This is a genomic window from Sphingomonas sp. Root720 (genome assembly GCF_001428605.1).
Taxonomy (GTDB): Bacteria; Pseudomonadota; Alphaproteobacteria; order Sphingomonadales; family Sphingomonadaceae; genus Rhizorhabdus.
The window spans coordinates 108892-164616 of sequence record NZ_LMID01000013.1 but is presented as its reverse complement, the minus strand read 5'-3'; the positions used below and the strand labels follow the sequence as shown (position 1 = coordinate 164616).

Sequence of the window (55725 nt, the reverse complement as noted above, 5' to 3'; positions counted from 1 at the left end):
CCGCCCTTCGACCCGCAATAGCCGGCGACGTCGGATATGCCGATCAGCCCGGCCAGCGAGGAAACGTTGACGATCGCGCCGCTGCCCCCGGTGGCGGCGATCGTACGGATCGCCGCCTGGCAGCCGAGCATGACGCCGGTCAGGTTGACGGCGATCATCCTGTTCCACTGGTCCATCGTCAGGTCGAGGATCGTGCCCGGAAAGCCGATTCCCGCGACATTGGCGAGGATGTCGAGCCGGCCGAAGCGGTCGGCCGTCCGGCGGGTGGCTTCGGCCCAGCCGGCCTCGTCCGCGACATCGAGGCGCAGGGCGAAGGCGGCGTCGCCGATCGTCGCGGCGGTGGCCGACGCGCCGTCCTCGTTGAGGTCGGCCACGACCACCCTGGCGCCCTCGCGGGCGAACGTCAGTGCCGTCGCCCTGCCGATACCCGACGCCGCGCCGGTGACGATCGCAACCTTGTCCTTCAGGCGCACGCCCGCTTCCTCTCGTTCTTCCTGATCTGCGAGGAGGCTAGGCAGCGGGTGGGGAAGGGAAAATAGCGGGAACCACTTAGGGGGCCGAACATCGGCGGCGGGAAGGAGCGTAGGTATTCCCCGTCATTTCCCGGCCTGAGGGATGTGACGCACTGTGGCCCGACAAGAGTTGTTAGGAGACGTGACCATGGTGCTGCTCACCAAGGGCGACAGCCCCGATATCGCCCAGACCAAATTGCATCGCCCGGCCTTTTATGATGTCGGCCAGTTGCCCTGGCTCGACTGGGTCATGCCGGAAACCTGGTTCAAGCTGCTCAACGTCAATCCGCTGACCGGCGGCTTCACCCTGCTGCTGAAGGTCGGTCCCAGCAACGAAGCACCGGTCCATGGCCATATCGGCGGGGTCGAAGGCATATTGCTCGAAGGCGGCTTCGGCTATGGCGAGGATCGCGGCCGGGCGGGCTGGTATGTGCGCGAGGCGGGCGGGATCAACCATATCCCCGACACCGATCCCGACGGCATGGTGATGTTCGCCACGGTCAACGGGCCACTCGTCGGCTATCATGCCGACGGCAGCGTCGCCGCGATCGTCGACGGCAAGCTGATGTACGAGATGGCGGAGGCCGGCGGGGCGGCGGACCATATCGACAAGCCCGCCGACTGGTGAGCGTGAACCAATGCCCTCACTTCGTCATTCCCGCGAAAGCGAGAATTCACGGAAACGGAGCGCTTCCTGACTGGACATGCCGCCGTCATGGATTCCCGCTTCCGCGGGAATGACGTTGAAGAGGGACCTGAAATGCTCGGGCTGATGCAGGATCGGCCGCTGCTGATCAGCGGATTGCTGCGCCACGCCGCGGCGGCGCATCCGGCGCGGCCGATCCTGTCGCGCGTCGTCGATGCGCCGCTGTGGCGTTACGATTATGTCGGGCTGGCCGCACGGTCGGCGCAGGCGGCGCATATGTTGCGGCGCTTCGGGGTCGGGCCGGGCGATCGGATCAGTTCGCTCGGCTGGAACGGTCACCGCCATATGGAGCTGATGTTCGCGGCGCCGGGGATCGGCGCGGTGCTGCACACCGCGAATCCGCGCCTGACCGACGAGCAGATCGCCTATACGATCGACCATGCCGGCAGCACGATGCTGTTCTATGAGCGCAGCTTCGCCGATCTGGTCGAGCGGCTCGTGCCTTTGCTTCCCGGCATCCGCCATTTCGTGATGTTCAGCGACGCGGCGCGGACCATCGCGGGCACGGTCGGCGCACTATGCTGGGAAGACCTGCTCGCGCGCGAGGAGGATCGCTTCGACTGGCCGCTGCTGGAGGAGGGGAGGGCCGCCTTCCTGTGCTACACCTCGGGCACGACAGGTCATCCCAAGGGTGTGCTCTACTCGCATCGCTCCACCGTTCTGCACGCGATGGCGGCAAGCCTCGGCTCGGCCTTCGGGCTCGGCGCGTTCGACTGCATCATGCCGTGCAGCAGCTTCTACCATGCGACCGGCTGGGGGCTGCCCTTCGCGGGGGCGCTCAACGGCTGCGCCTTCGCCTTGCCGGGCGACCGGATGGACGCGGCGAGCCTGCACGAGCTGGTCGAGATGGCAGGCGTCACCTTCACCTGCGGCGTGCCGACGATCTGGACGATGTATCTCGACCATCTCCAGCGCAGCGGGGCAGGGACGGGCACGCTCGACCGCATCGTCATCGGCGGATCGGCGGTGCCGCGCGCGATGGCCGAGCGCTTCGCCCGCGATCACGGCGTCAGGGTGCTCCAGCTCTGGGGGATGACCGAGCTCAATCCCGTGGGCGTCGTCGCCACCCCGACCCCGGCGATCGCCGAGCGGGGCGCCGGCCATGTCGACGAGGTGATCTGGACCCGGCAGGGACGCATGCAGTTCGGCGTCGAACTGAGGATCGTCGGCGAGGACGGCGAGGAACTCCCCCATGACGGCGAAAGCTCCGGCCGGCTCGAGGTGCGCGGCCCCTGGACGATCCGGCGCTATTTCCGGGCCGACGAGGATGCCGCCGATGCCGATGGCTGGTTCGACACCGGCGATATCGCGACGATCGACGCCAACGGCTTCCTGCGGCTTACCGATCGCGCCAAGGACGTCATCAAGTCCGGCGGCGAGTGGATCAGCTCGATCGACATCGAGAATATCGTCGTCGGCATGGCGGGGGTGCGGGTCGCGGCGGTGGTGGGAGTCCATCATCCCAAATGGGAAGAGCGGCCGGTGCTGGTGGTCGAGCCGCACGACGGCGCGGTGGTGACGGCGGAGGCGGTCCGGGATTTCCTGGCGCCGCACATCGCCCGATGGTGGATGCCGGACCGCGTCCTGTTCGATGCCGTGCCGCTGACCGCGACCGGCAAGATCGACAAGAAGGCGCTGCGTGCCCGCTACGCCGATTGCCTCGACGTCGAGGGCGTCGGCTGACGGCGCCGGCGGTCAGTGGATCTGGAGCAGGCGCGAGAGCAGCTGGGTGCGGCTGCCGACGCCGACCTTGCGGTAGATCGAGCGCAGGTGGTTCTCGCCGGTGCGCAGCGAGATGCCCAGTTCCCGGCTGAGCGAGGCGTTGCACTTGCCCGCTGCGATCCGCGACACGACTTCCGCCTCGCGGTCGGTCAGTCCGAATTTGCGGCAGGCATCGTCGATCGCGTGGCGCTTGCCCGACCCGCTGGTGACGACGAGGTGGAACGGCCGCCCGTCGGCCGAATCGAAATTGCGGATCTCGACCTCGATCGGCTTGGGGGTGTCGTATTGGAAGGTGATGGTGCCGCCCCCGCTCCGGTCGCACCCCAGCAGCTTCTGCTTGATCTCGCCGAGCAATGAGGAGCCTTGCCGGCCGGCGCTGCCGATGCCGATATCCTCCATGCCGCGGGCATTGCCGTTGCGGATGACGAGATCCTCGTCGAGGATCAGGAAGCCGAAGTCGGTGCCCGCTTCCTTTGCCGCCATCGCGATCGTCTCCGACAGCGCGATCGCCTCCTGCGCGGCCAGCACGTAGAGCACCGAACGGAGCGCGGGGCCGAGCCGCTGGAACCAGGCGATCTGGTCGGGATGGAAGGCGGGATCCTCGGGGCGGCGGTGGAAGCCGACGCAGGCGAGCTGGGTTTCGAAGGCGGTGTTCATCGGCATGACGAAGGCGACGACATGGCCGATGTCGAAGGGCAGCAGGAAGCTGTTCCCATAATAGCTGTTCTGCTCGAGGTTACGCTTGAACGACCCGGTCAGCATGTTGGGCAGCGGCCGCTTCGGGTCTTCGAGCCAATCTATCGCGGGTTGCATCACCGGATCGAGCTTATGGAACTCGTCGAGGTAGACGCTGACCGATGCCGGCTTGTGGCCGACATAGCTGTTGGCGCCGAAATGCCGGTCACCGAGCGGCGAGGCGAACATCTGAATGAAGACAGCGCTGGTCGCGTCGAGCGCCTCGACCAGTGGCTCGAGGATGTTGCCGTTGATGCTGCCGATCCCCTCGCAGGACAGGATCTTCTCATAGAGGCTGGCCGACGGATCGGAGCTGAAACTCTGCTTCCACATGGCTGTCTCCACTCGTCCTCCCCTGGCCGGGTCGTCTGGCGCAACCCTCGTCGTCGGACCGCCCTTCGATAATGGGCCCATTCTATGCCTCCGCGGACCTTCCGTCCATGCAATTGCCCGAGCGGGGCTGAGTATTTCCCGTCATAGGCAGCGCACCCGCCCCAATGCAGATAGGCTGTGTTGCAATAAGACGCCGGGCCTGTTGTCGTGGCCCGGCCCATCGGGGAGAGGCAAGAGTGTTCAGAAACAGCATCGGCACGTTCCGTTCGGCTGCGTGCGGAATCGCGCTGGCGGCCGCGGGCCTGTCCGTGCCGGCTCTCGCGCAGGAGAGCGGCTCGCCGTCGTCGGTCGATGCCGTCGACGATATCGTGGTGACGGCCACCCGCCGCGCCGCCAATGTGCAGGATATCGGCATCGCGGTGACGGCGCTGGGGGGCGACCGGCTGATGGAACTGGGCCTGCGCAACTCGACCGACCTGGCGGCGATGACGCCGGGCCTGCAGTTCACCGCGCCGGGCGGACCGCCGGTCGCCGGCCTCATCTCGATCCGCGGCGTGTCGCAGAACGACTTCGCCGGCCATATCGAGCCCGCCAACGCTTATTATATCGACGAGGTCTACCAGCCTTCCAACGCCACCAGCGTGCAGGAGCTGTTCGACGTCAGCCGGGTCGAGGTGCTGAAGGGGCCGCAGGGCACGCTGTTCGGCCGCAATGCCACCGGCGGCCTGATCCACGTCGTCACCAACCAGCCGACCGACGAGCTCAACGGCTATGTCGACGCGACCTATGGCAGCTATGACCAGCTCCGGGTCGAGGCGGCCGTGGGCGGCCCGCTCGCGGAAGGCGTCTCGGCGCGCATCGCGGTGCTCAAGAACAAGGCCGACGGCTATGTCAAGAACGCCATCGGCCCCGACATCCTCGCCAACGACACGCTCGCCGCGCGCGGCCAGCTGAAGATCGAGCCGAACGACCGGCTGACCGTCAACCTGTTCGCCGACTGGTACAAGATCCGGCCAGTGGCGACCGGCGGCGCGATGATCGCCGGCGCGACGCAGGACGCCGACGGCCTCGGCGTGCTGCTGCCGCCCGGCTCGCCCACCGGCTTCGGCTATGTCGACGCGGACGGCGATCCCTATACCGGTTCGTTCAACTTCCCCGGCCGCTTCACCCGCGAAACCTGGAGCGTCGGCGGCAAGATCAACCTCGACCTGGGCGGCGGCATTTCGCTGGCGACGGTCACCAGCTACCAGAGCCTCGACAGCGAATATGCGGCCGACAATGATTTCTCGCCGGTCGACATCGGCATCTTCCAGCAGGATGCGAAGGCCAAGCATTTCACCCAGGAAGTGCGCCTGATCGAGGATGAGGGCGCGTTCCGCTGGACGGCCGGCCTCTATTATCTCAACATCAAGGGCGACTATTTCCAGGGCTTCAACCTGCCGGCCTTCGGCACCTATCCGCGCGCCGACTACAGCGTCGATACCAAGTCCTATTCGGGCTTCGGGCAGATCGAATATGACCTGACCGAGCGGCTCAAGCTGACCGCCGGCCTCCGCGTCACCCGCGACGAAAAGGACTATTACTACTCGGAGGTCTGCACCGGCCCGCTTTGCCCGGCGTTCATCGCGCCGGGGACGCTCGCCGCCGCCGGAGTCACCACCGACAAGCATGGCGAAACCGGCTTCTCCGGCCGCCTCTCGCTCGACTATCGCCTGAACGAGGACGCGCTGGTCTATGCCAGCGTCAATCGCGGCTACAAGGCGTTCAACTATAATGCCGGGTTCGTCGGGCAGGCGCCCCTCAGCGGCTTCCGCTTCAAGGGCGAGGACCTGATGGCCTATGAGGTCGGCGGCAAGTTCGAATTCCTCGACCGCCGCCTGCGCATCAATGGCGCCACCTATTATTATGATTATTCGGACTATCAGGCGTTCGACCAGCGCGGCTTCAACTTCACGCTCTTCAACACCAGCGCGAAGATCTACGGCGCCGATTTCGAACTGTCGGCGCGTCCCGGCATGGGGTTCCAGTTCGATGCCGGCCTGGCGCTGCTCCACACCAATGTGAAAGGCATCCCGATCGGCACCCGGCTGGTCGACCGCAAGGCGCCGCAGTCGCCCGACTATACGATCAACCTGGCGGCGACGAAGCGCTTCGACCTCGGCTTCGGCCAGCTCAGCGGGACGATGAACGCGATCTACACCGACGACTTCTACGCCCAACTCACCAATGCGCAGGCGACCCTGATCAAGGGCAGCTGGCTCGCCAACGCCCGGCTGTCGCTGAAGCTGGCCGATAGCGGGTTCGAACTGGCCGGGTTCGTCAACAACCTGTTCGACAAGGCGCGCAAGACCTTCGCCTTCGATGTCTCGGCTCCGCCGCTGGGCGGTTCCTACGGCACCTATGCCGCCCCACGCTGGTTCGGCGTACAGGCGCGCTACAGCTTCTGACGCTATCCCCTGGGGCGCCGACGTGAGAGCGTCGGCGCCCTTTCTTCATCGCCCCGGCGAAAGCCCAATGCTGTACGGGGTTTCGTCAAATCCCGGACAGCTGTGGGCCTCCGCCGGAATGCGGAGGGTTATGCGGCTCAACCGCGCCGCGAGCTTTCCAGCACCTCGGGGTAGCGGCGCAGCGTCTGGCGGCACCAATAGTCGAAAGTCGCCTGGATGAACTTGGGCTTGGTCATGAAGGCCTTCGCATCGGCGGCGAGAACGTCGTCCACCGCGATCGGCTGGTAGCCGGCACCCCGGCACAGCAACTGCATCCGTGCGGCATGTTCGATCGAGGCCAGGAAGAAGGTCGCCTCCTCCAGCGTCGCACCCGCGCCGAGCACGCCGTGATTGACGAGGAGGATGGCATTCTTCCCGCCCAGCGCGGTCGAGATGATCTCGCCCTCCTCATTCGCGAGCGGAACCCCGGGCCAGCGGTCGAGATAGGCGATCTCGTCGTGGAGCATCGCCATGTCCATATGGCTGATGATCAGCCGCTCGCCCGCCATCGCGATCGCCGAGGCATGAGGCGGGTGGGTGTGGACGATCGCGCGCAGGTCGGGACGCGCGGCGTAGATCCAGCTGTGGAAGCGTGCGCCGGGATTGGCCATGCCGTCGCCTTCGAGCACGTCCAGATTGGCATTGACCCGGACGAGGTTGTCCGCGGTCGTGTCGGCGAAGCCCTGCGCGAAGCCCGTCGTCCAAAAGCTGCCGTCGTCGTTGCGCACGCTGATCTGCCCGGCGAGCGACATGGCATGGCCCTCGTCGGCGAGGAAGCGGCAGGCGAGCGCGATCTTCTCCTTGAGGGAGAAATCCCCTGCGGCGATCTTCCGCTCCATGTCGCCGAAGGTGCGTTCGATCACCGTGGCATTGTCTTCCTGCAGCCCTTCATAGCCGATCGTCATCGCAATCTCCGTGGACATCTAGTTGCCTAAAAGGCATTTAATGGAAGCGTTCGCGGATATCGAGCGAAATCCGACATGCGCCGGCGATCGGTCCGACGCTATGCGATCGCCATGTTGCAATGCGAAAGGAGGCTGATCATAGGAGATGTCTCACGCGATCCACATCGGGGGGCGGCGGTTGCGGATTGTCATCGTTGACGACAGCGGGTTGCGCGCCACGGTCCTGGAGGAGGGGCTGCGGGAGGCCGGATATGACGATATCCACGTCGTCCCGCCGCATGGCGCCTTCGTTGCCAAGATCGAGCGGATGGCGCCCGACGTCGTGCTCATGGACCTCGGCAATCCGAGTCGCGACACGCTGGAGGAGATGCTGGTGGTCAGCCGCGCGCTGGCCCGGCCGATCGCGATGTTCGTCGACCAGTCCGACGACCAGATGATCGGCGCGGCGATCGATGCCGGCGTTTCCGCCTATGTCGTCGACGGGCTGCGCAAGGACCGGGTGAAGCCCATCCTGGAGCTGGCGATCCGGCGCTTCAACGCCTTCGCCAGGATGCAGACCGAACTCGACGAGGCGCGCACCGCACTGGCCGACCGCAAGACGATCGACCGCGCGAAGGCGCTGCTGATGAAAAGCCGCAACTTGGCCGAGCCCGATGCCTATGCGCTGCTGCGCACGACGGCGATGAACCAGGGCCGCCGCATCGTCGAGGTCGCCGACGCGCTGATCACGGCACATAGCCTGCTGGGAGGAATGGAATGACCTCGTCCCTGGCGCCGGTCGCCGTCGCCTTCCTGCCGCTGACCGACAGCGCGCCGCTGATCGCCGCGCGCGAGAAGGGTTTCGCGGCGGAGGCCGGCATCGACCTCGCGCTGCACAAGGCCACCTCCTGGGCTACCCTGCGCGACATGCTCGTCTATGGGCAGGTGCAGGCGGCGCACATGCTGGCGCCGCTCGCGATCGCGGTGACCCTGGGCCTCAGCCAACATCCGGCGGCGTTGTCTGCACCGCTCAAGCTCAACCTCAACGGCAGCGCCCTGGCGATGTCGAACGAGTTCGCCGCCGCGCTGGATCCCGATCCGGCCAAGCGGATCGCCGATCCGGTCGGCACCGCATATGACTTCGCCACCGCGATCGGGCTGCACCGGCGCAAGCCGGTGATCGGCGTGGTCCATCGCTATTCGAGCCACGCGCTGATGCTGCGCTACTGGCTCGGCTTCGCCGGAGTCGATCCCGACCGCGACCTGGCGCTGCGCGTGCTGCCGCCCTCGCTGATGGTCGAGGCGATGCGGTCGGGCGAGATCGACGGCTTCACCGCGGGGGAGCCGTGGGGCAGCGTCGCGGTCGACGCCGGGCTGGGGGAGATCGTCGCGGTCGGTTCGCGCATCTGGCAGCGCGGCGTGGAGAAGGTGCTGGCGTTGCGCACCGACTGGATGGAGGCGAACGCCGGCACCGTCGACCGGTTGGTCCTCGCGGTCGCGCGGGCCGCCGCCTGGTGCGACGATCCCGCCCATCATGCCGAACTCGCCGGCTTGCTGGAGGCGTCCGCCTATGTCGGTCGGCCTGGATCGCTGATCCTGCCCGCGCTCGACGGTCGGATGGCGTTGCGCCGTGACACGCCGCGCGTAGAGATCGGCGATTTCCTGATCTTCGCCCGCGAGGCAGCGAACTTCCCATGGCGGAGCCAGGCGCTGTGGATCTATTCGCAGTTCGTGCGCTGGGGGATGATCGCCGCGAGTGAGGCGGACGAGCGCCGCGCCGCCGACGTTTTCCGCTCCGACGTTTATCGACGCGCGCTGGCGACCAGTGGGTTGCCGATGCCCGGCGCCAGCATGAAGGTCGAAGGCGCAATCGACATTCCGACCGGGGTCGGCACGCACGGCGTAACCCTGACCCTCGGCCCCGACCGCTTCTTCGACGGGCGGGTGTTCGATCCCCAGAATATGGAGACCTATCTGGCCGACCTCGCCCGGTAAGTTTTTTGCACTTGCGAAGAGACGCCCGATAGCGGAGTGTTAGCGAGTCGCGCGATGATGCGCGCCCAGAGGAAGCCGTTCCCAACGACGGGACAGGCTTCCGGCAAATATCAGCAAAGCCGCTGTCCGGTCCCCGTCATGGGGTTACCGGAGGCGGCTTTTTTCGTTTTTCCACAAGCTGACGGGGGTAGCGGATGGCTACGGCATATTGGGAAGATCAGGGCAGCCCGGCCAAGGGCGACACATTCTGGAGCGCCGGGCACAAGCCGACGCTGATCGCGGCGTTCCTCTATTTCGACCTGGCCTTCATGGTCTGGGTGCTGCTCGGCCCGCTTGGTCCCGACATCGCAGCGTCGCTCGCCCTGACCCCCGCGCAAAAGGGGCTGATGGTCGCGACACCGACCCTCGCCGGAGCGATCCTGCGGGTGGTCAATGGTCTGCTGGTCGATCGGATAGGCCCGAAACGCTCGGGCGCTATCAGCCAGGTCATCGTCATAGCCGGCCTGTTCACGGCCTGGATGGCGGGCGTCACCAGCTTCGCTGGCACGCTGGCGCTGGGCGTCGTGCTCGGCTTTGCGGGCGCCAGTTTCGCGATCGCGCTGCCGCTCGCGAGCCGCTGGTATCCGCCCCGGCATCAGGGCAAGGCGATGGGGCTGGCCGGCATGGGCAATTCCGGCACGGTGCTGGCGGCGCTGTTCGCGCCGGGTCTGGCGAAGCTGTTCGGCTGGAATGCGGTGCTGGGCCTCGCCTGCATTCCGCTGACCATCGTCTTCATCGCCTATATGCTGATGGCGAAGGATGCGCCGGGCACGCCCGCGCCGAAGAAGCTCGCCGCCTATCTCGAGCCGCTCAGGACCGCCGACGCGTGGTGGCTCATGCTGTTCTACAGCGTCACCTTTGGCGGTTTCGTCGGGCTGGCGGCGTCGTTGCCGATCTACTTCACCGACCAGTTCGGGCTGACCAGCGTGACGGCCGGCTATTGCACCGCGGCCTGCGTCTTCGCCGGATCGCTGGTCCGCCCGCTCGGCGGCGCACTGGCCGATCGGATCGGCGGGGTGAAGGCGCTGTCGATCGTCTATCTCGTCGCGGCGGCGGCGCTCGCCGGCGTCAGCGCCGCGCATAGCGTCGGCGCGGCGCTCGCCACCTTCGTCGTCGCGATGCTCGCACTCGGCACCGGCAACGGCGCGGTGTTCCAGCTCGTGCCGCAGCGCTTCCAGGCCGAGATCGGGGTAATGACGGGCCTGGTCGGCATGGCGGGGGGCGTCGGGGGCTTCTACCTCTCCTCGTCGCTCGGCTTCGCCCGGCAGCTCAGCGGCAGCTATCAGCCCGGCTTCCTGATCTTTGCCGGGCTGTCGCTGCTCGCCTTCACGGTGCTTGCCCGAGTCAAGCGGCGCTGGCGCAGCGATTGGGCCGCCGCCCGGAACGGCGTCCGTATCTGACAGGCGATCGGGCGCCGTCAGGGAGGCGGCGCCCGCATCCGAAGGGGTTTTCCATGAAGAACACCATAGCGACGGCGGCCGTGCTGGCCGCCGCAGGGCCGGCCTGTGCCGGAGACATCGTCCTCACGCCGCTGGTCGATGCCCGTATCCGTCACGAACATGTCGACCAGGACGGCCTGGCCGACACGGCCGACGCCCTGACCCTGCGCCTGCGTGGCGGCTTGCAGGCCGGCAGCGGGCCATGGTCGGCGCTGGTCGAGGGTCAGGGCACGCTGGCGGCGGTCGATGCCTATTTCGACGGGCTGCACGGCGCCGCAACCCGGCCGCTGGTGGCCGATCCGCAGTCGATCGGCCTGTACCGCGCGCAGCTTCGCTACAAGACCAAAGCCCTGGCGGTCACGGCCGGGCGCCAGCGCATCGCGATCGACGACGAGCGTTTTGTCGGCGCGGTGGGCTTCCGCGACAATGGCCAGACCTTCGATGCGCTGCGGATCGAATGGAGCGCACGTCCCCGGCTGAAGGTCGATGTCAGCTATGCCTGGTCGGTGCGCAGCATCTGGGGGATCGACGGGCGGGGCGCGAAACAGCAGGCGGTGTCGGGCGACAATGTCTTTGCAAGCGTTGGCTATGCCACGCCGGTCGGCACGCTGAGCGGCTTCGCCTATCTCGTCGACCAGGACGAGGCGGCGGTGCAGGGCTTCGCGCTGTCGAGCCAGACCTATGGCGCGCGCCTCGCGGGGAGCCGTCCGCTCGGTCGTACGGTCAAGCTGACCTACCAGCTGGGCTATGCCCGGCAGAGCGACTGGCATCGCAATCCCAACGACTATCGCGCCGACTATTATCTGGCCGACGCGACCCTCGACATCGCCGCGCTCAAGCTCGACCTCGGCTATGAGATACTCGGCGCCAGCCACGGCGCGGCGCTGACCAGTTTCCAGACGCCACTGGCGACCGGCTTCAAATTCCAGGGCTGGGCCGACAAATTCCTGACCACGCCGCCCAATGGCGTCCGCGATCTCCATGCCGGGGCGGGCTATGGCTGGAAGAAGGTGGCGGGGCTCGACCTGCTGTCGGTCCAGGCGGCGTGGCACCGCTTCGACAGCGATCGGCTCGATATCCATTATGGCGACGAGTTCGATCTGATGGTCACGGCGAAGCTCGGCCGCACCACCATCGGCGCTCGCTATGCCGATTACCGGGCGAAGCGCTTCGCCGCCGACACCGACAAATTCTGGCTGCAGGCGGACTGGACCTTCTGACTATGCCGCAGTGCAAAATAACCACTTGAGCGGCGGCGCGATTCGCGCCATCCTCGCTTTCGAACGGGCAAGGTCGTCCGATCGAACATCGTCCACGGCATCCAGGGTCGGATGCCGCGGGCACATCGCCCCGGCGGATCGCCGGTTCACGATGATGGCAAGGCCGCCATGCAGGCGCTGGATTTCCAGCGTCCGCATGGCGGCCTTTTTAGTTTCTGGAGCTTGAAGATGGATTTCCAAGGCACGGGCATCGGCCCCGACGAACGCGACGATGGCCCGAGGCGAGGCGATGTGCAGCGCCTCGTCGTCATCGGCAACGGGATGGCGGGTTGCCGCGCGGTCGAGGAGATACTGGCGCGGGACCCGGGCCGGTTCCGCATCACCATCTTCGGCGCCGAGCCACATGTGAACTACAACCGCATCATGCTCTCGCCGCTGCTCGCGGGCGAAAAGAGCTTCGCCGAGATCGTGATCAACGATGCCGCCTGGTATGCCGACAACGGTATCGAGCTGGTCGCCGGGGACCCGGTGGCGGCAATCGACCGTGCGGCCCGGACGGTGACGTCCGAAAGCGGCCGGACGGTCGGCTATGACCGGCTGCTGATCGCGACCGGTTCCGATCCCTTCATCATCCCGGTGCCTGGCAGGGATCTCCCCGGCGTTGTCAGCTTCCGCGACATGAAGGATGTCGACGCGATGCTGGCCGCGGCCGGCAAGGGCGGCGACGCGGTGGTGATCGGCGGCGGCCTGCTCGGCCTCGAAGCCGCGCACGGCCTGACCCTGCGCGGGATGAAGGTGACGGTGATCCACCTGATGCCGACCCTGATGGAACGGCAGCTCGACGAGGCCGCCGGCTGGCTGCTGAAGACCGAATTGGAGGCGCGCGGCCAGACCATCCTGACCGGCGCCGACACCGCCGAGATCGTGGGCGACGGCAGGGTCGAGGGCGTGAAGCTGAAGGACGGCCGGACCATTCCCGCCAGCCTCGTGGTGATGGCGGTCGGCATCCGCCCCTCGACCGCGCTGGCGCGCGCGGCAGGGCTGGCGGTCGGGCGCGGCGTCCAGGTCGACGACCATATGGTGACCAGCGATCCGGCAATCCTCGCGGTCGGCGAATGCATCGAACATGACGGGCAGGTCTACGGCCTCGTCGCGCCACTGTGGGAGATGTGCCGCGCGCTGGCCGACGGGCTCGTCGCGCAGCCGACCGGCTATCGCGGCTCGGTCACTTCGACCAAACTCAAGGTCTCCGGGATCGACGTCTTCTCGGCGGGCGATTTCGCCGGCGGCGACGGTGCCGAGGACATCGTCCTGCGCGATGCGGCGCGCGGGGTCTACAAGCGGGTGGTACTGCGCGAGGACCGGGTGGTCGGCGCGGTGCTCTATGGCGATACCGCCGACGGCGGCTGGTATTTCGACCTGCTGAGGAAGGGCGAGGATGTCGCCCCGATCCGCGACGTCATCATCTTCGGACAGGCCTTCGCCCAGGGAGGGGGGCAGGCGGACCCTAAGGCGGCCGTTGCGGCGCTCTCGGACGATGCCGAGATCTGCGGCTGCAACGGCGTCAGCAAGGGCAAGGTGGTCGCCTCGATCCAGGCGGGGGCGTGCAGCCTCGATGCGGTGCGGGCGACCTGCAAGGCGTCGGCGAGCTGCGGGTCCTGCACCGGCCTCGTCGAGAAGCTTCTCGCGCTCGCGCTGGGCGACGCGGTGGAAGCCGGACCGAAGACGATCTGCAAGTGCAGCAGCTTCACCCATGACGACGTCCGCCGGGAGATCGTCGCGCAGGAGCTGCGCTCGATCCCCGAGGTGATGCAGAAGCTGCACTGGACGACCCCCGACGGCTGCTCCTCCTGTCGCCCGGCGCTCAACTATTACCTGCTCTGCGCCTGGCCCGGCGCCTATGTCGACGACCAGCAGAGCCGCTTCGTCAACGAACGCCTCCACGCCAACATCCAGAAGGACGGCACCTATTCGGTGGTGCCGCGCATGTGGGGCGGGCTGACCAACCCGCGCGAGCTGCGCGCGATCGCCGACGTGGTGGAGAAGTACAACGCGCCGATGGTCAAGGTGACCGGCGGCCAGCGGCTCGACATCTTCGGGATAAGGAAGGAGGACCTGCCCGCGGTCTGGGCCGATCTCAACGCCGCCGGGATGGTGTCGGGCCATGCCTACGGGAAGGCGCTGCGCACGGTGAAGACCTGCGTCGGTTCCGAATGGTGCCGCTTCGGCACCCAGGACTCGACCGGGCTCGGCGTCCAGGCGGAGAAGATGAGCTGGGGCTCGTGGATGCCGCACAAGTTCAAGATCGCGGTGTCGGGCTGCCCGCGCAATTGCGCCGAGGCGACGATCAAGGACTTCGGCATCGTCTGCGTGGACTCGGGTTATGAACTGCATGTCGGCGGCAATGGCGGCATCAAGGTCCGCGCGACCGATTTCCTCTGCAAGGTTTCGACCGAACAGCAGGCGCTCGATCACTGTGCGGCCTTCATCCAGCTCTACCGCGAGGATGCCTGGTATCTGGAACGTACCGCGCCGTGGATAGAGCGGGTCGGCATCGACTATGTCCGCCGCCGGATCGTCGACGACGAGGTCGGCCGCGAGGCGCTGACCGCGCGCTTCCTCTTCTCGCAGAGCTTCTCGCAGGACGATCCCTGGGCCGCGCGCGCCGGCGGCGCCGATCGCGAGCAGCATGCGCATCTGGGCGAGTTCCGCCCCGTCCAACTGCTGGCTGCGGAGTGACCATGATGATGACCGGAGACTGGATCGATGTCGGCGCGCTCGGCGAGATCCCGCTGCGCGGCGCGCGCACGATCAAGATGGGGGCAGGGGGCGAGGAGATCGCGATATTCCACACCAGTGGCGGCAAGGTCTATGCGCTGGTCAACCGCTGCCCGCACAAGCAGGGACCGCTCAGCCAGGGCATCGTCCATGGCGACGCCGTGGCCTGCCCGCTGCACAACTGGCGCATCTCGCTGGCGACCGGCGAGGCGCTCGGCGAGGACGAGGGCTGCGTGCCCACCATCCCGGTGCGGGTCGACGCAGGCCGGGTGCTGATCTCGCGCATCGCGATGCTGACGACGCTGGCCGCGGCATGATCGGCGCGGCGGCATGACCGAGGCGGTGCCGGTCCGAACGACCTGCCCCTATTGCGGCGTCGGCTGCGGCGTGCTGGCGGCGCGGACCGGCGATCGCACCGTCGCGATCGCGGGCGATCCCGATCACCCCGCCAATCGCGGCCGGCTCTGCTCGAAGGGCACCCAGCTCGGCGAGACGGTCGGCCTGTCGGGGCGGCTGCTCCATCCGATGATCGGCGAGAAGCGGGCGGGGTGGGACAAGGCGCTCGACCTCGTCGCCCGGCGCTTCCAGGAGACGATCGCGCGGCATGGGCCCGACAGCGTCGCCTTCTACGTCTCGGGCCAGCTTCTGACCGAGGATTATTATGTCGCCAACAAACTGATGAAGGGCTTCATCGGCTCGGCCAACATCGACACCAATTCGAGGCTGTGCATGTCGAGCGCGGTCGCCGGCCATGTCCGGGCGTTTGGCGAGGATATCGTCTCCGCCAGCTATGACGATCTCGACGAGGCCGACCTGTTCGTGCTGGTCGGGTCGAACACGGCCTGGTGCCATCCGATCGTCTATCAGCGCATCCAGGCGACCCGCGCGGCGCGCGGCGCCAGGCTGGTGGTGATCGACCCGCGCCGGACCGAGACCTGCGAGGATGCCGACCTGCACCTGCCGATACGCCCCGGCAGCGACGTCGCGCTGATGAACGGCCTGCTGTTCCACTGCCTGCGCGCCGGGCTGGTCGACGAGGCCTTTCTCGACGCCAGCGTCTCGGTGCCGCAGGGCTTCTGGGACATGATCGGACAGGGCAGCGATCTCTGGTCGGTGGCGAAGACCTGCGACGTCGCGCCGGAGCAACTGCTGCGCTTCTACGATCTGTTCGCGGCCAATCCCCGCACCCTCACCCTGTTCAGCCAAGGCATCAACCAGGCGCTGCGGGGCACCGACCAGGTCAACGCGATCGTCAACGTCCACCTCGCCACCGGCCGGATCGGCAAGCCGGGTGCCGCGCCCTTCTCGATCACCGGCCAGCCCAATGCGATGGGCGGGCGCGAGGTCGGCGGTCTCGCCTCGACGCTGGCCGCGCACATGGATTTCGCGCCCGACACCGTCGCGCGGGTCGGCCGCTTCTGGTCGGCGCCGCGCATGGCGAACCGGCCCGGCCTGAAGGCGGTCGACATGTTCCGCGCGGTCGGGGAAGGGCGGATCAAGGCGATCTGGATCATGGCGACCAACCCCGCGGTGAGCATGCCTGATGCCGGGCGGGTTCGCGAGGCGCTTGCGGCCTGCCCCTTCGTGGTGGTTTCCGATGTCGTCGCCGATACCGACAGCGCGCGCTTCGCCCATGTCCGCCTGCCCGCCGCGGCCTGGGGAGAGAAGGACGGCACCGTCACCAACAGCGAGCGGCGGATCAGCCGCCAGCGGCCGATGCTGCCGCTCCCGGGCGAGGCGAGGCCCGACTGGTGGATCATGGCGGAGGTCGCCCGGCGGATGGGCTGGGCCAGCGCCTTCAACTATGAACGGCCGGCCGACATCTATCGCGAACATGCCCGGCTTTCGGCCTATGAGAACCGGGGCACGCGGCTGTTCGACATCGCCCGCCATGCCGCGATCGGCAACCCGGCCTATGCCGGGATGGAGCCGTGGCGCTGGCTTGAGCGGCCCTTCGCCGATGGCCGTTTCCCGACGCCGGACGGGAAGGCGCGGCTCGTCTCGGTGGTGCAGGCGGTGATCGCCGAGCCGCTTCGGGGCTGGCCACTGACGCTCAATACCGGCCGCTATCGGGACCAGTGGCATACGATGACCCGCACCGGCCTGTCGCCGAAGCTTGCCCGCCACCGCGAGGAGCCGCTGGTCGAGATCAATCCTTATGACGCCGAGCGGCTCGGCCTCGACGATGGCGACATCGCCCGCGTCGCGACCCCGCAGGGCGAGAGCCTGTTCCGCGTGGCAACCAGCGAGGCGCAGCGACGCGGCGAGGTCTTCGCCCCGATCCACTGGACCGATCGCCAGTCGACCGGCGGCCGTGCCGGCCTGCTGCCGCGCCCGCTGACCGATCCGCATTCGGGCCAGCCGGGCTTCAAGTCGACGCCTGCGCGGCTCGAAAAGGTCGCGATCGAATGGCGCGCCTTCCTGATCCTGCGCGGGGAAGCCGGTATCGGCGGGCTGCCCGATTGCCTCTGGGCGACCCGCATCACCGTCACCGGCGGGTCGCTCTACGAGCTTGCCGGGATCGGCGAGGATAAGACCATCGACGCCTTCCTGCCCGCCGGCGACCGGATCGAGGCGGTCGACCCGGCGCGCGGGACCCGGCGGATCGCGGTGATCCGCGACGATCGGCTCGCGGCGGTGCTGTTCCTGACTCGCACGGGGGAACTTCCTTCGCGCGACTGGCTGATCGCTCAGCTCGAAGCGCCCCAGGTTGCACCGACCCTCCTCGCCGGGCGCGCGCCGGGGGTGGCGCTCGATCGCGGGGCGATCGTCTGTTCCTGCTTCGATGTCGGGATGAAAACGATCGTCGCGGCGATCGCCGAGCGCCAGCTGGTCGATGTCGCGGCGATCGGCCAGGCGCTGGGCGCCGGCACCAATTGCGGGTCCTGTCGGCCCGCGCTTGCCAGGCTCCTCGCCGATGCGGCCTGTTCCAGGGAGAAGATCCATGCCGCCGAATGAGACGATCGCCCCGGGCAGCGTCTGGCTGGTCGGCGCCGGGCCCGGCGATCCCGATCTGCTGACCCGCAAGGCCGAGCGGCTGCTCGCCGCCGCCGACATCGTCTTCCACGATGCGCTGGTGGGGGCGGGGGTGCTGGCGCTCATCCCTGGCCATGTCGAGCGGGTCAGCGTCGGCAAGCGCTCGGGCCGGCATTCGAAGGCGCAGGAGACGATCAACGACCTGCTGCTCGCGGCCGCCCTTGCCGGGCGCCGGGTGGTGCGGCTCAAGGGCGGCGATCCGTCGATCTTCGGCCGCTCGATGGAGGAGGTCGGCCATCTCGCGGAGCATGGCATTCGCGTCGATATCTGCCCGGGTATCACGGCGGCGAGCGCGGCGGCGGCGGCCGCGCGCATCTCGCTCACCCTGCGGGGGCTGGCGCGCAGCCTCACCTTCGTCACCGCGCATGCACGGGCGGGGGAGGCGCTCGACCTCGACTGGACGGCGCTGGCGGGGCGCGACGGCACGCTCGCCGTCTATATGGGGCGCGCCGCTGCACCCGAGATCGCGCGCCGGCTGATCGGCGCGGGGCGCGATCCGGCGACCCCGGTGATGGTGCTGGCGAACGTCTCCTGCCCCGACGAGCGGATTATCCGGGGCCGCCTGTCGTCGCTGTCCTTCCTGGTCGAGACGATCGGTGCCAATGATCCCGCGCTGCTGCTGATCGGCGAGGCCGTCGGCGACGATTATCGCGAGCACGTTCCCGCCACGGGTGCCGAGGTGCCCGCGATCTGAAGCGCCGCCGTGCGCCCGAAGATGTCGCGGATCAGCGGATCGCGTTCCTGCGCCCGGATCGCCGCCTGGAAGAGGATCGAGCGGTCGAGTTCGGGCCGCAGGCGGACCAGGGTGCCGCGCCGAAGATGGTCGCGCACCATGATCTCCGGCACGAAGCTGATTCCGCCCCCCGCCAGCACGATGTCGATCAGCGAGCGGACATTGTTGCAGCTGTTGATCGTCGCATCGCCGTGCCCGGCTGCCTCGAGGCTCGCTCGCGCGACGCCGTGAATCGGCGAATGACGGTGGAGCAGCCAGAGGGCGGGGGAGGGGCCGTCCAGGCCCTGCGCCTTGTCCAGCGTCGGGCTCGCGATCCACACCAGGTCGACCGAGCCGATCGGCGCGGTCTCGATATTGGGGCTGACGACCGGGCCGGCCAGGAAGATCAGGTCGCAATTGGCGCCGAGCAGTTTCTGGAGCAGGCCATGCGACAGGTCGATCTCGACCTCGAAGGTCACGCGCGGCATGTCCGTCTTCAGCCCGGTGAAAAACGGCGGCAGGCAGGTCGCCGCCGCGATCTCCCCAGCGCCGATGCGGACGATGCCCGATGCGCCCTCGAACCGGCCCGATTGCAGGAAGGTGCGCTCGATCGACGTCCAGAGCGGCTCGCATTCGCGCACGAATTCGCGCCCGCGCACGGTCAGCGCCATGTTGCGGCCGGCGCGCTCGAACAGGCGGAAGCCGATCTGGTTCTCCAGTTCGCGGATACGCGCCGACACCGCCGGCTGGGTGGTGTTGAGCCGTTCCGCCGCCGCGCCGAACGTGCCGAGGCGGCTGATCCACAACAGCGTTTCGAGATGGTAGAGTGAAATCCGTCTCATATAAGTTGGTTATGAATAACCCAAGAAAACTACAATTGGATTTTATGATTTCGGTCCTCTAGCCCCCTTGCGAGGGAGGAGCCTTCCATGACCAAGATTTACCCGGACGCCGCAGCGGCGCTCGATGGACTACTGTTCGACGGAATGACGATCTCCGCGGGTGGCTTCGGCCTATGCGGTATCCCGGAACGGCTGATCGACGCGATCGTCGCATCGGGCGTGAAGGACCTGACGGTCGCCTCCAACAATGCCGGCATCGACGGCGAGGGGCTGGGCAAGCTGTTGCGCACCCGCCAGATCCGCAAGATGATCAGCTCCTATGTCGGCGAGAACAAGGAGTTCGAGCGGCAATATCTGGCGGGCGAGCTCGAGGTCGAGTTCTGCCCGCAGGGCACGCTGGCCGAACGGCTGCGCGCCGGCGGCGCCGGCATCCCGGGATTCTACACCAAGACCGGCGTCGGCACGCTGGTCGCCGAGGGCAAGGAAACCAAGGATTTCGACGGCGAGACCTATGTGCTCGAGCGCGGCATCCGCTCGGACCTGGCGATCGTCAAGGGCTGGAAGGCCGACGAGAGCGGTAACCTGATCTTCAACAAGACCGCGCGCAACTTCAACCATCCGGCGGCGACCTCGGGCAAGGTCTGCGTGGCCGAGGTCGAGGAGATCGTGCCGGTCGGCAGCATAGACCCCGACCACGTCCACCTGCCGAGCATCTACGTGAAGCGCCTCTTTCTGGGCGCGCCTTACGACAAGAAGATCGAGTTCCGCACCACGCGCGCGAGGGAGACCGCATGATGGCCCAGGAAAGCAAGGGCTGGGATCGCAACCAGATGGCGGCGCGCGCCGCCAAGGAGCTGCAGGACGGCTTCTACGTCAACCTCGGCATCGGTATCCCGACCCTCGTCGCGAACAACATCCCCGCCGGGATGACCGTCACCCTGCAGTCGGAGAACGGCATGCTCGGCATCGGCCCGTTCCCCTATGACGACGAAGTCGATCCCGACCTGATCAACGCCGGCAAGCAGACGATCAGCCAGTTGCCCTCGTCGAGCTATTTCTCCTCGGCCGACAGCTTCGCGATGATCCGCGGCGGACATATCGACCTGACCGTGCTCGGCGCGATGGAAGTGTCGGAAGGCGGCGACATCGCCAACTGGATGATCCCCGGCAAGATGATCAAGGGCATGGGCGGCGCGATGGACCTCGTCGCCGGCGTCAAGAAGATCATCGTCGTCATGGAGCACAACGCCAAGGACGGCAGTCCCAAGTTCATCCCGGCCTGCACCCTGCCGCTGACCGGCAAGAACGTCGTCGACATGATCGTGACCGACCTGGCGGTGTTCCAGCGCCCCGATCACAACGCGCCGTTCAAGCTGATCGAGATCGCTCCTGGCGTCACCGCCGAGGAGATCGCGGCCAAGACGACCGCGCATTATGTGAGCTGAACCGGCTTCAGAGCTGCGTGGCGAAGGCCCCGGTCGATCGGCCGGGGCCTTTTCTTTGGCCGATCGTGGTTTCTTACATGGTCGGCCGCGGGGTGCGGTCCTTGTTCCGCTTGTCGGCCACATAGGGCAGGCCATTCTCGCCCTTCACGATCTCGAACAGCCCTATCGCTTCGAAGAGCGCGGGGAAGTTCTTGACCCCGTAGTTGCGCGGGTCGATCGGCGCCTGCCGCTTGGCAGCGCTGCCGGCGGTGGACAGCAATGCCCAGCCGTCCTCGCGTTCCGCCGCCTCGACGCCGCCGCGAAGAGCGATGACCAGACGCGCGTCCTGCGCGAGCGATCGCTTCGTGTTGGCGGTTGGCTCCGGCTTGGGCTCCTCGGTCACTTCGGCCTTGCGCGGCTCGTTCGCCGGCCGCCGCCGGCTGGCCGCGGGCGGCTGCGCTTCCGCGTCGACAAGGCTGTCGAGGTAGAGAAAGGTGGTGCAGGCGTTCACGAAGGGCTCGGGTGTCTTGCGCTCGCCGAAGCCGTAGACGTCGTGCCCATTGGCCTTGAGCTGCATCACGAGGGGCGTGAAGTCCGCATCGCTGGACGCTATGCAGAAGGCATCGAGGTCCTGGGTGTAGAGCAACTCCATCGCATCGATGACGAGCGCGATGTCGGTGGCGTTCTTGCCGGTCGAATAGCTGAACTGCTGGATGGGCCGGATGGCAAAGGCGTGAAGCTTGTCCTTCCAGCCCTTCAGTCCCGCACTTGCCCAGTCGCCATAGGCTCGACGGATGTTCGCGGTGCCGTATCTCGACAGCTCCGCAAGGATCGCAGCGATTTTTGCGTGCGACACATTGTCGGCATCGATCAACAGCGCGATGCGGCGGTTGGGCGTCGGATTCGAGGTCGGGTCAGTGCTCATTCCCCGACCTTTGCGTCCTCGCGACCGCAGGCGCAACAGCTACCGCGACCATGATCCATCGTCCGCCGCCCGGTCGCCGGCCAGCGCGCGTCGCTTCAGGCGCGCGCGTACTGGCCCGCTTCAGCGCCGAAATGCTCGCGGGCGAAGGCCCGGGCGGCATTCATCGACTTGAAGACTTCGTCCTGCAGCTTGGAATCGACCAGCGGGTAATTTTGCGAATTGTACCAGGTCCTGCGCACCGTCAGACGAAACTCACCATTCTCGTCCTTGGTGATCAAGAACGGTTTCACGGGTACTCTGGACATGGAATTTCCTTGAATATGCGTTCGTGGCCGCGGGCTTTTCCGCAGGCCAGGCGAGGACCGGCCCACATTGCGCCAGCGCGACGGGGTTCCGAATGGCGAAAGGGCGGGCATATTGTCTATGCCCGCCCATCCGACCCTCAAGCCGCCTGCAGGTTGACCGCCGAGGTCTTGCCGCGATTATCGGTCTCGAGTTCATAGGAGACGCGCTGATCCTTATCGAGCGTGTGCATCCCCGCCCGTTCCACGGCCGAGATATGCACAAAGGCGTCGCCGCCGCCGCCTTCAGGAGCGATGAAGCCATAGCCCTTGTCGGCGTTGAAGAATTTGACGGTTCCAGTGATCATATGGGTGTTCCTTATCCCATGCGTAACGGACATGCGCCACGAGCGGCGCGTGCCGGCTTTTCGAGGCTACAAGGGGATAAGGCGACCAGAGCGGCCAAAATCCGTCGAATGCGACGTCAGCTCCGCATATATAGGACAATTTCTGCAGAATGTGAAGCCGGCACCGGCGGACCCCCGGCATCGGGTCCGCGGGTCGCCGGCGCATGTCATTGTTGTCGCGGCCGAAACCCGTAGCCACGCGTCGGTGAAGACGTCATGCCGCCGGCAAGGATGCGGTGGCGGCGGCGATCACATCCACGGCGTCAGCCGTTGGCGGACCGACGCTTGGGCGCGCCGACGGACAGCGCCGCCTCCTCGATATCGTCCTGGCTGAGGGTCTCGCCGGTCTTGAGGTTCGTCACCGTCGTCCGCGTCTTCGGGACGCGCTCCTGAATGAGCCGATGCGCGGTGTGAATCGCATCTTCATACTTATCTTCGGTCAGGAGGTCGGCTTTGCCGGGCCCCTTCCTCTTAATCTGAAACGCCATAATGAATACCAACTCCGAGCCGTGATCGATTAGCTGCTCCTGCTGAGAGAGGATAAAGCGCCGCATTGCAACCCTGCTGATAGCGGCCGGCGCGCGCGATGGGGCTCAGCGTCCATCGAAACCCTTGAAAGACGGCACTGCCGACCCGCCGTGATAGCGTCAGGCGGGCTTGCTGCGCAGCAGTGCCGAGCGCAGGCATTCGCAGACCACTTCGTCGCGCTGGTTGATCAGTCTGTGGCGGAAGGTGACGATCCCCGCGTCGGGCCGCGAGCGGGATTGGCGCAGCTCGACCACCTCGGATTCAGCGTGCATCGTATCGCCGATGAATACCGGCTTGGGCATTACCAGCTTGTCGTAGCCGAGGTTGGCGACGAGCGTGCCGAGCGTGGTGTCGCCGACCGAAAGGCCGACCATCAGCGCGAAGGTGAAGGTGCCGTTGACGAGGATCTGGCCGAACTCGCTCGCCTTCGCCGCCTCCAGGTCGATGTGCAACGGCTGCGGATTATGCGTCATCGTCGAGAAAAGCAGGTTGTCGGTTTCGGTCACCGTGCGGCGAATCTCGTGCTGCAGGCTGTCGCCGACCTGCCATTCGTCAAACCACCGCCCGGCCATTGCGCATCCTCCCTCTCGATCAGCAGGGGCGATGTATCCCACGCGGCCGTCATTGAAAAATCGAAATGCCGCGAGGCATTGCATAGGCGGCGCCTATGGGCGGGACAGTGCCTTCAAAGATCGAGCGCGGTGACGAGGATCTCGATCCCCCTGCCGCCGCGCGCGGCAAAGCCTTCACGCGCCAGGCGCATCGCCGCTTCGCTGATCCTTTCCCTCTTTTCCTCGAGGATGTTGCTCAGCTTGGCGTCGGTTGCACGTTCGGCAAGCTTCAACATCGCGCCGCTATCGAGTTCGACGATGGCGGTCTCCCCGTCGAGCCATGCATGGAAGCCGGGACGGCTGCTTCCGTCGAGACGCGTGCCGAGTATCAGGGACATGGAACTCCAGACGGCTGCGAGCTGCCGTAACGGCAAGCCCCACGTGCAACCGTGCGAGGCTAGCCCATTTCGGGAACGAACCGATATGATGCAGATTAGTACTGGCAGGCCGATGTCGTCGTCGGCAATGTTTCAGACCGCTCCGGGATCCAGATAGAGATAGGCGGAATCGAACTGGCCGCGCGCTGCCAACCAGTCGGGACGGAGTATCTCGACCTGGGACGATCGCACGACGCACAGCCCCTCTTCGCGCAATTGGCGCAGGATGCGGTTCATGTGGATACTCGTCACCCCGCAGATTTCGGCGAAGTCGTTCTGGGTCAGGTCCAGCGCGAAGCGCCGTCCGTCGCTGAGGCCTACCGCGCGTAACCGGGCGTTGGTCTCGCACAGGAAATGCGCGACCCGGCCCATCGCATCGAGGCGGCCGAGCCGGAACAGCCAGGCGCGGTGCATGGCGGCGTCGAGCAGGGTCGAGAACCACAGCTTGCGGGCGAGCGTGGTATCCGCGACCAGGGCGTGCATCCGATCGTGCGGGACGATCGCCACCTGTGTCTGCGTCACCGAGGCGATGTCATGTTCGAGATAGGTGAGGGCGTAGCTGTGCAGGTCGACGAAGTCGCCCGGCAGGTGCAGGCCGACGAACTGGCGCAGGCCGTCGCGATCGGTGATGGTGCGGCACATCAGCCCATCGATGATGAAGGCGCTGTGCCGCAGGGCCTCGCCCGCCTCGATCATCACCGTGCGGGGCGGGAGTGACTTGATCTCGCTAATGGCCTTCTCGATCGCGGTGCGCTCTGCGGGTTCAAGCGTCATGCCCCGGCGTCCCTTGAGGAACTTGTCCGTAATCATTCCCTGTATCGTCACCCCCAAAGCCGGCGGCCATCCGACCGGCCCCGCATGATCGATGGCGACCCTCCTAATCCGGAACGTCGGGAATGAGATTGCCCTAGGTTAGTTTTGCGGAAGGATTTGCAACTTCCTTGTAATCCAAGGGTTTCGACGAAATTCATCACTGCCCGCGGACAGCCTCGTCGCCGCCGCGGCTACCGGGAAGGCGCGGGTAGAGCATGCCCCATTTCTATTTTCACGTCTTCAACGGCACGGGTGAAACCCGCGACGAGGAAGGCGTGGACCTCGCGGACCTCGACATGGCCTATGACAGGGCGCTGTCGGGGATCAGATCGATCCTGCGGGAGGAACTCGGGCGGGGGCTTCTGGATTTCGATGGCATGATCCGTGTTACCGACCAGCAAGGGCAACTCCTGTTCGAGGTGCCGTTCGACACTGCGGTCCAGGTGCGCTATGGTGATCGCTATCGCTGACGGACCCAGCCAGACCGGGGCAACGCCCTGGGTCGACAAGCTGCTGATGAAGCTGCGGCAGCGCGACGATGTCAGCGCGGCCGAGGAAGCTGCCCTCCGCTCCATCGTAGAGCCGCCGCAAGTCTACCCGGCGCGCAGGATGGTCATCGAGGAGAACGAGCCGTTGGACCGGTCGGGCCTCCTGGTCGACGGCCTTCTCGGGCGGGTGAAGAACATGCGGGATGGCCAGCAGCACATCAGCGAGTTGCACGTCCCCGGCGATTTCGCCGACCTGCACAGCTTCACACTCAAGCGGCTCGACCACGGCATCCTTGCGCTCACCGACTGCAGGATCGCCTGGACGAAACACTCCGCCATCGTGACGGCGATCGAACAGTTCCCGCACCTCGGGCGGCTATTGTGGTTTTCGACCAATTTGGACGCCGCCATCCACCGCGCCTGGACGGTGTCGCTCGGCCGCCGCGACGCCGCGGCGCGACTGGCCCACCTGCTGTGCGAACTGCAGGTTCGCCTGGAGGTCGTGGGGCTTGCCGATGCGACGGGTTACCCCCTGGCGTTGACGCAGAACGATCTCGCCAATTGCCTCGGCCTCACCTCGGTCCATGTGAACCGGGTGCTGCGCGAATTGCGTGAGCGTCGCCTGGTCACGTTTCGCGGCGGTCATGTCACCATCGCCGATCCGGCCGGGCTGAACGCCCTCGCCGATTTCAGTCCCGATTACCTCTTCCTCGAGAAGCGGCCGCGCTGACCGGCGCCTCCGGCGGGACATTCGGCGGGAAGAGCCCTTATCCCCTTCGGGGTCATGGACGGCCGGGTCCTGGACGCCGCCGCCTCGCCGCCATCGATGCCGTTGCGATCGCCGGCCGGCTCAGCGCTCGACATCCGCCTCCAGGAAATCCAGGAAGGTGCGGACCGCGCGGCTCTGATGCCGTTCGCGGTGGACGAGCAGGCTGAAATTGCGTTCGGGCAAGGTGCAATCGAGCCGCTGGATGAGCCCGGCCTTGCGGCGCGGCGTGGCGGCCACATCGGAAATCGGCGCGATCAGCTCGCCGCCTTCGACGGCGGCGAGCACCGCGCCGTTCGACGGCAGTTCCAGCCGGATGTCGAGATCGCCGATCGTCAACGCATAGTCGGGCAGCACCGTCGCGAAATGGTCGCGCGTGCCCGACCCCGGCTCGCGCATCACCCAGATCGCCTCCAGCATCTCGCTCCGTCCGATGGAGCGGCCGCCCAATCGGTGGTCCATCGCCGCATAGAGGCCGAGGCGGTCATGCCCCACCGTCCGCCCGTCGAGCACGGGGTGGTTCGTACGCCCCTCCACCACCGCCAGGTCGGCGTCCCCCGCCAGCACCGCCGACGCGGCCTGGGCGGTATTGCCGTCGACCATCGACAGGGTGATGCCGGGCCAGGCGACGGCAAAGCGCGCGAGATAGCGCGGAAGCCAGTATGTCGCGACTGTCTGGCTGGCGGCGACGCGAACCTCCCCCCGGACCGGCCCAGAAAGGTCGTCCAGAACGCGCCGGGCCTCCTCTGCGCGGGCCAGCACCGCCTTGGCCTCGGGCAGGAACAGCCGGCCGGCGCTGGTCAGTTCCAAGCCGCGCCCGATCCGGTCGAACAGCCGGCTGCCGTGGCGCCCCTCCAGGTTCGCGATCGCGGCGCTGACCGCAGGCTGCGACAGATGAAGGGTCGATGCCGCGCGGGTCATGTTCGAGCCCTCGGCGACGGCGACGAAAATGCGAAGCTGATCGAGGGTCATTCGATAGATTTAGTCTATCGTTTTCTTCTAATCAATCGATTGGATTTTTGGATATCCCAAGCCGATCTATCGATGATGATAGATGGGCTTTCAACCACGCATGTCGGCCGGCTGCTGCCGGGTCTTGCCCTCAGCGTCGGCGTCGCCATGGTGGCGCTCCTGCTGGGGAGGGTCGAGGCCGCCGCCGCCGGGCGTGCCTGGCTTGAGCCGCTTGTTCTGGCGATCCTGCTGGGCACGATCCTGCGCACGGTCCGCGCGCTGCCGGCCTCCTTTGCGCCAGGCATCGACTGGTCGGCGAGGACCGTGCTCGAGGTCGCCGTCGCGCTGATCGGGGCGACGATCAGCTTCGGCGCTGTGATGGCTGCGGGTTTAGGATTGCTCGGCGGCATCGTCGCGACGGTCGCCAGCGCGATCGGCCTGACCTTCCTGATCGGGCGAGCCTTCGGCCTGCCGTCCAAGATGGCAACTCTCGTGGCCTGCGGCAACGCGATCTGCGGCAATTCGGCAATCGCGGCGGTGGCGCCGGTGATCGATGCCGATGGCGAGGACGTTGCGACGGCGGTGGCCTTCACCGCGGTACTCGGCGTCGTCGTCGTGCTGTTGCTTCCGGTCGTCGCGAGTGTGTTGCGGCTCTCGCCGGCCGCGGGCGGAGCGCTGGCCGGGCTGACCGTCTACGCCGTGCCGCAGGTGCTGGCCGCAGCCGGCCCCATGGGTGGCGTCGCGGTGCAGGTCGGCACATTGGTGAAGCTGACCCGCGTGCTGATGCTGGGGCCGGTTCTGCTGCTGCTGTCGCTCTTCGCCCCGCGCGGTCCGCTTGCCGATCGCGGGGCGCGGTTCGACCGTCGGCGCTTTGCATCGATCGTGCCGTGGTTCATCATCGTCTTCCTGTTGCTGGCGGGGCTACGGTCGGCCGGTCTGTTGCCCGCCGGGCTGGTCGGCGCGGCGGACCATGTCGCCGGGTTCCTCACGATCGTCGCGATGGCGGCGCTGGGGCTTGGCGTCGACCTACGCAGCGTAGGGGCGGCGGGTCCGCGCGTGACGGCGGTGGTGACGCTTTCGCTGTGCCTGCTGGGGATGATCGCGCTGGTCGTCCTGTGGGCGACCGGCCTGGCCTGGAACGGCTGAGCGACGAACGGCTTGGAAAGGAAGCTGCATGGACCTGTTCGACACGATGATCAAAGCGCCCCTCGGCCGCCGGCAATTGCTGGCAGGGGCGGCGGCGGCGCTGGCGGTCCCCGCAGGCGCGCAGGGGCTGGTCGACCTGCGCCTGCCCGGCGGTCCGTCCAGCCGTCGGCTGGCGGCGGGCTTCCCCGGCAAGGGCGAGATGATCGTGCAGCGCGTTCATCCGCCGCTGCTCGAAACGCCGATGGAGGTGTTCGACGGCGATGTCTTCACGCCCAACGACCGCTTCTTCGTGCGTTGGCACTGGGCGGACATGCCCAGCGCGGTCGATGTCGGGAGCTTTCGCCTGACCGTCCATGGGTGCGTGCGCACGCCGCTGTCGATCGGGCTGACCCAGATCCTGCGCATGCCGCGGATCGAGCTGGCGGCGGTGAACCAGTGCTCGGGCAATTCGCGGGGCCTGTTCGAACCGCGCGTTCCCGGCGCGCAATGGGCGCACGGCGCGATGGGCAACGCCCGCTGGCTGGGCGTGCGTCTGCGCGACGTGCTCGACCAGGCGGGCGTGCTGCCCGGCGCGGCCGCGGTCCGTTTCGCCGGGCTCGACGGAGCGACCGTGGAGGGCGCGCCGCGCTTCGAAAAGGCGCTCGCCATCGACCATGCCCGCAGCGACGAGGTGATGATCGCCTTCGGCATGAACGGGGAACAACTGCCGCTGCTCAACGGCTTTCCGCTCCGTCTGGTCGTGCCCGGCTGGTATTCGACCTACTGGGTCAAGATGCTGTCGGATATCGAGGTTCTGGCCGCACCCGACGACCGCTACTGGATGGCGAAGGCCTACAGGATTCCCGCGACCCCGGGCGCCGATGTCGCGCCGGGTGCCAGGGATTTCCCGACGGTGCCGATCGGCCGGATGACGCCCCGGTCATTCATCACCGGCCTGCGCGAAGGGCAGGTGGTTCCCCTCCGCCCCGCCATTCCGGTCGGCGGGATCGCACTCGGCGGTGACACGGGTGTCGCGAAGGTCGAGCTGTCGGCCGACGGCGGACGAAGCTGGCAGTCCGCCGCGCTAGGCCCCGATCGCGGAAAGTACGGCTTCCGGCGCTGGGATATGGAGGTGACGCCGGCGGGCCCCGGTGCGATGACCCTGCTGGTGCGCTGTACCAACGACGCGGGAGAGGTGCAGCCGATGAAGCCGATCTGGAATCCCGGCGGCTTCATGCGCAGCAATGTGGAGGCGGTGACGATCGAGGTGCGGTCCGATGCATGACCGGATTGTCCTGGCCGCCGGGCTCTGCCTCCTCGGCGCAGCGATAGCGGTTCCGGCCGGATCGGACGCGGCGCCGCGGGCCGCCGTCAGCGGGCAGGGCTTCACGCTCAGGTCGACTTCGGTCGAGCTTCCCTATGACGAGCAGGCCTATCCCGACGGGCCGGGAGCGGAGGTGATGAACGCCAACTGCGCGTCCTGCCATTCGGCGAGCATGGTGCAGGTCCAGCCGAAGCTCACGCGCGACCAGTGGGCCGGGATCGTGCGCAAGATGCGCGAGGTCTACCACGCCCCCGTCGCCGACGAGGACGTTCCCGCGATCATCGATTATCTGGCGCGACTGTCTTCAGGCTGATCGGGCTTGCTGTGCGCGCATCCGGCGCACCGACGCGTTGAACACCATGTCCGAAAAGCTGCCCGAGGTCGCGAGCCGCAGCGCATCGTCCGCGCAGCGCTGCCGCACCTCGTCGGATAGGGGGGTATCGGCGCCGCCGGCCTGGCCCGCCATGCATTGTATCTCGGCCGCGCGCTGCACCGTCCACAACAAGGTGAAGGTCGCTGGGATCGACCGCTCGGCGACGGCGATGCCATGGTTGCGAAGCACCAGCACATGCTTGTCGCCGAGGCTCTGCAGCATACGGTCGCGCTCGTCGTCATAGAGGGTGATCCCCTCGAAATCATGATAGGCGACCCGGCCGAACAACTGTGCGCCATAGAAATTGTCGTGGCTGATCCCCTCGCGCTTGACCGCCACCGCGGACACCGGATTGGTGTGGGTGTGCGCGACGCAAGCGACGTCCGGACGGTTTTCGTGGATGACGCCATGGAGCGCGAAGCCGGCGGGGTTGCCGGGATAGGGTGAGGGCTCGACCAGCTTGCCGTCGATCCCGACCTTGATCAGGTTCTCGGGCGTGATCTCCTCGTAGAGCAGGCCGAACGGGTTCATCAGATAATGGTGCTCGGGGCCCGGGACGCGCACCGAGATATGGTTGAAGATGATCTCCGACCAGCCGAGATGCACGACGAGGTGATAGAAATCGGTGAGCTGGCGGCGAAGCGCAGCTTCGTCGAGGGGCTGTTGGTTGGTCGTGGCCATCTGGCATCTGCCTGCTATTTGTCCATGGTGCGGACGTCGTCTACCGCGAACTGGTCGGTCGCAGCAATCGGCACTTTCTGTATCGGCGCTGACAGGCTTTGAGCAACATGGCCCCACGTCGATCTCGGCAAACGGCTTCAGGACGAGTTCGGCGCGGCCGCCTGGCTTACGCTGGACGGTCCGGCCCCTCGGGACGGTGCGAGATGCAATAGACCGCAACGATGCCGAGCGTGATGGCGACGGCGAAGCCGAACTCGCCAATCGCATAGGCGGTCGCCCCGCCGGTCGGCCCGGTCAGCGGGTTGAACACCGACTGGATGAAGAGGTTATGGCTCGCGTGCAGCATCGCGCACGGCCAGACGCTGTTCGAACGCAGCCTGATCCAGCTCAGCACGAAGCTGCTCCCCAATACGAGGAGGGTGAAGAAGCTCAGGCCGTACCACCAGGGGGTTCCGCCGTTGTAATCGGCGAACAGCAACAGCGGAAAATGCCAGGACGCCCAGATCAGCGCGACGATCACGGTGCCGCCGACGAAGCCGAAGCGGGAGATCAGCCGCGGGGCGAGGAAGCCGCGCCAGCCGATCTCCTCGCCCAAGGCAAAGGCGACACCGCGGATCAGGCCGGCGGTCGCCGCCAGCGCGACATAGGCGAGGATGACCATCGCGGCCGACGCGCCCGGCCAGCCCAGCATCTCCGCGATCCTGGCGACGTTGGCGGATGGCGCGAAGCTGCCCAGGCCGGTGAGCCAGATCGCCGCATAGGCCGCCGCCGCATAGCCGAGCGGAATGAGATAGGCGCGCAGATTCCACTGCCAGCCGCCCCAGTTCCAGCCGAGCGTGGCAAAATTCCTCCGGTAGATCAGCATCGTCAGGATAGCCGCCGTGCCCGGCGACCACATCAGGCCGCCGACATACAGCATATTCCCGCCAGCCACATTCCCCGTCGCGATGATCGGCGCGTAGAACAGCGTGCTGAGCGCCACGGTCAGCGCCAGGAAGGTCGCCACCTCTCCAGTCGATCGTTCGTCCGACGTCATCTTCAGCCCTCCTCCCTTCAGCATCACGCCCTCCCCCGGCTCAGTTCCGCCGCAACCGATCCGGTGCGAGATCCGCCTGTCGTACGCCCTGGGCGAGAAGGTCGGGCGGAAGATCGCCGTGCTGGGCGAGCGCGGCGGCGGCGCGCGCCAGCGCGGGCGCGGTCTGAATTCCGTACCCGCCCTGGCCGGCCAGCCAGAAGAAGCCCTCGGCCTCAGGATCGAAGCCGACGACAGGGGTCCGGTCGGCGACGAAACTGCGCAGTCCCGCCCAGCTTCGCTTGGTGCGTCGGACGTCCAGTTTCAGCGCCTCCTCGGCGCGATAGATGGCGGTGGCGATGTCCAGCTCATCGGGCTGGGCGTCGCACGGGTCGCTCGGCGTCTCGTCGGCCGGGGAGACGAGCAGCAACCCCGCATCGGGCTTCACGTAGAATTCCTCGTCGATGTCGATCATCATCGGCCACTTGTCGGTCGCAGCGCCTTGCGGCGGATCGACGAGAACGGCGGTGCGGCGATAGGGCTGCAGTCCGATCGGCGCCACGCCCGCCAACGCAGCCACGGCGTCCGCCCAGGCGCCCGCCGCGTTGATGACGACGGGTGCGCGCAGGCGGCGGGATCCGGCGGCGACGCGCCAGCCGCCGTCCTCCCGCACCATGGCGTCCACCGGAGCCTCGGTAATCAGCGTGCCGCCGCGTCGCCTGAACAGGCGCAGATAGCCCTGGTGCAGCTCATGAACCTCGATGTCCATCGACTGGGGTTCGAGCACACCCGCCACCACGAAGTCGGCCCGGATCTGCGGGCACAGCTCGGTCAGTTGCTCGCCCGAAAGCCGCCGTGTCACCGGCGCGATGTCGGGCAGGGCGGCGAAAGCATCGAGTTGCTCGAGCTGCGCGGCGGAGGCGAGAAACAGGCTTCCCCGCTGTCGCACCAGATCGGTCTCGCTGAAGTCCTGAGGCGGATCGAGGAAAAAGGGTCGGCTGGCGCGCGACAGCGCCCGAACGGTCTCGTTCCCATAAATCTCGGAAAAAAGCGCGGCCGAGCGGCCCGTCGAGTGGAAGCCCGGATGATCCTCGCGTTCGAGCAGGATCACTCTCGCCTCGGCCGCCAGCAGAGCTGCTACCGAGGCGCCTGCGATTCCGGCACCGATCACAATGAAGTCGCTGTCCATAAGTCGTTGGGGCTCCTAATCTTTCCCCGGGGGACCGGCCGTCGGGCCGTAAGCCTGTCATCGAGCTTAGGCGATCGTAGTGAATTATCCAATTAGAAAAATTATCTCTATATAGGATTATATTCTAATCCGCCTGGATGTGCTCCCTAATCGCCGCTCGTCGCGCCGGGGAGGCGCGCCATCGCCGCCAACCGTAAACCTTCGGCGCGTCAGCGTAGGCGGGATCGCTGGGGTCGAAAGCGGCAATCCCCCGTATCAGGTTCGCGGTCATGGGTGAATTCTCTGGTCAGGTCGGTTCTGTTGAATTAGCGTTATGCGAAGGCAGTCACCGCCGGACCTGGGCGGCCCGGGGCGGTGGCCGGCTCGAGGAAGGGGATAATGTTTTTCTGAATGAGAGAGGGAAAGACGCTCGGTAGCCTGGTGGTCGCGATCCGGCGCCGGCACGACTGGACGCTCAAGCAAATGAGCGAGGTCGTCGGGATTCCGCTGTCCACGCTGGGAAAGGTCGAGAGCGACAAACTGTCGCTCAGTTACGACAAGATCCAGAAGGTGGCGCAGCGGCTAGGCATGTCGATGGCCGATTTCTTCAGCCAGTCCGATGAGGCAGAGCGCAGCGCGAAGCCGGTGACGGCGCGTCGCAGTTTGATGGACGCCGGCAACTCCGTGCGGATCGAGACGCAGAACTATCGATATGACTATCTCTGTTCGGATCTGACCCGCAAGCGGATGGTCCCGATCATCAGCGAGATCAAGGCTCGCACCCTCGAGCAATTCGGGGAACAGGTGAGCCATCCAGGCGAGGAATTCATCTATGTGCTGGAGGGCGCCATCCAGGTCCACCTGGAGTTTTACGCGCCGACCGTGATCCGGCAGGGCAAAGGCATCTACATCGACAGCCAGATGCGCCACGCCTATGTGCTGCACGAATGCGACAGGGCGGTGGTGCTGGCCGTCTGCGCGGGTGACGATCCCGATCTGGAGAAGACCCTCGTCGGCCTAGCCGAAGCCGATCGCGCGTCGATCTAGCGCCCGGCCGGCCGCCGCGCCTCCCCCGGGGGCCGTCCGGGACCTCGCATAACGGGCGAGGGGCCCGTCACGCGTGACACCAGGCATCATATTCGGGGTTTTATTCGACACTGAAGCGCCGCGCGCCCGAAGTGGCGCCGATGCGGCTTCGGCGATGTTTCTTAATAGTGAATATTTCTCCCATAAGAAAACATTCTTTGCAGTCTGGAGAAATGTCGATATGCAAGCGGGCAAGGTCGGGAGGTGATCCATGTACGCGACGGCGAAAACCAATTCGCTCTCTCTGGGACTGGCGTTGGCCATGGCTCTGGTGTGGCCGCCCGCGCCGGTGGTCGCCGCTCCCAAGGCCGCCATTGCCGCTGTGGCAGTCGACGGGAGCGAGGCGACGGCGTTGCCGCCGGGCACCCGTATCGGCGATTATGTCGGCGAAGACGTGATGATCCCGATGCGCGACGGCGTCCGCCTCCATGCCCAGGTGTGGCGGCCGGTCGATGCCAAGGGGGTACTGCCGATCCTGATGCAGCGATCGCCCTATGGCTTCGAGCTGGAGCGGCTGAAGAAATCCTTCGTCGGCGAATATAGGGAGCTTTCGCAGGAAGGCTTCATCTTCGTGTTCCAGGACATCCGCGGGCGCTTCGGATCGGAAGGCGAGTTCGTGATGCTCCGCCCCATGGTGACCGGGGCCGCCGGGATCGACGAGTCCACCGACACCTATGACAGCATCGAATGGCTGACCAAGAACCTGGCCGACAACAACGGCAAGGTCGGTATCTTCGGCATTTCCTATGGCGGCTGGACGTCGGCGATGGCCGTGATCAAGCCGCATCCGTCGTTGAAGGCGGTGTCGGTGCAGGCATCGCCCGAATCGATGTTCATCGGCGACGATTTCCACCACAACGGGGCCTTCCGGCTCGACTATGCGTGGGAATATTCCGCCGCGCTGGAAACCGACGGCCGCACGCTGAAGCCTTTCGATTTCGGCAAGGACGACATCTATGGCTGGTTCCTCGAGCAGGGCGAGTTGGCGAAGCTCGATCGGGTCCATATCGGCCGGCCACTGCCCACGTGGCAGAACTTCGTCCGCCATCCCAACTATGACGCCTTCTGGCGCGAGCAGGAAACCTCGGTGCGGATGCCGAAGACGGTCAAGGTGCCGAACCTGATCGTCGCAGGCTGGTGGGACCAGGAGGATTTCTACGGACCGCTCGAGATCTACCGCAATCAGGAAAAGGGGGACCGCCACGGGCGCAACTTCATCGTCATCGGCCCCTGGTACCATGGCGGCTGGGCACGGGGCGACGGCAGTCACTACGGCCCGTTCGATCTCGGCTCGCCTACCGCGACCTATTTCCGCTCGGACGTCGAGACCCGCTGGTTCCGACATTGGCTGAAGGGCGAGGGCAAGCTCGACCAGCCCGAGGCGCTGGTGTTCCAGACGGGCGGCAACAGCTGGAAGCGCTACCGCCAATGGCCCCCGCGAGACGGCGTCGCGAAACGCAACCTCTATCTCCATGCCAATGGCAAGTTGTCCTTCGAGCGGCCGGCGCCGACGGAGAGCCGGCCCGACAGCTTCCTGTCCGATCCGGCCGACCCGGTTCCCTATCGCGAGCGACCGATCCAGCCCTTCCTGGCGGAAAAGTCGACATGGCCCGAATGGTTGGCCGACGACCAGGTGCCTTTTGCGAAGCGCAAGGACGTCCTGTTCTGGCAAACCGATCCCCTGGAGGAGGATGTCGCCATCGTCGGCGAAATCGCCGCCCGTCTGTTCGCGAGCACCACGGGCAGCGATGCCGACTGGGTGGTCAAGCTGATCGACGTCTACCCTTCCGACGAAACGGTTCCGGAAGCGCTGCGCGGGCGGCAGATGATGATCGCCAACGACGTGTTCCGCGGTCGATTCCGCAAAAGCCTGTCGCAGCCAGAGGCGATCACGCCGGGGGCGGTGCTTGATTATGACATCGACCTCCACGCCGCCGCGCATCTGTTTCGCAAGGGGCATCGCATCGCGGTACAGATCCAGAGCAGCTGGTTCCCGCTGATCGACCGCAACCCGCAGACCTTCGTGCCCAACATCCTCGAGGCGAAGCCCGGCGATTTCACGGCGCAGACTCACGCCGTCTACCATGATCCGGACCGGCCTTCGGCGATCGCGGTGAGCGTGGAGACGGCGCGTCGATGAGCGCTGCCGCAAAACATGGTTTCGTCGCGGACGGAGGCCGAGGGGGCTTTCCGCGCGCGTGGGCGCGTTGATGCGCATGTGATCCGAGAGCCTGGGCTCCACGTCCCCCGCGAGGACCGGAGTTCATGCTTCCCGCTGGCCCGAGGAGCAAGATGATGACCCAGCTTTCCCGTCGCACGCTTTTGCAGGGGGCCGCCGCGAGCGCCGCCGCGCTCGGCTTTCCAATGATCAATCGGGGCTATTTCGCGCTCCATGCGGCCTCGCCGCATCGCTATTCGCGGCGTGCCGTGGACCTGATGGAGCGCGCGCTGGTGATCGACATGCTGGCGGTGCTGAAGATCGATGGCCGACCGCAAGCCTATCAGGGAAGGATGGACGCCAAGACGGCAGCCGAGTTCCGCGACAGCGGAATCACCGGCTTTCACCAGTCGATGGGTTTCATGGGGCCGACGGCGCGCGAGGACGTGCTGACCTGGATCGGCGAATCCGCCGGGTTCGCCGCGCGCAACGACGATGTTTTCCTGCTCGTCGACAGGGCCGACGATCTCCGGCGCGCCAAGAAGGAGCGGCGCTGCGCCGTCATTCTGGGCGTCCAGAACTCCGAGCACTTCAGAAACACCGACGACGTGAAGACCTTCTACCAGCTCGGTCAGCGCTGCTCGCAGCTCACCTATAATGCCCAGAACCTGCTCGGATCGGGATCGACCGAGCGGGTCGATGGCGGCGTCACCGACTTCGGCGTGTCGATCATCGGGGCGATGAATGGGGTCGGCATGCTCGTGGACGTATCGCATTGCGGAGATCGCACGACGCTCGACGGCATCGCGCTCTCGTCGGTGCCGATCGCGATCACCCACGCCAATTGTCGCGCGCTGGTCGATCATCCGCGTTGCAAATCGGACGAGGCGATCAAGGCGCTGGCGGCGAAGGGCGGCGTAATGGGGATCACCGGGGTGCGCAACTTCGTCAGTGCGAAGGAGCCGACCGCCGTTCCGCAGATCGTGGACCATATCGACCATGTCGCGCGGCTGGTTGGCGTCGAGCATGTCGGGATCGGATCCGACGCCGATCTCAACGGCTATGACGACATGCCGAAGGAGGATTACGAGAAGCTGAAGGCCGGCTACAAGGCGAGCTACGCCTTCCGCGGGAAGATCGACACCGACGGCTTCGATCATCCGCGCAAGATGTTCGACCTGACCGAGGAACAGATCCGCCGGAGCTATTCCGACGAGCATATCGTCGCGATCCTCGGCGGCAATTTCTTCCGCCTGCTGTCGCAGACCTGGAAGTGACGATGGAATCCGGCGTCAACGGTGGGAGCGGAGACCGTGAGGAATCCAGCTGGTTCCAGCGCTTCCTGCTGCCGGGCTTCGCCTTCAAGGCGGTGGTGATCGGCGGCGGCTACGCCACCGGTCGAGAACTGGCCGAATTCTTCCTGCCGAGCGGACCGTGGGGGGGCGTAGCCGGGATGCTGCTGGCGATGCTGGTCTGGAGCCTGGTGTGCGCGGTCACCTTCGCCTTCGCACGTTCGGTGCAGGCTTATGACTATCGCACCTTTTTCGAAAGGCTGCTGGGGCCCGGCTGGATATTGTTCGAGATTGCCTATGTCCTGTTCGTCATCCTGATCCTGTCGGTGTTCGGCGCAGCTGCCGGGGCGATCGGCGAGGCCGTGTTCGGCTGGCCTCGCATCGCGGGGACCTTGTGCCTGGCGGCGGCGATGGCGGGCTTCGCCACCTTCGGCAACAAATCGGTCGAGCGGCTCTTCAAATATGTCTCCTTCCTGCTCTACGCCGTCTACGCGCTGTTCGTGATCCTGGCGCTGGGCCGCTTCGGCGACCGCATCGCGGCCAATTTCGCGTTGCCTGCCAGCGGCGACGGGTGGGCGGCCGGCGGACTGGCCTATGCCGGCTACAACATCGTCGGCGCAGTCGTGATCCTGCCGGTGGTGCGGCACATGGGCAGCCGCCGCGACGCGATCGTTGCCGGGCTGGTCGCGGGGCCGCTCGCCATGCTGCCGGCCTTGCTGTTCTTCACCTGCATGATCGCCTTCTACCCCGGCATCGCGCAGGAGACGCTTCCGTCCGACTTCATGCTCCAGCAGCTTCGCCTGCCGCTGTTCCACCTGCTGTTTCAGCTTATGATCTTCTCCGCCCTGCTCGAAAGCGGCACCGGCTCCGTCCACGCGATCAACGAGCGCATCTCGGCGGTGTGGCGAAAGCGGCACGGCGTCGATCTGTCGGCTCGCGCTCGCGCGCTGATCGCGCTCGGGCTGCTGATCGGCTGCATTTTCGTGGCGAACCATTTCGGCTTGGTGACGCTGATCGGCAGCGGTTACCGCTTTCTCGCCTATGCGCTGCTCGCGGTCTACGTGCTGCCCGTCCTGACGATCGGTGTCCTGCGGCTCGTCCGCTCGGGCTGAGCGCGCATGGGCCGTCGATGCGACAGACAATTCTCCGCAGCCGCGATGATGCCGGCAGGAAGTGCTTCCTGCCCCGACCGGCTCGACGATCGCCGGACGGATGCGTCGCCGGCTTCCTGGCGAACGACGTGTCTTACCTAGGACCGCAAGGCGGCATGCAGGCCCATGAACGACGACAAGACCCTTCACGCATGGTTTGACCGGGAGATATTTCCTCTCGAAAGAATGCTGATGGCTTTCATCCGTCGCAACTCGCCGGCCGGGACCGACCTTGCCGATGTGCGGCAGGAGATCTACGAGCGCGTGTTCGTCGCCGCCCGCGCGGAAATGCCGCGAAATCCCCAAGGATATCTTATCACCGTCGCGCGCAACTTCCTGATCGACCGGGCAAGGCGGGCCCGCATCGTGTCCGTGGAAATCTTCGCCGATCTGGAGGACGCGAGCAACGACGTGGATATTTTCGCCACCGAAAGACAGCTGAACGCTCGCGACGAACTGCGCCGGACGCTCGATGCCGTAAGCCGGTTGCCGCCCCGCTGCAGGGAGGTCGTCCGCCTCCGCAAGGTCGAGGGGCTGTCCACCAGGGAGGTGGCGGAATGCCTGGGGGTCAGCCTGTCCACCGTCGAAAAGGAGACGCAATCGGGTATACGCGCGATCGTGGATTTTCTCTCGGGAGATGATAGTAAGGCGAGCCGATTGCCGGCGGTATCCAGATTGCTCCGGAGGCGTCAGGGATGACCGACCAACGTAAGACAGAGGAGGAGGCCGCGCACTGGCTCTGCCTTCGGCAGGAACCCGGCTGGCGCGAGGCCGATCAGCAGCATCTCGACGACTGGCTCGCCGAGAGGGTCGCGAACAAGATGGCCTATTGGCGCCTGAGCTATTGGTGGCAGCAGGCCGACCGCATCGTTGCCGTCGGCGATACCGCCTTCGCGGATCCCCGGGGCACGACGCGAACGGGCGCGCCGCCATGGACGGCTTTCGCGATCGCGGCTTCGATCGCGATGATGTTCGCGTTCGTCGGATTCCACGCCCTGCACGATCGCTATCCCGGCGGGGCGGGAGGGTCGTTTGCCCAGCAGCGCATCGAAACACGGGTCGGAGGCCGCAAGATCGTGCCGCTCGACGACGGCAGCAGGATCGAACTGAATACCGCGACGCTTTTGCGCGCGGCCGTCACCGCCGAGCGGCGCGAGGTATGGCTCGATCGGGGCGAGGCCTATTTCGAGGTCAGACACTCGGACAAGGTCCCGTTCACGGTGCATGCGGGGCTGCGCACCATCACCGTCCTGGGCACGAAATTCTCCGTCCGGCGCGATGGCGGCAATATCACGGTATCGGTGGTGGAAGGCCGCGTTCGGATCGACGAGGCTGGAGGCGAGGGGGCGGAGGTCCCGTCGACGACGATCACGAGGGGCAACATCGCGAAGATCGAGGGTCCATCCACCTATGTCGCCACCAAGGCGTCGGATCTCGTCGCGGATACGCTGGCATGGCGTGGCGGCATGCTCAGTTTCGAGCAGTCGACGCTCGGCGACGTCGTGGCCGAGTTCAACCGCTACAACCAGCGCAAGATGGTCATATCGGACGCCGAGGCGGCATCGATCCGGGTCGGCGGCAATTTCAGCGTCTCGAACGTCGACGGGTTCACGCGCTTCTTGCACAACACTTTCGGTCTGGAAGTTCAGGCGACGGCGGACGAGATAAGAATTTCCAGCTGAATTTTTACGGGTTCGCGGCATCGGTTCGTCTTCCCCTTCAGAGTGGACAATCCACGAAGGGGGGAGACAATAATGGCATTTTCAAAGTTCGGTCCGGCTCTCGCGGCGAGCGTCAGCGTGGTCTGCGTCGGTGCTCCCGCACAGGCCCAGATGCGCGAATTCGATATCCCGGCCGGCAATCTGAAGCAGGTGCTCGAGCAATATGTCCGCGAGACGAGGCAGCAGATCCTCTACCGGATTTCGGACGTTCGGGCGAAGCACAGCCCCGGCGTGAGAGGTTCGATGACCGACGAGGCCGCCCTGAGAGCGCTGCTCGTCGGCACCGGGTACGAAGTCCAGGCCGATCCTTCGGGCGCCTTCGCGATCGGTCGCGCGGGAAACGGCAGGTCGGCGGGTTACGGCCCAACGAGCGCGACGACCCCTTCGCCCGACGCATATAGCGGGGAAGGGGAGATCATCGTCACCGCCACCAAGCGCGATACGCGGCTTCAGGATACGCCTGCGGCCATTTCCGCCTTCTCCACCGAAAGCCTCGACCGGTCCGTCATCCGCAACGCCACCGATATCGCGGCCTACACGCCCGGCCTGACGGCTTCGACCAATCTCGGCGGCACCTATTCGATCCGCGGCATCTCGAGCGACCTGCTCAGCATCTCGGCGGATTCGTCGGTCGCGACCTATGTCGACGGCGTCTATTTCTCCCGGCAGACCAGCAATCAGATCCCGTTCGCCGATGTCGAGCGCGTCGAGGTCCTGCGCGGTCCGCAGGGGACGATCTATGGCCGCAACGCCACTGGCGGCGTCATCAGTTTCGTGACCAAGGCGCCGTCCCGGGAATTCGAAGGGTCGGCCAACGCCGAGATCGGAAATCTCGAACATTTCCAGGGAGGGCTCGCGCTGAGCGGCCCGCTGGTGGAGGACAAGATCCTGTTCCGCATGTCCGCCGAGGCCTCGAAGCGGGATGGATATGTCCGCAATGTCGGCCCGGGCGGGGGCAAGGGTAATGACGAGGATTACCAGAGCTTCCGCGGCAAGCTGCAGTTCAACCTTGCGGAGACGCTGAAGCTGACGCTGGCCGGCGACTATTTCCGCCAGCGCCAGGGATTTCCGATCGATCAGCTGCTGGCTCTCGGGGGCGCCGGTGCGGGGGCCCTGCCGCCGGCCGGAAAGTTCGAGGCTGTCATAAATGGCGACGTGGTCGACACGTTCGACAATCGCGACTTGTACGGCGCCTCGGCGACGATCGACTGGTCAGCCAATGACGCCATCGCCGTCAAATCCATTACCGCTTATCGCGACACCAAGACCGCGATCTTCACCGATGACGATGCGACCACCCTGTTCCGGTCGCATTCCTATATCGCCGAGAGATCGAAGACCTTCACGCAGGAGGTCTATGCGAACAGCACTGGCCACGGCCGGCTGGACTATCTGTTCGGTGCGAATTTCCTGTCCGAGAAGGCCGATCAGGATCTGAGGGACGCGGCCGACAGCGGGGTGACATTTTTCCCGGCCGATGCGAGTTCGCGGGCCTGGGCCGCCTATGGCGAAGTGGGCTATGCCCTGACCGATCAGCTCCATATCGGCGCAGGCGCTCGCTACAGCCACGAGCATCGCGAACTCAGCAACTCGCTCGACTTCGACGATGGTACCGGTCGCGTCAATCTCTTCACGAGCACGCGCCGAAAAGGGTCGTGGAACTCCTTCACGCCGAGCTTCACCATCGACTATAAGGTGAGCGAGAACACGCTCCTCTATACGTTGGCGACCAAGGGATTCAAAAGCGGCGGCTTCGCATCGCTGGGGCTCGAAGAGGAGGGCTTCTCCCCGGAAACGGTGTGGAACTACGAAGGCGGGATCAAGACGAAGCAGCTCGATGGTGCGCTTATCTTCAATCTGGCCGCCTTCTACTCCGACTATCGCGATCTTCAGCGCCGGGTGGGCAACAGCCTCTCGACCCTGCGGCTCGTCAATGCCGCGTCGGCCCGGCTTTACGGCGTGGAGGTCGAGACGACGATCAAGCCGATCCGGGCTTGGACGATCTACGGAAACTATGCCTATCTGAACGCCGAATATAAGGACTTCCAGACGGCCATTCCCGAAGCGGTCGATCCGATCACCAATCCCGACGGTGCCGTCAATCTCAAGGGCCAGCCTCTCGAACGATCGCCCAAGCACAAGTTCAGCGTCGTGAGCAGCTATGACATCGGCTTGCGCGACGGGGCCGCGATCGAGCTGACCGGCAGCGTGACATACCAGACCAAGATCACCTTCCGGTCGGGTCGCGGCGCGCTTTACGAGCAGCCCGATTTCGCCTTGTTCAACGCCGCCGTGACGTACCGGCCCGACAGCAAGAACTGGTCGGTGCAGCTCTACGGCAGCAATCTGACCAACGTGGAGCACTTCCTCAACAAGGAGGGTGGGCCGACCGCCGAAGCCGCCGCTTCGGGATATTCGGGCCTGCCAAGGACATATGGCGTCCGCGTGCGTCTCGATTTCTGAGGCCGGTCGGGAGGCGATAGTTTTTCGCCTCCCGCCAGCCTTTGGTTCTAGCTTTCTTGTTTCGCAAGCTCGCCCCGGGGGAGACGTCCATGTATCGGAGCTTGAAGACCCTCGGCCTCTGCGCCGCCGCTTTGCTGATCGTCGCCCAGAGCGGATCGGGCTCGGCCGAAGCTCCCGAGCTTCCTTCGCCCGTAAAGAGCGAGGCCATTTTCAGCTATCACGAATATATGGTCCCGATGCGCGACGGGACGAAGCTTCAGACCGTCGTGCTTCGTCCGCTCTGGCTGAAGGGCCGCAAGCTTCCGATGCTCGTCAAGCGGACGCCCTATGGGGTGCCCGAGCAGGCTTGGCAAACGATCCCGATGGAGCAGGCGGAGCTCGCGAAAGACGGATATATATGGGTCTTTCAGAACCTGCGGGGCCGCTTCAAGTCGGAGGGCGTGTTCAACGTATCCACGAAGATCGACGTGACCAACCCGAATGCCGTCGACGATGCCACCGATTCCTACGACACCATCGACTGGCTCATCAAACATGTCCCCGACAATAATGGTCGCGCCGCGCTGTACGGCATCTCCTATTCCGGCCTGACGGCGGGGATGGCCCTGACCCGCCCGCATCCCGCCCTGAGGGCGGTCAGTTCGCAGGCTGCGCCCGTCGATCAGTTCATGAACGACGACCTGCATCATAATGGCGCCCTGCGTCTCAGCTACGCGTTCGAATATGCGGTGCTCGAACAGTCGGAAAAATTCTCCAACGCCCCATTCAAGTTCGACAACTACGATACCTACGACTGGTATTTGAAGCTCGGTCCCGTCTCCAACGGCTCGCGGTATCTGAACAAGGATCTCCAGCTCTGGACCGACATCCTGTCGCATCCCGATTATGACGAATATTGGAAGAACCAGGTGTGGACCCGGTCCATCACCGCCGCGCGGGTGCCGACGCTGACCGTGGCTGGCTTCTGGGATCAGGAGGATCCCTGGGGGCCTTGGCAACTCTATCATGCCGCCGAGCGCAGGGATCCCCGCAACCTGAACGTCATCGTTGCCGGCCCCTGGACCCATGGCAGCTGGAGCCGCGACCCCAAAGGTGCCACGATCGGGGAAATCCCGCTCGGAGGGCATGAGACCTCGGCCGAGTTCCGGTCGCAGATCGAAGCGCCCTTCTTCGCCTACTGGCTTCACGACAAGGGGAAGCGGCCCGATTGGGGCGCGCGGATTTTCGAAGCCGGGTCGAATATGTGGCGGAACTATGCCAGCTGGCCGCCCAAGGAGGCGAAGCCGACCCATCTCTATTTCCACGGCGACGGGAGCCTGTCCTTCGATCCGCCCACCGCCCGCGAACGAACGACGACCCGGACATATGTTTCCGATCCGGCGAACCCCGTGCCCTATCGCCAGCGTCCGATCACCTCGACGTTCGACACGGTCGGATGGGAGCATTGGGAAACGCGCGACCAGCGCTTCGTCGACCACCGGCCGGACGTGCTCAGTTACCAAAGTGCGCCGCTCGACCATGATATCAGGGTGGCGGGAGAGGTGGCGGCAAGCCTCTTCGCCTCCACCAGCGGCACCGATGCCGACTTCGTCGTGAAACTGATCGACGTCTACCCCGAGGACGGTCCGGACGAGGCGCTGCGGGGCTATCAGTTTCCCATGGCGATGGAGGTGCAGCGCGGCCGCTTCCTCGACGGCTACGACCATCCGCGCGCACTGACTCCCGATCGGCCGCGCGAATGGCGGATATCGCTGCGCGACCGGGATTATGTCTTCAAGAAGGGCCATCGGATCATGGTGCAGGTCCAGTCGAGCTGGTTCCCGATCATCGACCGCAATCCGCAGACGTTCGTGCCCGATATTCCCCGTGCGCGCGAGCAGGACTTCCAGAAGGCGACGCAGACCATCTATTCCTCCGCTCGAATGGCATCATCGATCATCGTTCCCGTTATCGCCGGTCAACAATGATCTCGACGGACCGGGCGATGGCCGGCGAGGCCGGCTGCTCGGGCGGGTCGTCCGACATTCACGGGGGGGCGCCAGGTCTTCGCGCGAACCGGTCATGCGTCGGACCCAAGAGCATATCCCCAGCCTCGGCGGACCGGATATTACCCGGGCCGCAGACGGGTTCAGATCGGCGCTTCGGTATATCCACGGTAAACTCGGCGGCACTACTTTCTTTCAGCAGATCGATATGGTGGCGGACCCGGATGACCCGCGCGATCTGTTCGGAATGCTGCAACGCGCGGCGGCCTGATCCCGATAGAGCGCGCAGCGATCGGTGATACCCAGCGAGAAGAGTGATCGCGTTCGTGGTCGATCATCATGCGCACTGCCCGCTCGCGAACTTCGGGCGAAAATTTGTCGTCGTCTTGCTCGTACAGGCTCCACCTTCTCAAGAGGTGGGGCCTCCGGCAAACCCGACTTGCTTCAGTGATCGACGGACTCGCTAAATAGTTTGAGGCGACGCCGGTGTTCGAGCGCGGAGAGCAGGCCGGGGCAGGAGATGGAGCGCCCCCCAAGCCAGGGCAATGGTAGTCACCGGCCATAAGCCGTCCAGAGCCGCTATAGATATCAGGAACGCCGCCGCCGCCAGGCAAAGATTTTGACTCAGTCGATCGGCCATACCGGACCAATAGGAGAAGCTGACCAAACCCAGACCTATCAGCGACGCGCCAAAAGCGTGGGCCGAATGAAGGAGCAAGGTGGGGGAGGGGACTATCGGCGATGCGCCGATCAGAAGCGTTGGAGCGAGATAGAGGGTGGTGCCGACCAATATCGGGAGCGCACTGACGCAGGCGGCGACGAGTATCCGGCGCGGCAATCGCCTGCTCAGTCCAGAACAGTAAATGCCAAGACAAACGGCCCAAAATGCGTGCAGGATCACATAAGTCCAGCGTTCCGGGGTGGCAAGCGAGGTGAACTGCGCGCGGATCGCCTCTATGGTCATCAAGCTATTATAAGCAAACGGGCCAAGCATGGCCGCAAACTTTTGATCTGCCCACAACCAGGCGGCGGCCAGAGCGGCGAGACCAAAAGGAAGAACGATGGTGCCGCGTCCCTGGACGATCTGCAGCATCAATGTGCCGCCGGCATTGGCCTCGACGGTGCGGGCAGTGCCATCGGGCGATATGATCCAGAACGTGGCGGTGATCAGAGCGAAGAAGGCGAAGCTCGCCAGAGCAAAGCGCAGCCAGCGCGCGCCGCGTCGTCGCCAGGCGACGACCGTGAAGAGGAGCGCGCACAGCAAGGCTGCTGCTGCAAGCTTGAACATGACGGCTCCTCCTCGGTCCTGCCCTGTCGGCCTGCGTCTTAGTAGGTCCAGCTCAGCCGCGCGCCATAGGTTCGCGGCGCACCGGGAATGCCCGAGGGGACCGGCCCGCTGGTGTAGACGTTGAGGACATATTCGCGCTTGGTCAGGTTGCGGCCCCACAGCTCGAAGGTCCAACGCTCGCCGGCCTTGTAGCCGATCGCGGCGTTGACCAGACCATAGGCGTCCTGCCCGATCACCGGCGAGTTGATCACGGTGAAATATGTCTGGCTGCGGCGCGAATATTCGCCGCGCACATAGGCCGAACCATTGTCGCTGATGCGATGCTCATATTGCGCGGCGAAGTTCATCGTGAACTTGGGCGCGTTGTTGAGTCGGTTGCCGCTGGCGTCGATCGTCGCGGTGCCGCCGATCGGAGCGCCCGGATAGTCCTTATATGTCGCGTCGAGATAGGCGAAGTTGGCCGTCAGGTTCAGGCCGGGGACCGGCTTGGCGGTCAGTTCCAGCTCGACGCCCTTCACCGTCGCCGAGGCGGCGTTGACGATGTCGGTCACGCCGGGGCTGATGAAGGCGTTGACCTGCAGATCCTTGTAATCATAGCGGAAGGCGCTGAGGTTCGCGAGCAGCCGGTTGTCGAGTAACCGGGTCTTCAGGCCCGCTTCATAGCTCCACAGCGTCTCGGGATCGAAGCCCTGTGCGGCGCTGGCCGAGTTGAAGTTGAAGCCGCCGCTCTTGAAGCCGCGCGTCACCGACGCATAAGCGAGGATCGCTTGGGTCGGAGTCCAGTTCAGGCCGAATTTCGGGGTGAAGGACTTGAACTTGCGCGAGGCCGCATAGGTGATGAAGGGCAGTGCGACGTTGGTCGACACGAAGCGCCGGTCGATCGACTGGGTGAAGTCCTTCGTTTCTTCCGAATAGCGCCCACCCAGCACCGCCGACAGGGTGTCGCTGAAGCGATAGGTGCCCTGCGCATAGCCGGCATAGGCCTTGGTGTGGGTATAGGGCTGGAAGGTGGCGCGCAGATTGCGGACCGGCTGGCCGAGAATGCTGTTCGTGCGGGTCTTCTCGTTGAAGTAGAAGAGGCCGAGGACGTAATCGAAACTGCCGGCCGTGCCGACCAGGTTGAGTTCCTGCGAGAATTGCTTGGCGCGCTCGCCCAGGTTGACGGTCAGCAGCGGTTGGTCGGTCGCGTCGCCGTCCTGCTGGGAGCGCGAACTGCTGTCGCGATAGGCGGTGACCGACTTGAGCGTGGTGCTGTCGTTCAGCTCGAACTCGATGTCCTCCGACACGCCCCAGATGCGGGTGCGGCTGGACTGCGGGAAATCGAGCGCGACCTTGTCGTAATTGCCGAGGATGCTGTTGGTCACGGGATCATAGGGGGTGCGGAGCACCGAGAAGCCCGGGATGCGCTGCTTCGACAGGGCATAGTCGCCGCGCGTCGTCGCGACGATCTGGTCGCTCAGCACCAGCCGCAGTTGACCGCGCATCGCCCGGCTGTCCTCGTCGTCGACATTGTTGCCCGACGCGACGATATTCTCGCGATAGGGATCATGGGTGACATAGGAGCCGGCGAGGCTGACCTGCACTTTGTCGGTGACAATCGGGCCGCTGACATAGCCACCAACGTCGACCAGTCCGTAATTGCCGACGCTGGCCGCGATACGCGCCTTAAGATCGTTGGACGGGGTGCGCGAGATGATGTTGATCGTGCCGCCGGCCGAGTTGCGGCCGTACAGCGTCCCCTGCGGCCCGCGTAGAACCTCGACCCGCTCGACGTCGAGGAAGTTCATGAACTGGGCGAAGGGACGGGCGAGATAGACGCCGTCGGCATGCACGGTCACGCTCGGGTCCGAGCCGTTGAACGAATTGTTGGAGCCGACGCCGCGGATGTAGATCTGCGCATAGGTCGAGAATTGCGACACGGCGAGGCTGGGGACGATCTGGCCCAGATCCTTGGTGCTGACGATGTGCGAACCGGCTAGGTCGTCTCCCGAGAAGGCGGAGATGGCGATCGGGGTGCGCTGCACCGAGGAAGCCCCGGTCTTGTTCGCGGTGACGATGATGTCGGCGATCGCGCCGCTATCGGCCTGATCCTGCGCCATGGCCGGCGCGCCCACGATCATGGCGGCAGCGGTGGCGAGCAGATAAGCCTGTGTGAAACGCTTCATATGTCCTCCCCAAAAGTCAGCGTCATAGCCTCCCCTGCGGGAGTACTGATTGTATGTTGTTATGATGTTAATACGACATGATGTCAATATATCTCGACCGATCGGTCAATCAACTGAAGACTCTAGGAATTATCGGATTTCGAGCCCTGCCAGAGAAGCGCTCCTGCACCGGCCATCCAGCCGATATGCAGCAGTTCGATCAGCCAGCGTGACGGCGTGGCGATGCTTTCGAGCTGGGCTATCAGGCCCGCTATCGACAAGATGATGTTGGCAACGAAGATGCCGATGATCGCGGGCCGGGCAGCGGCGCTGAGGACGCGGTCGCGCACCGTCCAGGCGATCCAGCCCAGCGGGAGATCGACCGCGCCGCGCGCGGCTGCGAAATAGCCGGCGCCGGGACCTGCCAAGGCTTCCAACTTCGAGCCGAGCGGTCCGGGCGCGACGAGCCACAGCAGACCGGTGATGCCTGTCCACAGCGCGAAGCTGAGGATCAGCATATGGCCGGGTTCGGTGAGGCGGGGTGGCGACATGGGTGCGTCCTGCTCCCCCATCGACCGGCCAGCCTGCCAGGCAAGGCCAGCCGCCCAGAGCGAGCAGAACAGCACTGCGATCCAGCGACAGGGTGTTGTCTGCGGCGATAGCTGGACCATCAGGAAGAGGCCGCCTAGCAGGGCCGCCGACCAGGCGAGGCCGGGCAGCAGCCGGCGGTGGCGCTCAGGTCTGCGCAGCGCAGCGAGTGCGATCACCCCGAGAGCGAGCACCGCGGCACCGCGCGACTGGGCAAGATGCTCGACGAACGTCCCGGTTACCCCCGCTTCCATGCGGTTGGCCCAGTCCGGCGCGGCGATCAGCGCGATACCGCCCGCCGTCAGGCCGATGCCATAGCTGCCCAGCAGCCAACGGAGCGCGGGGGGCGTAGAGGTGGGGGGCATCATGTCTTCGTCAGGCGGCGGAGCGAGCGGCGGCGGTCTGGGCGCGAAGCCAGGACCAGGGCTCGGATCGGCCATTGCTGCGGCCGATGTCGTCGGCCTTGCACTGGCGCTTGAGCTTCTCGACATCGAGGCCGTGTTGGCGGGCGAAGTTGGCGCCGAGGATCCCGATCTTGATCTCTTCCGTCAGCGCCGGGAAACCGCGCGGCATCTCATAGCGCCAGAAGGCCTCGATAAACGGCTGTGGATGAACGCCGGTGGCGCCGGTCGAGAAGAAGACGCGGTCGTGCGCGCCCGATCCGATCAGTGGCGCCATCATTTCCGCGAAGCGGTCGCTGTGGTTGATCGCATAGCAGGGTGCCGCCTCGAGGTTGACCGAGATGTTGGGATAGCGATCGAGCAGCCGGACCGTCTCGTCGAGATAGGCGAGGCCGCCATGGACGATCTCGAAGGTGATCTCGGGAAAGGCCACCAGCGCCGCCTCGACGTCATCGAGATGATAATGGTCGATCGTGATCGGCCCCAGCGGCAGCGCCTTGTGCATGGCGATGACCTTCAGCCCCTTCGCTCGCGCCATTTCGAACAGCGGGAACATGCGTTTCTCGTCATCGAGGCGGATGCGCTTCAACTCGCCCTCGACGATGTCCGCTGGATAGAGCTTGATCCCGGTGACCGCGTGGTCGTCGATCAGCGAGGCGAGCTTGCCGGCGGGATCCTCCTCCCACGGGCTGAGGCCGCCATAGACCAGCATGCGATGCGGGTAGCGCGCCTTGATCGCCTCGGCGATGTTGATCGGCGAGGAGCCATCGCCGAAAAAGCCGTACATCGGAACGCCGTGATAGGCGGCGACGTCGACGTCGCTCTCGCGGAACACCACCTCTTCCATCACGCGCGGCTGATGATCGAACAGGTTCTGGAACTGGTCGAGCGTGATGCGGTAACGCGGATCGTCCTGCGGCCCGAGCTGGTTGTAGACCCAGTGGTATAGCCCCCGGATCACGTCCGAGACGAAGGGCTGCCGCAGATTGTCCTCGCGGAAGTTGAACGCGTGGACGGTCGCGTCGATCACCAGATTGCCTTCGATCATCTCATCTCTCCTCGCCGCCCGGCCTGCCCGTGTTCGGCGGCGGGCATGGGTGTCATTGCGGGATGCGCTTCGCCGAGCGGACCGCGTCGAGGCGCGCGCGATAGGCGTCGCTCATCAATGCGGGGGTCCAGACGGTGTCGCTGTCGAGGGTCACCACGATCTCCTCGATCCCCTCGATCGCGCCGACCCGTTGGCGCACCTCGTTGAGGAAGACGCCCGCCATCATGCAGAAGGGGTGAGTGATGCCGATGGCGATGACGGCGCGCAGGCCGCCCTCGTCGCGCGGCTCGATCTCCGACGTCATGACCAGGCCCATGTCGACCAGGCCGGCGGGTGCGCCCGCGGCGATGCTGCACGGATCGACGATGGCGTTCAGGCATTCGCCGATGCGGTCGGCGAGGTCCTTGTCGGCGACCAGGACAGGGGCGGTGACGGTCATGCGGCCTCTCCCACGACAGAGTTGCGGATCACGGACCAGGGGGTGGTCTTGGTCTTTCCCTCCAGCCCGAATTGGTCGGCGCGGCACGCGGCCTTCAGCGCCTCGACGTCCCAGCCGTGCACCCGCGCGAAATTGTCGCCGAGGATGCCGCGCTTGGTGGCGTCGTCGAGCGGCGGATAGCCGGCGGGCATGCGGTAATCCTTGAAGGCCCGGATGAAGGGATCGGGGTGCATGATCGGCGCGCCGGTCGAAAAGAACAGCCGGTCCGCGCCGGTCGCCAGCAGCGGCGCCATCATCTCGGCGAACTTGTCCTGGAAGTTGAGCGCATAGCAGGGCGTCGATTCGAGGTTCACCGTGACGTTCGGATAGCGATCGAGCAGCGCCGCGATCTCCTGCCCGAAGGCGAAGCCGCCATGGACGATCTCGAAGGTCAGATCGGGGAAGGCGGCGATCGCTGGCGCCATGTCGTCGACATGGTAGCGATCGACCAGCGCGGGGGCGAGCGGCACCGCCTTGTGGACGGCGACGACCTTCAGCCCGCGCTTCAGCATATGCTCGAACAGCGGGAACATCAGCTTCTCGTCGTCGAAGCGGTTCTCGGTCAACCGGCCCTCGACCATGTCGAGCGGGTACATCTTCACGCCGATGACGTTCATGTCGTCGACCAGATGGTCGATATGGGCGATCGGGTCGCTCATCCGTGGCGTCAGGTCGCCGTAGAGGAACATGCGGTGGGGGAAGCGCTTGGCGATCTCCGCCGCGACCCACAGGGGCGAGCTGCCGTCCTTGTACATGCCGTAGAGCGGCACGCCCTGATAGACGGCGACGTCGATGTCGCTTTCCGCGAACAACAGGCTTTCCAGCAGGGCGGGCTGCAGCGCGAAGCGCTCGGTGAACTGGTCGTAGTTGACCTTATATTCGTCGAAGCCGAACGGCTGCAGATGGCCGTTACCCCAGTGGTAGAGGAGCTTGGTCAGTTCCTCCAGCTGGGGGATCAGCAAGTTGTCCCGGTGGAAATGGCCGCCATGCACCGTGGCATCGACGACGAAGACGTCGTCGATCATGCCGGCTCATACTCCCTGCCGGCAAGGGCCGCGAGCGCGCGGCCGCCGAGCATCTCGTCCTCGCTGTAATGGCCGCCGGCGATGCCGTAGCCACCGACGCAATTGCCGTCGACGATCAGGGGAAAGCCGCCCGGCACGACCAGCATGTCGCCGCTCGCGCTGAGCGCGGTCGTCACCAGCGGGTCGTTGCGGAACATGTCGACCATCGCCGACGTCGGCATCGCCATCGCCGATGCGGCGACCGCCTTGCGGCGGGCGGCCTCGCTCGATGCGAAGATGGCACGATCGGTCCGGTAGAGTGCGATCAGGTGGCCACCCTTGTCGACCGCCACCACCGACACGGCGAGGCTGTAGCGCTCGGCATGTTCGAGGACCGATTCACAGAATTTGCGGGCCTGGTGCAGAACGGCGTTCATCGATGTTTCTCCCTTGGGGTTCAATCTGCCGCGACCAGCGCGGGTTTGGTTTCGTGATGGATCACGTCGAGCGCGCGGAGCACCGCGTCACCCATCGCGCGCGTGCCGATGGCGGGCAGGCCGCCCGCGATGTCGGCGGTGCGGGCGCCGCCGTCGATCGCGCGCTGGACAGCCCGGTCCAGCAGCTTCGCTTCCTCGGGCAGGCCGAAGCTCTGTTCCAGGCACATGCCGAAGCTCAATATCGATCCGACCGGATTGCAGATGCCGCGCCCGGCGATGTCGGGCGCGCTGCCGTGGATCGGTTCGTAGAGCGCCTGGCGCCGGCGGGTGACGTCGCTGGGGCCGATCGAGGCGGAAGGCAGCATGCCGATCGATCCGGCCACCATCGCCGCGCAGTCGGACAGGATGTCGCCGAACAGATTCTCGGTGACGATCACGTCGAACTGGCGCGGGTTGCGCACCAGCTGCATCGCGCAATTGTCGACATACATGTGGGTCAGTTCCACATCGGGATATTCGGCGTGGAGCTTCTCGATCTCGTCGCGCCACAGCATGCTGACCTCCAGCACGTTCGCCTTGTCGACCGAGCATAGCCGCCCACCGCGGCGTCGCGCCAGTTCGAAGGCGGCGCGGCCGATCCGTTCGACCCGGTCGCTGGTATAGGTCATGCTGTTGGTGCCGCGCCGGCGGCCGTCGTCGAGGGTCTCGATACCGCGCGGCTCGCTGAAATAGAGACCGGCGGTGAGTTCGCGGACGATGACGATGTCGGCGCCCTCGATGATCTCCGGACGCAGGCTCGACATCGCTTCCAGCCCCGCGAAGGCGCGGACCGGGCGCTGATTGTCGAACAGGTCGAGCCGGCTGCGCATCTTGAGCAGGTTGTCGGGGAGCCAGTGGTGGCGCGGAATGGCGTCATATTCCGGCGATCCGCTGGCGCCGAACAATATCGCGTCGGCCGCGTCTATCAGCGCCCAGGCCTCGGGGCGGACGACCGCGCCATGGGCCTTCCAAGCGGAGATGCCGTAGAGTTCTTCGTGCAGGTCGACGCGCAGGCCGCGGTTCGAGACGAACCAGTCGATCACCCGCTTCACTTCGTCCATCGCCTCGGGGCCGACGCCGTCGCCGGCCATGATCAGCACGCGTGGCACGCCCCGGCCAAGCGAGCCGTTGGCCCATGGCAGCGCCGCGTCGCGGGCGCGCTGATGCGCGCCGATCTCGGCGTCGAGCTGGCGGGTCTGGTCGATCTCGTCGAGGCCATCGAGCAGGGCGGCGCGGGCCCCCGGATCGATCGGAAAGCCGAGCTTCCGGCCCGAAGGGGGCGTGATCGTCTGCGCCTCCAGGTCGACGGTGAAGGGCTGCGGATCGTCCATCGCGATCTCGGCCGCGAGGGCGGCAACCTCCTCGGCCGGCAGGCGGATCGTCAACAGGCCGTTCTGCAGGCAGTTCACCGCAAAGATGTCGCCGAAGCTTGGCGCGATGATGCAACGGATACCGAAATCGAGAAGCGCCCACACCGCAGCCTCGCGAGAACTGCCGCAACCGAAATTATCGCCGCCGATCACGATGCTGCTGGTGCGAAAGGCTGGACGGTTCAACGTAAAGTCCGGATCCTCGGCGCCATCGGCATCGTAGCGCAGCGGTTCGAACAGATAGGGGCCGAGCGCGCCTTTGCCGAACTCCATGAGCCGGCTGATCCGGATCATCACCTCGGTATCGATATTGGGCAGGGGCAGCGGGGCCGCGATGCCGGTCAGGGTCGTGAAGGGGGTCATGCTCGTCCTTCCAGAGCGCGGACATCGCAGATTGTGCCGGCGAGGGCGGAAGCTGCGGCGGTCGCGGGGCTGGCGAGGTGAGTGCGGGCACCCAGGCCCTGCCGGCCGACAAAATTGCGGTTGGTGGTGGAAACCGATCGTTCGCCCGGCAGAAGTTGCTCGTTGGCGGTCGATAGGCAGAGCGAGCAGCCGGGCTCGCGCCATTCGAAGCCGGCGTCGCGAAATATGCGGTCGAGCCCTTCGGCCTCGGCGGCTTGCTGGACCCGGCGCGAACCGGGGACGACCCAGGCCTGGACATTCGCGGCGACTGTGCCGCGCGCGGCGATCCGCGCGGCGGCGCGCAGGTCCGACAGCCGGCCATTGGCACAGGAGCCGATGAACACCCGGTCGATCGGTACGCCGGCCAACGGCTGGCCGGCGGTCAAGCCCATATAGTCCAGAGCCTCGATCATGCGCTGTCGGCGTGCCGGATCGGTTTCGATGTCCGGATCGGGAACATGACCATCGATCGCGATGACGTCCTCGGGGCTGGTGCCCCAACTTACCTGCGGAGTAATCTCGCCGATGTCGATATGATGCTCGATGTGGAAGCGCGCGCCCTCGTCGGTCGTCAGCGTCCGCCAATGCGCGACCGCCGCATCGAACAGCGCGCCTTTCGGTGCGAAGGCCTTGCCCGCGAGATAGGCGAAGCTGCGGTCGTCGGGCGCGATCATGCCGATCTTGGAGCCCAGCTCGATCGACAGGTTGCACAGCGTCAACCGCTCCTCGATGTCGAGTGCAGCGATCGCCGGGCCGGCATATTCGACGGCGTGACCGGTTCCGGCCTTCGTGCCGAGCTTGGCGATGGTAAAGAGGATGATGTCCTTGGCGGTGACCGCGCGACCTGGTTCGCCGGTATAGGTAATGCGCATCGCCTTGGGTTTGCGCTGGCGGATCGTCTGCGTGGCAAGGACATGCACGACCTCGGTAGTGCCGATGCCGAAGGAGAGCGCCCCCAGGCCGCCATGGGTGCAGCTATGGCTATCGCCGCAGACGATCAGGCTGCCCGGCAGGGTCAGGCCCAGTTCGGGGCCGACGACATGAACGATTCCCTGACCGTCCTGGCCGATATCGAACAGTTGGACGCCTGCTTTGCGGCTGTGGTGGCGCATGTCGTCAAGCAGCTTGGTCGCCACCTTGTCGAGCCGGGCGGGCCGGTCGGGCTGGCTGGTCACGCCATGGTCCGGGGTGGCGAAAGTGCGCTCGGGGTTGCGAACCGGCAGGCCGCGCGCGGCCAGCCGATCGAAAGCGGGGCCGGCGACCAGATCATGGATCAGGTGGCGGTCGACGTTGAGCAGGGTGAGCCCGCCGCCGAGGTCGGCGATCCTGTGCTCCGCCCAGATCTTGTCGAACATCGTACGCGCCATCCTGCTCCCCGTGATTCGTTATGTCATCTTAATATCAATACAACTAAACTTATCAAGCCGGGGAATTGGACAGACGGACTCACTCATTATAAGCAGCACACAAGGGGCGCGTCGTGGTGTCCGGATCGGTTGGAAGTTTGAAGGTCAAGACGACTATGCGAGGGGGACGCGATCAGAGCGCTGGTGATCGACGGGCGCGTCGGAGCAAAGGCGCCGCGTCGACGGACGCCGAAGTTGCTGGCCCGAGGCTCGTTCGCAGGCAGGGCTCATCGCTCAACCATCAGATATTCCTGGTCATGCGCGACCGGATATTGAACGGGTATTATGAAGCGGGGCAGATGCTTCCGAGCGAAGACGAGCTGGCGCGGCTGTTCTCGGTCTCGCGCATCACGCTGAGGTCGGCGATGACCACGCTGGAGGCCGAGCATTTGATCGAGCGTCGGCAGGGCGTCGGAACATTCGTCGCACCGACCATAAGACCGACCCAACTTCACGCCTCAGTGACCGGCGTGATCGAACATATCGCCGACATCGATCGGAAGACCGAGGTCCGGCTGCTCGAACTCGACTACGTCCGCGCGCCTTTTCACGTGCAGTCGATGTTCGATTG

53 protein-coding genes and 1 pseudogene (2 of these 54 cut by a window edge) are annotated in these 55725 nt (G+C 65.8%); 28 read left to right on the top strand and 26 right to left on the bottom strand.

Going from position 1 to position 55725, the window contains the following annotated elements; genetic code table 11:
* A protein-coding gene (locus ASE22_RS18180; RefSeq protein ID WP_056363018.1) for an SDR family NAD(P)-dependent oxidoreductase crosses the window boundary here: on the bottom strand, nt 1–473 show its 5' portion. It extends 313 nt beyond the left edge of the window; only the first 473 of its 786 coding nucleotides appear in the window; its start codon is at nt 471–473; its stop codon lies off the left edge, out of view.
* A gap of 187 nt (nt 474–660) precedes the next feature.
* Here ASE22_RS18180 and ASE22_RS18175 point away from each other — a divergent pair, with 187 nt between their 5' ends.
* The gene (locus ASE22_RS18175; protein WP_056363015.1) at nt 661–1140 is read left to right on the top strand and encodes a cupin domain-containing protein; all 480 of its coding nucleotides are present in this window, start codon (nt 661–663) and stop codon (nt 1138–1140) included.
* Between the two features lie 144 nt (nt 1141–1284).
* On the top strand, nt 1285–2901 hold the full coding sequence (locus ASE22_RS18170; RefSeq protein WP_056364083.1) for a long-chain-fatty-acid--CoA ligase: 1617 nt from the start codon (nt 1285–1287) through the stop codon (nt 2899–2901).
* A gap of 12 nt (nt 2902–2913) precedes the next feature.
* Here the strand turns inward: ASE22_RS18170 and ASE22_RS18165 are convergent, their stop codons facing one another.
* Complete coding sequence (locus ASE22_RS18165; protein WP_056364077.1) at nt 2914–4008, bottom strand: helix-turn-helix transcriptional regulator; 1095 nt, start codon at nt 4006–4008, stop codon at nt 2914–2916.
* A 236-nt stretch (nt 4009–4244) separates the two neighbouring features.
* Between ASE22_RS18165 and ASE22_RS18160 the strand changes: the two genes are divergently transcribed.
* Nucleotides 4245–6455: a TonB-dependent receptor gene (locus tag ASE22_RS18160; protein WP_056363012.1), complete on the top strand. Its 2211-nt coding sequence runs from the start codon at nt 4245–4247 to the stop codon at nt 6453–6455.
* A 137-nt stretch (nt 6456–6592) separates the two neighbouring features.
* Here the strand turns inward: ASE22_RS18160 and ASE22_RS18155 are convergent, their stop codons facing one another.
* Nucleotides 6593–7417: an aldolase gene (locus ASE22_RS18155; protein WP_200933087.1), complete on the bottom strand. Its 825-nt coding sequence runs from the start codon at nt 7415–7417 to the stop codon at nt 6593–6595.
* 160 nt (nt 7418–7577) lie between these two features.
* On the opposite strand from ASE22_RS18155, the gene ASE22_RS18150 reads away from it, so the two are divergent.
* From ASE22_RS18150 to ASE22_RS18135, 4 genes are all read left to right on the top strand, one after another.
* Nucleotides 7578–8159, top strand: coding sequence for an ANTAR domain-containing response regulator (locus ASE22_RS18150; protein WP_056363009.1), 582 nt, complete (start codon nt 7578–7580; stop codon nt 8157–8159).
* Entirely contained in the window at nt 8156–9373 is a 1218-nt protein-coding gene (locus tag ASE22_RS18145) for a CmpA/NrtA family ABC transporter substrate-binding protein (protein WP_056363006.1), read from the top strand. Before ASE22_RS18150 ends, ASE22_RS18145 begins: the two co-directional genes overlap by 4 nt.
* A gap of 194 nt (nt 9374–9567) precedes the next feature.
* Nucleotides 9568–10812, top strand: a complete 1245-nt coding sequence (locus ASE22_RS18140; RefSeq protein ID WP_056363002.1) for a nitrate/nitrite transporter — start codon at nt 9568–9570, stop codon at nt 10810–10812.
* A gap of 53 nt (nt 10813–10865) precedes the next feature.
* Nucleotides 10866–12071, top strand: coding sequence for a hypothetical protein (locus ASE22_RS18135; RefSeq protein WP_056363000.1), 1206 nt, complete (start codon nt 10866–10868; stop codon nt 12069–12071).
* Here ASE22_RS18135 and ASE22_RS27710 read toward each other — a convergent pair whose 3' ends face one another.
* Entirely contained in the window at nt 12072–12476 is a 405-nt protein-coding gene (locus ASE22_RS27710; RefSeq protein WP_235538186.1) for a hypothetical protein, read from the bottom strand.
* Here ASE22_RS27710 and nirB point away from each other — a divergent pair.
* From nirB to cobA, 4 genes are read left to right on the top strand one after another with little or no spacing between them, the layout of a single operon-like run.
* Nucleotides 12393–14810, top strand: coding sequence for a nitrite reductase large subunit NirB (gene nirB / locus ASE22_RS18130; protein ID WP_235538185.1), 2418 nt, complete (start codon nt 12393–12395; stop codon nt 14808–14810). The genes ASE22_RS27710 and nirB overlap by 84 nt on opposite strands.
* Nucleotides 14811–14815: 5 nt before the next feature.
* Entirely contained in the window at nt 14816–15166 is a 351-nt protein-coding gene (gene nirD, locus ASE22_RS18125; protein WP_056364071.1) for a nitrite reductase small subunit NirD, read from the top strand.
* 13 nt (nt 15167–15179) lie between these two features.
* Nucleotides 15180–17807 (top strand): nitrate reductase, encoded by a 2628-nt coding sequence (locus ASE22_RS18120; RefSeq protein WP_056362997.1) that lies wholly within the window; start codon nt 15180–15182, stop codon nt 17805–17807.
* Nucleotides 17794–18579 (top strand): uroporphyrinogen-III C-methyltransferase, encoded by a 786-nt coding sequence (gene cobA / locus ASE22_RS18115; protein ID WP_056362994.1) that lies wholly within the window; start codon nt 17794–17796, stop codon nt 18577–18579. Before ASE22_RS18120 ends, cobA begins: the two co-directional genes overlap by 14 nt.
* Here cobA and ASE22_RS18110 read toward each other — a convergent pair.
* Nucleotides 18531–19439 carry a LysR family transcriptional regulator gene (locus ASE22_RS18110; protein WP_056362991.1) on the bottom strand — a complete coding sequence of 303 codons (909 nt, stop codon included), beginning with the start codon at nt 19437–19439 and terminating at the stop codon, nt 18531–18533. The genes cobA and ASE22_RS18110 overlap by 49 nt on opposite strands.
* Nucleotides 19440–19526: 87 nt before the next feature.
* On the opposite strand from ASE22_RS18110, the gene ASE22_RS18105 reads away from it, so the two are divergent.
* Nucleotides 19527–20234 carry a CoA transferase subunit A gene (locus ASE22_RS18105; RefSeq protein WP_056362988.1) on the top strand — a complete coding sequence of 236 codons (708 nt, stop codon included), beginning with the start codon at nt 19527–19529 and terminating at the stop codon, nt 20232–20234.
* Nucleotides 20234–20884: a 3-oxoacid CoA-transferase subunit B gene (locus tag ASE22_RS18100; protein ID WP_156397161.1), complete on the top strand. Its 651-nt coding sequence runs from the start codon at nt 20234–20236 to the stop codon at nt 20882–20884. The genes ASE22_RS18105 and ASE22_RS18100 overlap by 1 nt, the downstream gene beginning before the upstream one ends.
* Before the next feature lie 73 nt (nt 20885–20957).
* Here ASE22_RS18100 and ASE22_RS18095 read toward each other — a convergent pair whose 3' ends face one another.
* The 7 genes from ASE22_RS18095 to ASE22_RS18065 form a co-directional block, all read right to left on the bottom strand.
* Nucleotides 20958–21788, bottom strand: coding sequence for an NYN domain-containing protein (locus ASE22_RS18095; RefSeq protein ID WP_056362981.1), 831 nt, complete (start codon nt 21786–21788; stop codon nt 20958–20960).
* 95 nt (nt 21789–21883) lie between these two features.
* Nucleotides 21884–22078: a hypothetical protein gene (locus tag ASE22_RS18090; protein ID WP_443028908.1), complete on the bottom strand. Its 195-nt coding sequence runs from the start codon at nt 22076–22078 to the stop codon at nt 21884–21886.
* Between the two features lie 152 nt (nt 22079–22230).
* Nucleotides 22231–22437, bottom strand: coding sequence for a cold-shock protein (locus ASE22_RS18085; RefSeq protein ID WP_056362976.1), 207 nt, complete (start codon nt 22435–22437; stop codon nt 22231–22233).
* Nucleotides 22438–22739: 302 nt separating this feature from the next.
* Entirely contained in the window at nt 22740–23030 is a 291-nt protein-coding gene (locus tag ASE22_RS18080; RefSeq protein ID WP_056362973.1) for a hypothetical protein, read from the bottom strand.
* 93 nt (nt 23031–23123) lie between these two features.
* Nucleotides 23124–23576, bottom strand: a complete 453-nt coding sequence (locus tag ASE22_RS18075; RefSeq protein ID WP_056362970.1) for a MaoC family dehydratase — start codon at nt 23574–23576, stop codon at nt 23124–23126.
* A 113-nt stretch (nt 23577–23689) separates the two neighbouring features.
* Nucleotides 23690–23953 (bottom strand): hypothetical protein, encoded by a 264-nt coding sequence (locus tag ASE22_RS18070; RefSeq protein ID WP_056362967.1) that lies wholly within the window; start codon nt 23951–23953, stop codon nt 23690–23692.
* Between the two features lie 132 nt (nt 23954–24085).
* Nucleotides 24086–24766 (bottom strand): Crp/Fnr family transcriptional regulator, encoded by a 681-nt coding sequence (locus ASE22_RS18065; RefSeq protein WP_082545337.1) that lies wholly within the window; start codon nt 24764–24766, stop codon nt 24086–24088.
* Nucleotides 24767–25020: 254 nt separating this feature from the next.
* On the opposite strand from ASE22_RS18065, the gene ASE22_RS18060 reads away from it, so the two are divergent.
* Together ASE22_RS18060 and ASE22_RS18055 are read left to right on the top strand one after the other, a co-directional pair.
* Nucleotides 25021–25275, top strand: a complete 255-nt coding sequence (locus ASE22_RS18060) for a DUF6894 family protein (RefSeq protein WP_056362963.1) — start codon at nt 25021–25023, stop codon at nt 25273–25275.
* On the top strand, nt 25256–26023 hold the full coding sequence (locus ASE22_RS18055; protein WP_156397129.1) for a Crp/Fnr family transcriptional regulator: 768 nt from the start codon (nt 25256–25258) through the stop codon (nt 26021–26023). The genes ASE22_RS18060 and ASE22_RS18055 overlap by 20 nt, the downstream gene beginning before the upstream one ends.
* Nucleotides 26024–26143: 120 nt before the next feature.
* Here ASE22_RS18055 and ASE22_RS18050 read toward each other — a convergent pair whose 3' ends face one another.
* Complete coding sequence (locus tag ASE22_RS18050; protein ID WP_056362960.1) at nt 26144–27031, bottom strand: LysR family transcriptional regulator; 888 nt, start codon at nt 27029–27031, stop codon at nt 26144–26146.
* A gap of 72 nt (nt 27032–27103) precedes the next feature.
* Here ASE22_RS18050 and ASE22_RS18045 point away from each other — a divergent pair, with 72 nt between their 5' ends.
* The 3 genes from ASE22_RS18045 to ASE22_RS18035 are packed head-to-tail and all read left to right on the top strand — an operon-like array spanning nt 27104 to nt 29772.
* Nucleotides 27104–28156 (top strand): YeiH family protein, encoded by a 1053-nt coding sequence (locus tag ASE22_RS18045; RefSeq protein WP_235536281.1) that lies wholly within the window; start codon nt 27104–27106, stop codon nt 28154–28156.
* Nucleotides 28157–28184: 28 nt separating this feature from the next.
* Nucleotides 28185–29420 (top strand): molybdopterin-dependent oxidoreductase, encoded by a 1236-nt coding sequence (locus tag ASE22_RS18040; protein WP_056362957.1) that lies wholly within the window; start codon nt 28185–28187, stop codon nt 29418–29420.
* The gene (locus ASE22_RS18035; protein ID WP_056362954.1) at nt 29413–29772 is read left to right on the top strand and encodes a cytochrome c; all 360 of its coding nucleotides are present in this window, start codon (nt 29413–29415) and stop codon (nt 29770–29772) included. The genes ASE22_RS18040 and ASE22_RS18035 overlap by 8 nt, the downstream gene beginning before the upstream one ends.
* On the opposite strand, the gene ASE22_RS18030 is transcribed toward ASE22_RS18035, so the two are convergent.
* The 3 genes from ASE22_RS18030 to ASE22_RS18020 form a co-directional block, all read right to left on the bottom strand.
* Nucleotides 29764–30513, bottom strand: coding sequence for a class II aldolase/adducin family protein (locus ASE22_RS18030; RefSeq protein WP_056362952.1), 750 nt, complete (start codon nt 30511–30513; stop codon nt 29764–29766). The genes ASE22_RS18035 and ASE22_RS18030 overlap by 9 nt on opposite strands.
* Nucleotides 30514–30679: 166 nt before the next feature.
* Nucleotides 30680–31573 (bottom strand): CPBP family intramembrane glutamic endopeptidase, encoded by an 894-nt coding sequence (locus ASE22_RS18025; RefSeq protein WP_056362950.1) that lies wholly within the window; start codon nt 31571–31573, stop codon nt 30680–30682.
* Nucleotides 31574–31589: 16 nt separating this feature from the next.
* On the bottom strand, nt 31590–32714 hold the full coding sequence (locus ASE22_RS18020) for an NAD(P)/FAD-dependent oxidoreductase (protein ID WP_056362947.1): 1125 nt from the start codon (nt 32712–32714) through the stop codon (nt 31590–31592).
* 390 nt (nt 32715–33104) lie between these two features.
* On the opposite strand from ASE22_RS18020, the gene ASE22_RS18015 reads away from it, so the two are divergent.
* From ASE22_RS18015 to ASE22_RS17975, 9 genes are all read left to right on the top strand, one after another.
* Nucleotides 33105–33740, top strand: a complete 636-nt coding sequence (locus ASE22_RS18015) for a helix-turn-helix domain-containing protein (protein WP_056362944.1) — start codon at nt 33105–33107, stop codon at nt 33738–33740.
* 250 nt (nt 33741–33990) lie between these two features.
* Nucleotides 33991–35919, top strand: coding sequence for a CocE/NonD family hydrolase (locus ASE22_RS18010; RefSeq protein WP_056362941.1), 1929 nt, complete (start codon nt 33991–33993; stop codon nt 35917–35919).
* A gap of 155 nt (nt 35920–36074) precedes the next feature.
* Nucleotides 36075–37214, top strand: coding sequence for a dipeptidase (locus tag ASE22_RS18005; protein ID WP_056364065.1), 1140 nt, complete (start codon nt 36075–36077; stop codon nt 37212–37214).
* Between the two features lie 2 nt (nt 37215–37216).
* Complete coding sequence (locus ASE22_RS18000; RefSeq protein ID WP_056362938.1) at nt 37217–38341, top strand: YkvI family membrane protein; 1125 nt, start codon at nt 37217–37219, stop codon at nt 38339–38341.
* Between the two features lie 165 nt (nt 38342–38506).
* Complete coding sequence (locus ASE22_RS17995) at nt 38507–39079, top strand: RNA polymerase sigma factor (RefSeq protein ID WP_056362935.1); 573 nt, start codon at nt 38507–38509, stop codon at nt 39077–39079.
* Nucleotides 39076–40062, top strand: a complete 987-nt coding sequence (locus ASE22_RS17990; RefSeq protein ID WP_056362932.1) for a FecR family protein — start codon at nt 39076–39078, stop codon at nt 40060–40062. The genes ASE22_RS17995 and ASE22_RS17990 overlap by 4 nt, the downstream gene beginning before the upstream one ends.
* A 72-nt stretch (nt 40063–40134) precedes the next feature.
* Entirely contained in the window at nt 40135–42564 is a 2430-nt protein-coding gene (locus ASE22_RS17985) for a TonB-dependent receptor domain-containing protein (protein WP_056362929.1), read from the top strand.
* Nucleotides 42565–42653: 89 nt separating this feature from the next.
* Nucleotides 42654–44531 (top strand): CocE/NonD family hydrolase, encoded by a 1878-nt coding sequence (locus tag ASE22_RS17980; RefSeq protein ID WP_056362927.1) that lies wholly within the window; start codon nt 42654–42656, stop codon nt 44529–44531.
* A 94-nt stretch (nt 44532–44625) separates the two neighbouring features.
* The gene (locus ASE22_RS17975) at nt 44626–44820 is read left to right on the top strand and encodes a hypothetical protein (RefSeq protein WP_056362924.1); all 195 of its coding nucleotides are present in this window, start codon (nt 44626–44628) and stop codon (nt 44818–44820) included.
* A gap of 192 nt (nt 44821–45012) precedes the next feature.
* On the opposite strand, the gene ASE22_RS17970 is transcribed toward ASE22_RS17975, so the two are convergent.
* From ASE22_RS17970 to leuC, 10 genes and pseudogenes are all read right to left on the bottom strand, one after another.
* The gene (locus ASE22_RS17970) at nt 45013–45837 is read right to left on the bottom strand and encodes a hypothetical protein (RefSeq protein ID WP_056601439.1); all 825 of its coding nucleotides are present in this window, start codon (nt 45835–45837) and stop codon (nt 45013–45015) included.
* A 38-nt stretch (nt 45838–45875) separates the two neighbouring features.
* Nucleotides 45876–48002 carry a TonB-dependent receptor gene (locus ASE22_RS17965; RefSeq protein WP_056362919.1) on the bottom strand — a complete coding sequence of 709 codons (2127 nt, stop codon included), beginning with the start codon at nt 48000–48002 and terminating at the stop codon, nt 45876–45878.
* Between the two features lie 122 nt (nt 48003–48124).
* Complete coding sequence (locus ASE22_RS17960) at nt 48125–48937, bottom strand: hypothetical protein (RefSeq protein WP_056601438.1); 813 nt, start codon at nt 48935–48937, stop codon at nt 48125–48127.
* A 7-nt stretch (nt 48938–48944) separates the two neighbouring features.
* Nucleotides 48945–50018: an amidohydrolase family protein gene (locus tag ASE22_RS17955; protein ID WP_056362914.1), complete on the bottom strand. Its 1074-nt coding sequence runs from the start codon at nt 50016–50018 to the stop codon at nt 48945–48947.
* 52 nt (nt 50019–50070) lie between these two features.
* Nucleotides 50071–50457, bottom strand: coding sequence for a metal-sulfur cluster assembly factor (locus tag ASE22_RS17950; protein WP_056362911.1), 387 nt, complete (start codon nt 50455–50457; stop codon nt 50071–50073).
* Nucleotides 50454–51521 (bottom strand): amidohydrolase family protein, encoded by a 1068-nt coding sequence (locus ASE22_RS17945; RefSeq protein ID WP_056362908.1) that lies wholly within the window; start codon nt 51519–51521, stop codon nt 50454–50456. Before ASE22_RS17945 ends, ASE22_RS17950 begins: the two co-directional genes overlap by 4 nt.
* Nucleotides 51518–51937: a GlcG/HbpS family heme-binding protein gene (locus ASE22_RS17940; RefSeq protein ID WP_056362905.1), complete on the bottom strand. Its 420-nt coding sequence runs from the start codon at nt 51935–51937 to the stop codon at nt 51518–51520. Before ASE22_RS17940 ends, ASE22_RS17945 begins: the two co-directional genes overlap by 4 nt.
* Nucleotides 51938–51957: 20 nt before the next feature.
* Nucleotides 51958–53067 carry a 3-isopropylmalate dehydrogenase gene (gene leuB, locus ASE22_RS27355; protein ID WP_056364063.1) on the bottom strand — a complete coding sequence of 370 codons (1110 nt, stop codon included), beginning with the start codon at nt 53065–53067 and terminating at the stop codon, nt 51958–51960.
* Nucleotides 53068–53166: 99 nt separating this feature from the next.
* Nucleotides 53167–53709: pseudogene (gene leuD, locus ASE22_RS27350) on the bottom strand (3-isopropylmalate dehydratase small subunit); the annotation flags it as partial.
* Complete coding sequence (leuC, locus tag ASE22_RS17930) at nt 53706–55103, bottom strand: 3-isopropylmalate dehydratase large subunit (RefSeq protein ID WP_235536280.1); 1398 nt, start codon at nt 55101–55103, stop codon at nt 53706–53708. The pseudogene leuD and the gene leuC, both read right to left, overlap by 4 nt.
* Before the next feature lie 149 nt (nt 55104–55252).
* Between leuC and ASE22_RS17925 the strand changes: the two genes are divergently transcribed.
* Nucleotides 55253–55725: the 5' portion of a GntR family transcriptional regulator gene (locus ASE22_RS17925; protein ID WP_156397128.1), read on the top strand. 376 nt of this gene lie beyond the right edge of the window; only the first 473 of its 849 coding nucleotides appear in the window; its start codon is at nt 55253–55255; the stop codon falls past the right edge of the window.

What these genes read in the sequence shown, in the direction of transcription:
- ASE22_RS18175 (WP_056363015.1), top strand. Translation starts at nt 661, where the DNA reads ATGGTGCTGCTCACCAAGGGCGACAGCCCCGATATCGCCCAGACCAAA.
- ASE22_RS18170 (WP_056364083.1), top strand. Translation starts at nt 1,285, where the DNA reads ATGCAGGATCGGCCGCTGCTGATCAGCGGATTGCTGCGCCACGCCGCG.
- ASE22_RS18165 (WP_056364077.1), bottom strand. Translation starts at nt 4,008, where the DNA reads ATGTGGAAGCAGAGTTTCAGCTCCGATCCGTCGGCCAGCCTCTATGAG.
- ASE22_RS18155 (WP_200933087.1), bottom strand. Translation starts at nt 7,417, where the DNA reads ATGTCCACGGAGATTGCGATGACGATCGGCTATGAAGGGCTGCAGGAA.
- ASE22_RS18145 (WP_056363006.1), top strand. Translation starts at nt 8,156, where the DNA reads ATGACCTCGTCCCTGGCGCCGGTCGCCGTCGCCTTCCTGCCGCTGACC.
- ASE22_RS18140 (WP_056363002.1), top strand. Translation starts at nt 9,568, where the DNA reads ATGGCTACGGCATATTGGGAAGATCAGGGCAGCCCGGCCAAGGGCGAC.
- ASE22_RS18135 (WP_056363000.1), top strand. Translation starts at nt 10,866, where the DNA reads ATGAAGAACACCATAGCGACGGCGGCCGTGCTGGCCGCCGCAGGGCCG.
- nirB (WP_235538185.1), top strand. Translation starts at nt 12,393, where the DNA reads ATGGCGGGTTGCCGCGCGGTCGAGGAGATACTGGCGCGGGACCCGGGC.
- ASE22_RS27710 (WP_235538186.1), bottom strand. Translation starts at nt 12,476, where the DNA reads ATGTGGCTCGGCGCCGAAGATGGTGATGCGGAACCGGCCCGGGTCCCG.
- nirD (WP_056364071.1), top strand. Translation starts at nt 14,816, where the DNA reads ATGATGACCGGAGACTGGATCGATGTCGGCGCGCTCGGCGAGATCCCG.
- ASE22_RS18120 (WP_056362997.1), top strand. Translation starts at nt 15,180, where the DNA reads ATGACCGAGGCGGTGCCGGTCCGAACGACCTGCCCCTATTGCGGCGTC.
- cobA (WP_056362994.1), top strand. Translation starts at nt 17,794, where the DNA reads ATGCCGCCGAATGAGACGATCGCCCCGGGCAGCGTCTGGCTGGTCGGC.
- ASE22_RS18110 (WP_056362991.1), bottom strand. Translation starts at nt 19,439, where the DNA reads ATGAGACGGATTTCACTCTACCATCTCGAAACGCTGTTGTGGATCAGC.
- ASE22_RS18105 (WP_056362988.1), top strand. Translation starts at nt 19,527, where the DNA reads ATGACCAAGATTTACCCGGACGCCGCAGCGGCGCTCGATGGACTACTG.
- ASE22_RS18100 (WP_156397161.1), top strand. Translation starts at nt 20,234, where the DNA reads ATGGCCCAGGAAAGCAAGGGCTGGGATCGCAACCAGATGGCGGCGCGC.
- ASE22_RS18095 (WP_056362981.1), bottom strand. Translation starts at nt 21,788, where the DNA reads ATGAGCACTGACCCGACCTCGAATCCGACGCCCAACCGCCGCATCGCG.
- ASE22_RS18085 (WP_056362976.1), bottom strand. Translation starts at nt 22,437, where the DNA reads ATGATCACTGGAACCGTCAAATTCTTCAACGCCGACAAGGGCTATGGC.
- ASE22_RS18080 (WP_056362973.1), bottom strand. Translation starts at nt 23,030, where the DNA reads ATGCGGCGCTTTATCCTCTCTCAGCAGGAGCAGCTAATCGATCACGGC.
- ASE22_RS18075 (WP_056362970.1), bottom strand. Translation starts at nt 23,576, where the DNA reads ATGGCCGGGCGGTGGTTTGACGAATGGCAGGTCGGCGACAGCCTGCAG.
- ASE22_RS18070 (WP_056362967.1), bottom strand. Translation starts at nt 23,953, where the DNA reads ATGTCCCTGATACTCGGCACGCGTCTCGACGGAAGCAGCCGTCCCGGC.
- ASE22_RS18065 (WP_082545337.1), bottom strand. Translation starts at nt 24,766, where the DNA reads ATGACGCTTGAACCCGCAGAGCGCACCGCGATCGAGAAGGCCATTAGC.
- ASE22_RS18060 (WP_056362963.1), top strand. Translation starts at nt 25,021, where the DNA reads ATGCCCCATTTCTATTTTCACGTCTTCAACGGCACGGGTGAAACCCGC.
- ASE22_RS18055 (WP_156397129.1), top strand. Translation starts at nt 25,256, where the DNA reads ATGGTGATCGCTATCGCTGACGGACCCAGCCAGACCGGGGCAACGCCC.
- ASE22_RS18050 (WP_056362960.1), bottom strand. Translation starts at nt 27,031, where the DNA reads ATGACCCTCGATCAGCTTCGCATTTTCGTCGCCGTCGCCGAGGGCTCG.
- ASE22_RS18045 (WP_235536281.1), top strand. Translation starts at nt 27,104, where the DNA reads ATGATGATAGATGGGCTTTCAACCACGCATGTCGGCCGGCTGCTGCCG.
- ASE22_RS18040 (WP_056362957.1), top strand. Translation starts at nt 28,185, where the DNA reads ATGGACCTGTTCGACACGATGATCAAAGCGCCCCTCGGCCGCCGGCAA.
- ASE22_RS18035 (WP_056362954.1), top strand. Translation starts at nt 29,413, where the DNA reads ATGCATGACCGGATTGTCCTGGCCGCCGGGCTCTGCCTCCTCGGCGCA.
- ASE22_RS18030 (WP_056362952.1), bottom strand. Translation starts at nt 30,513, where the DNA reads ATGGCCACGACCAACCAACAGCCCCTCGACGAAGCTGCGCTTCGCCGC.
- ASE22_RS18025 (WP_056362950.1), bottom strand. Translation starts at nt 31,573, where the DNA reads ATGCTGAAGGGAGGAGGGCTGAAGATGACGTCGGACGAACGATCGACT.
- ASE22_RS18020 (WP_056362947.1), bottom strand. Translation starts at nt 32,714, where the DNA reads ATGGACAGCGACTTCATTGTGATCGGTGCCGGAATCGCAGGCGCCTCG.
- ASE22_RS18015 (WP_056362944.1), top strand. Translation starts at nt 33,105, where the DNA reads ATGAGAGAGGGAAAGACGCTCGGTAGCCTGGTGGTCGCGATCCGGCGC.
- ASE22_RS18010 (WP_056362941.1), top strand. Translation starts at nt 33,991, where the DNA reads ATGTACGCGACGGCGAAAACCAATTCGCTCTCTCTGGGACTGGCGTTG.
- ASE22_RS18005 (WP_056364065.1), top strand. Translation starts at nt 36,075, where the DNA reads ATGACCCAGCTTTCCCGTCGCACGCTTTTGCAGGGGGCCGCCGCGAGC.
- ASE22_RS18000 (WP_056362938.1), top strand. Translation starts at nt 37,217, where the DNA reads ATGGAATCCGGCGTCAACGGTGGGAGCGGAGACCGTGAGGAATCCAGC.
- ASE22_RS17995 (WP_056362935.1), top strand. Translation starts at nt 38,507, where the DNA reads ATGAACGACGACAAGACCCTTCACGCATGGTTTGACCGGGAGATATTT.
- ASE22_RS17990 (WP_056362932.1), top strand. Translation starts at nt 39,076, where the DNA reads ATGACCGACCAACGTAAGACAGAGGAGGAGGCCGCGCACTGGCTCTGC.
- ASE22_RS17985 (WP_056362929.1), top strand. Translation starts at nt 40,135, where the DNA reads ATGGCATTTTCAAAGTTCGGTCCGGCTCTCGCGGCGAGCGTCAGCGTG.
- ASE22_RS17980 (WP_056362927.1), top strand. Translation starts at nt 42,654, where the DNA reads ATGTATCGGAGCTTGAAGACCCTCGGCCTCTGCGCCGCCGCTTTGCTG.
- ASE22_RS17975 (WP_056362924.1), top strand. Translation starts at nt 44,626, where the DNA reads ATGCGTCGGACCCAAGAGCATATCCCCAGCCTCGGCGGACCGGATATT.
- ASE22_RS17970 (WP_056601439.1), bottom strand. Translation starts at nt 45,837, where the DNA reads ATGTTCAAGCTTGCAGCAGCAGCCTTGCTGTGCGCGCTCCTCTTCACG.
- ASE22_RS17965 (WP_056362919.1), bottom strand. Translation starts at nt 48,002, where the DNA reads ATGAAGCGTTTCACACAGGCTTATCTGCTCGCCACCGCTGCCGCCATG.
- ASE22_RS17960 (WP_056601438.1), bottom strand. Translation starts at nt 48,937, where the DNA reads ATGATGCCCCCCACCTCTACGCCCCCCGCGCTCCGTTGGCTGCTGGGC.
- ASE22_RS17955 (WP_056362914.1), bottom strand. Translation starts at nt 50,018, where the DNA reads ATGATCGAAGGCAATCTGGTGATCGACGCGACCGTCCACGCGTTCAAC.
- ASE22_RS17950 (WP_056362911.1), bottom strand. Translation starts at nt 50,457, where the DNA reads ATGACCGTCACCGCCCCTGTCCTGGTCGCCGACAAGGACCTCGCCGAC.
- ASE22_RS17945 (WP_056362908.1), bottom strand. Translation starts at nt 51,521, where the DNA reads ATGATCGACGACGTCTTCGTCGTCGATGCCACGGTGCATGGCGGCCAT.
- ASE22_RS17940 (WP_056362905.1), bottom strand. Translation starts at nt 51,937, where the DNA reads ATGAACGCCGTTCTGCACCAGGCCCGCAAATTCTGTGAATCGGTCCTC.
- leuB (WP_056364063.1), bottom strand. Translation starts at nt 53,067, where the DNA reads ATGGCCGGCGACGGCGTCGGCCCCGAGGCGATGGACGAAGTGAAGCGG.
- leuC (WP_235536280.1), bottom strand. Translation starts at nt 55,103, where the DNA reads ATGTTCGACAAGATCTGGGCGGAGCACAGGATCGCCGACCTCGGCGGC.